Raw genomic sequence first — 55878 nt, forward strand, 5'->3', positions numbered from 1 at the left:
GCGCTCTGGCGGGACGCCGGCGAGCCCGAGCAGCACCTGCTCGGCGTGCAGTACTCGGGCCGGGTCGCCGCGCCCGTGCCGCTGGTCGCCCGGCACACCGCGCACTGGCTGTGGGACGGCACCGGGCTGCAGGAGGGCGACGAACTGCCCGGCCTGGTCGCCGGGGAGGCCGACCGGTACTACCCGAAGGTCGCGCTGCCCGAGCACACCGAGCGGGTGCTGCTGGCTCACTCGCCGTACCGGGACCTGGCCGGCCGCACCCGCTACCAGGAGACCTCGCTCTACCGGGCGCCCAGCGGCGCGTACGTCTTCGCGGCCGGCACCTTCGCCTGGTCGCCCGCCCTCGGCCGCCCCGGCCTCACCGACGAACGGGTCCAGCGGGCCACCGCCAACCTGCTGGACCGGCTCTGCAAGAACTGAGCCCCGGCTCCGCAGGAACCGGGGCCGGGCGGGCGTGAAAGACTGCGGGGGCAGTGACCTCCCCTTTCGCGGTGCCCCACGCCCGTGAACGACCCCTGAGGACTGAGACACCTTGAGCGGATTTGTCACCAAGCCCGAGCCGGTACAGGTACCCGGCCTGGTCCACCTGCACACCGGCAAGGTGCGCGACCTGTACCGCACCGGAACGGGCGAGCTGGTGATGGTCGCCAGCGACCGGATGTCCGCCCACGACTGGGTGCTTCCGAACGAGATCCCGGACAAGGGCCGGGTGCTCACCCAGCTCTCGCTGTGGTGGTTCGAGCGGATCGCCGACATCGTCCCCAACCACGTGATCTCCACCGAGGTCCCGGCCGGCGCCCCCGCCGACTGGAAGGGCCGCACGCTGATCTGCAAGAGCCTGGACATGATCCCGGTCGAGGCGGTCGCCCGCGGGTACCTGGCCGGCTCCGGCCTGACCGAGTACCGGGAGAGCCGCACGGTCTGCGGCATCGCCCTGCCGGAGGGCCTGGAGAACAGCTCCGAGCTGCCCGCCCCGATCTACACCCCGGCCCTCAAGGCCGAGGTCGGCGAGCACGACGAGAACGTCCCCTACGAGGAGACCGCCCGCCGGATCGGGGCCGAGCTGGCCGCCCAGGTGCGCCGCACCACCCTGGACGTCTACGCCCGGGCCCGGGACATCGCCCGCGACCGCGGCATCATCCTGGCCGACACCAAGTTCGAGTTCGGCCTGCTGGACGGCGAGCTGGTGATCGGCGACGAGGTGCTCACCCCGGACTCCTCCCGCTACTGGCCGGCGGACGAGTACCACCCGGGCCGCTCGCAGGCCTCCTTCGACAAGCAGCTGATCCGCGACTGGCTGGTCTCCCCTGCCTCCGGCTGGGACCGCTACAGCGAGCAGCCGCCGCCGGAGCTGCCGGCCGAGGTGGTCGAGCAGACCCGCGCCAAGTACATCGAGGTGTACGAGCGGCTGACCGGCACCAGCTGGGTCTGAGCCGCACGCGTGACGCCCGTGAGCTAGATCCACCCGTGCTCGCGGGCGATCCGCACCGCCGCGTGCCGGTTCTCCGCGCCCAGCTTGGTGGCCGCCGAGGACAGGTAGTTGCGCACGGTGCCCTGGGAGAGCGCGGCCCGTTCGGCGATCTCCGCGATCGGGGTGCCGTCCGCGGCCAGCTCCAGGACGTCCGTCTCGCGCGGGGTCAGCGGGGTCTCCCCGGCGCTGATCGCGTCCGCCGCCAGCTCCGGGTCCACGTACCGGCCGCCGGAGCGCACGGTGCGGATGATGCCGGCCAGGTCGGCCGCCGAGACGGTCTTCGGCAGGAAGCCCCGGACCCCGACCTCCAGCGCCCGCTTGAGGTAGCCGGGGCGGCCGTGGCCGGTGACGATCATGCAGCGGCAGTCCGGCAGCAGCCGGCGCAGCTCGGTGGCCACCTCGATGCCGTCCTGGCCGGGCATCTGCAGGTCCAGCACCGCGATGTCCGGCCGCTGGGCCCGGGCCATCGCCAGCGCCTCGGGGCCGGATCCGGCCTGGGCGACCACCTCGATGTCGTCCTCCAGGGAGAGCAGCGCGGCCAGCGCACCGCGGATCAGGTGCTCGTCGTCGGCGAGCAGGACGCGGACGGGCGCGGTGTTCTCGGTCATCGGAAGGCCTCTCTCAGCCCGGCAGCGGGACGGTGGCGAGCATCCGGAAGGTACCGGGTGCGGTGGTCGGGACGGTCAGCTCCCCGTCGTGGGCGGCCAGCCGCTCGCGCAGGCCGTGCAGCCCGGTGCCGCCGCCCTGGGAGGGGAGCGGTACGGCGGGCACCCCGTCGTTCTCCAGCTCCAGCACCGCCCGGCCGTCCTCCTGCCGCAGCCGGATCAGGCAGCGGGCGGCCTCGCTGTGCCGCAGCACATTGGTGGTGGACTCGCGGATCACCCAGCCGAGCACCGACTGCACCTGCGGTGGCAGCCGGTCGGGCTCCTCACCGAGGTCGATGTCGCAGTGGATGTCGGCGGCACGCAGCACCGCCCGGGCACCGATCGCCTCGGCGTGCAGGTCGGCGGTGCGGTAGCCACGGATGACGTCCCGGACCTCGCGCTGCGACTCCTGGGCGATCTTCTGCACCTCGGCCATCTGCTCGGCCGCCTCCGGGCGTCCGCGCCGGGCGAGCTGGACGGCGAGCTCGCTCTTCAGCGCGATGGTGGTGAGGTTGCGGCCCATCACGTCGTGCAGGTCGCGGGAGAAGCGCAGCCGTTCCTCGGCGACGGCCAGCCGGGACTGCGCCTCACGGGCGGCGTCCAGTTCCCAGACGATGGCGGTGAGCCAGGCGAAGCTGCGGCAGCTGGCCCCGAGGAAGGCCATGGCGACCGTCATGACCATCAGGAATCCGGTGGCCGTGGCCGCGCCGACCCCGGCCAGCACCATGGCCGGGACGACCGCCACCACCATGCCGAGTCCGGCGGGGGCGGACCAGCGCGGGGGCAGTCCCACGCACACCGGGCAGAAGCCGAAGATCAGCAGGTAGCCGGCGACGAGCGCGGTGAACGGGAACTGCACCGGCTTCGCCGTCATGTCGCCGGCCGGTCCCACCAGCATGACCGCCCAGGAACCGGCCACCACCAGACCGACGGTGAGGACGATCCAGCGTCGGTGCTCGGCGGGCCGCCGCAGGTAGTGGTCGAGGGTCACCCGGAAGGTCCGCAGCAGCACCAGGGTGGTGGCAAGGCCGATCAGGAGGGACACCTGGACCGCGGAGGAGTGTCCGGCCGCTCCGCTGCCGGTGCCGATGGCGAAGAGCACTCCGGGCATGAGGAACACGGCCATCAGGTAGAGGGACCAGCGGAGGTAGTACTCGGTGCGCTGCGGCTTGCTGAGACGCCGCCAGTTGCGCAGCGGTGACCGCATTCCCAATTCTTCCGCCCCCATTCGACCATGATCATGCTTTCCGCCTTCATATCAGAGGTCGAAGCGGGGGCGGTCCTTCGGATTCCTTTCCACTGCGGTCAGCGGCGCGGCTCCCAGCGGAAGTAGCGCACCGCGCCCCAGACCGCCAGGCCGAGCCAGACGGCGCCGGTGACCAGGTGCGGGGCGGCGGCGCCCCAGCTGCCGAGGAAGTCGGTCGCGGCGGCGGAGCCGTCGGTGCCGAACCAGCCGACCCGGATCAGCTGGAAGGCCGGGGTGGTCGGCAGCAGGCGGCAGACGTCGGCCAGCTGTGAGGGCATGACCTCCAGCGGGAAGTACAGGCCGGAGCCGAACTGCATCACCAGCATGACGGGCAGGGTGGTGATGCCCGCGCTCTCCACGGTCTTGGTGAAGGCACTGGACAGCGCGGCCAGGGCGATCATGGTGGCCAGCAGCATCAGCAGGCCGACCAGCATCAACACCGGGTTGACCGGGACGGCCAGGTGCAGGCCGAGGCTGCCGCCGATCCCGATCAGGGCGGCCATGAACAGCCCGAGGACGAGCGAGGGGACGGCGGTGCCGAGCAGGATCTCCAGGTCCCTGGCCTCGCCGGTGCGCAGCCGCTTGAGCACCAGCTCGCCGCGCCGCCCCACGTACGCGGCGGTCAGGTTGTAGTACACGACGAAGGCCAGGACCATCCCGACCGAGCCGTAGACCAGCAGCGAGTGGACGTCCAGCCCGGGGTTGTCCTCGGACTGCTTCTTGAGCAGCCCGTGGAGGGTGCTGATCAGCACCACCGGCAGCACCACGGCGGTGAACAGCGCGGCGCGGTTGCGCAGCAGCAGGGTGGCCTCGGCCCGCCCGAGGGCGAGCAGCCGGCCGGCGGTGGTGCTCTGCGGGCCGGTGACGGTGGCGGGGGCGGGAGCGGCGGTGGTCATCGGGCGGATCCGATCAGGCGGCGGCGGGCGGGACGGGCGGCGGCGGGGGTCTGCGGCGGGGCCTGGTGGGCGGCCTCGGAGGCGATGGCGAGGAAGGCCTCCTCGAGCGAGGCGCTGCGGGCGTCCAGGGCGCCGAGTGCGATCCCGTGGTGCCGGGCCCAGCCGAGCAGGTCGGTCAGGGTGTCCTGGAGGCCGGTGCTCTGCACGGTGACCTTGCGGCCGTCGACGGTGACCTCGGCGCCGGGCAGGACGGGCAGTGCGGCCCCGGTGAACTCCGGGAGCTCGAAGGTGATCCGGGAGGGCCGTCCGGCGATCACCTCGGCGACGGTGCCGGTGGTGACGACCCGGCCGCCGTGCATGATGGCCAGCCGGTCGGCGAGCTCCTCGGCCTCCTCCAGGTAGTGGGTGGTGAGCAGCACCGTGGTGCCCTGGGCGCGCAGCTCGCGGACCAGCCGCCAGACGGCGGTCCGGGCCTCCGGGTCGAGGCCGGTGCTGGGCTCGTCCAGGAAGAGCACCTCGGGGCGGCCGAGCAGGGCCATCGCGAGGTCGAGCCGGCGCCGTTCGCCGCCGGACAGCTGCTTGACCCGGACGCCGGCCCGGTGGCCGAGGCCGACCAGCTCCAGGGCCTCCGCGACCGGGCGGGCGCCGCTGGTCACCCCGGCCCAGGCGCGGCCGGTCTCGGCGGCGGTGAGCTCGCCGGGGAAGCCGCCCTCCTGGAGCATGACGCCGATCCGCGGCCGGACGGTGGCGCGCTCCTCGAAGGGGTCGTGGCCGAGCACCCGGACGGTGCCGCCGCTGGGTGCGGCCAGTCCTTCGATGACCTCCAGGGTGGAGGTCTTGCCGGCGCCGTTGGTGCCGAGCAGGGCGAACAGCTCGCCGCGGCCGACGGTGAGGTCGACGCCGCGGACGGCGTGGTACTCGGTGGCGCCGGTGCCGTAGTGGCGGTGCAGGTCGGTGACCTCGATCACGCTGTCGCCGGGGCGGCCGGGCTTGCTCGTTTCCATGCCCCCAGCCTTCCGCCGCCCCGGGCCCGGGGGCAGTGCGCGCCGTCACGGGTCGGCAGTGCGGATCCACGGGTCGGCGATGACAAATGTCATGGGGGGAAGGGGGAATGGGGGAAGCCGGAATACGTCGAAGGCCCCCTCGATCGAGGGGGCCTTCGCTCTGGAGCGGACGACGAGATTCGAACTCGCGACCCTCACCTTGGCAAGGTGATGCTCTACCAACTGAGCCACGTCCGCATGGTCAAACTATTGAGTTGTGCTGTGCTCGCGCACTGCGAGCGGACGACGAGATTCGAACTCGCGACCCTCACCTTGGCAAGGTGATGCTCTACCAACTGAGCCACGTCCGCATGGTGCCTGGTGGGGCACCCGCCGCCTCTTCGGATCTCTCCGTTGCGGCGACGAGGAATACTCTACAGCATCGTTCGGGGTGGTCGCCCCACCCTTTCGGTCCGGGCGGGCGGGGCGACCGGGGCGGGGCCCCGACGGGGTCAGTTCGCCTCGGCGAAGGCCTCGTACACGTGCTTGGGGATCCGGCCGCGGGCCGGCAGTTCCATGCCGCGCGACAGGGCCCAGGCGCGCACGGCGGCCGGGTCCGGGGTGAGCGCGGTGCGGCGGAAGGACTTTCCGGTACGGCTCTGGCGCCGGCCGGCCGCGACGAACGGGGCGAGGGCCTCCCGCAGCTTTTCCGCGTTGTCCACGGACAGGTCGATCTCGTACGACTTCCCGTCGACGCCGAAGTGGACGGTTTCTGCGGCGGCGCCGCCGTCCAGGTCGTCGGAGAGCGTGACAACTACACGCTGAGCCATGGGTGTCAATCCTCTCGGGCAATTCGGCCGCCGGTTCACGGAGTGTGCCCCGTGGCCTGATGTGCACCAACTCGCGCAAGCGCACACGGGCAGGCCTGGTGGCCCGCCGGATACGCAGCACTTGCCGCGACAGGTGGCCCTATTCTGCACCCGAAGGGGGTCGAAATCGAAGAGTCCGGCATTCTTTTCCGGATATTCACGAGTCTTCGCGGGACTGCCGGATACCGATGCGCGGGACGGGCGGTTCTGTCCCCAAGTGCCGTATTCGGGTGTTCTCCGGGGGTTCCCCTTCGGGGCCGCGAATCCCCGGAAACGGGCCGGTCCGGGCGGGGGGTGGGGGCGCTGGATCCCTTGTGGCGTAAGGGTCCTGGGTCTACGCGCGTCACTCTCCCCGGCCAGCAATCCTCCCCCGAACGGCCGGTAGTCTGGAGTTCCCCCGCCTCACCGAAGACACCACCGGGAGTGCCAGTGGCACGCGTCGTAGTCGACGTCATGCTCAAGCCGGAGATCCTCGACCCCCAGGGACAGGCGGTGCAGCGTGCACTGCCCCGTCTCGGATTCACCGGGATCGCCGACGTCCGCCAGGGCAAGCGTTTCGAGCTGGAGCTGGAGGGCCCGGTCGACGACGCCGCGCTCGCCCGTATCCGTGAAGCCGCCGAGACCTTTCTCGCCAACACCGTGATCGAGGACTTCACCGTCCGCGTCGAGGAGGCGGCGAAGTGACCACCCGCATCGGCGTCGTCACTTTCCCCGGCTCGCTCGACGACCGCGACGCCCAGCGCGCGGTCCGCCTGGCCGGCGCGGAGCCGGTCGCCCTCTGGCACCGTGACAAGGATCTCCACCAGGTCGACGCCGTCGTCCTGCCCGGCGGATTCAGTTACGGCGACTATCTGCGCTGCGGCGCGATCTCCCGCTTCTCGCCGGTGATGGAGACCGTCATCGAGCAGGCCAAGCTCGGAATGCCGGTCCTGGGTATCTGCAACGGCTTCCAGGTGCTGTGCGAATCCCACCTGCTGCCCGGCGCGCTCACCCGGAACGACTCGCTGCACTTCGTCTGCCGCGACCAGAAGCTGCGCATCGAGAACGCGGAGACGGCCTGGACCGGGGATTACTCGGCGGGCCAGGAAATCGTCGTCCCGCTGAAGAACGGCGAGGGCCGCTTCGTCGCGGACGCTCACGTCCTGGACGAACTGGAGGCGGAGGGCCGGGTCGTGGCCCGGTACCTGGCCGGCGGCAACGCCGCTGACGGGTACGGCAACCCGAACGGTTCGTACCGCGACATCGCCGGCATCACCAACGCCGCCGGCAATGTCGTCGGCCTGATGCCGCACCCGGAGCACGCCGTGGAGCCGCTCACCGGTCCGACCACCGAGGGCCTGGGCTTCTTCACTTCCGTACTGAAGCAGCTGGTGAACGCCTGATGAGCCTCGACACCGTCAAGAACGCCGAGCAGACCCCGGACGCCGCCCAGCCGTGGGCCGAGCTCGGCCTCAAGGAGGACGAGTACGCGCGCATCCGGGAGATTCTCGGCCGCCGCCCGACCGGCGCCGAACTCGCGATGTACTCGGTCATGTGGTCCGAGCACTGTTCGTACAAGAGCAGCAAGGTCCACCTGAAGCAGTTCGGCGAGAAGAAGCCCGATTCGGACGCGATGCTCGTCGGCATCGGCGAGAACGCCGGTGTGGTCGACGTCGGCCAGGGCTACGCGGTGACCTTCAAGGTCGAGTCGCACAACCACCCGTCGTACATCGAGCCCTACCAGGGCGCGGCCACCGGTATCGGCGGCATCGTGCGCGACATCCTGGCGATGGGCGCCCGTCCGGTCGCCGTGATGGACCCGCTGCGCTTCGGTGCGGCCGACCACCCGGACACCCGGCGCGTGCTGCCCGGCATCGTCGCGGGCATCGGCGGCTACGGCAACTGCCTGGGCCTGCCGAACATCGGCGGCGAGGTCGTCTTCGACTCCTGCTACCAGGGCAACCCGCTGGTCAACGCGCTGTGCGTGGGGGTCATGAAGCACGAGGACATCCACCTCGCGCAGGCCTCCGGCGCCGGCAACAAGGTCATCCTGTACGGCGCCCGCACCGGCGGCGACGGCATCGGCGGAGTCTCGGTGCTGGCCTCCGAGACCTTCGACGACACCAAGCCGACCAAGCGCCCGGCCGTCCAGGTCGGCGACCCGTTCCAGGAGAAGCTCCTGATCGAGTGCACCCTGGAGATCTTCCGGGAGAAGCTCGTCAAGGGCATCCAGGACCTCGGCGGCGCCGGTCTGTCCTGCGCCACCAGCGAGCTGGCCTCGGCCGGCTCCGGCGGCATGCGGATCGACCTCGACACGGTGCACCTGCGCGACCACACGCTCTCGCCGGAGGAGATCCTCATGAGCGAGTCGCAGGAGCGCATGTGCGCGATCGTCGAGCCCGACAAGGTCGCCCGCTTCCTGGAGATCTGCGAGAAGTGGGACGTCATCGCCAACGTCATCGGTGAGGTCACCGACGGCGAGCGCCTGGAGATCTTCTGGCACGGCGAGCTCGTGGTGGACGTGCCCCCGCGCACCGTCGCCCACGAGGGCCCGACCTACCAGCGCCCCTACGCCCGCCCGAGCTGGCAGGACGCGCTGCAGGCCGACGCCCCCACCGCCGAGCGGCTGGCCCGCCCGACCACCGGCGAGGGCCTCAAGGCCGACCTGCTGAAGGTCGCGAGCCACCCGAACCAGGCCTCCAAGTCCTGGATCACCGACCAGTACGACCGCTACGTGCTCGGCAACACCGTGCTCTCGCACGGCGAAGACTCGGGCATGATCCGGATCGACGACGAGACCAACCTCGGCGTCTCGGTCGCCACCGACGGCAACGGCCGCTACGCCAAGCTGGACCCGTACACCGGCGCCCAGCTGGCCCTGGCCGAGGCGTACCGCAACGTCGCGGCCGGCGGCGCCAAGCCGCTCGCCGTCTCCGACTGCCTCAACTTCGGCTCCCCCGAGGACCCGGACGTGATGTGGCAGTTCGCCGAGGCGACCCGCGGCCTGGCCGACGCCTGCCTGGTGCTCGGCACCCCGGTCACCGGCGGCAACGTCTCGCTCTACAACCAGACCGGCGAGGTCGCCATCCACCCGACCCCGGTGGTCGCGGTGCTCGGCGTCATCGACGACGTCACCCGGCGCACCCCGGTCGCCTTCGCCGAGGAGGGGCAGCTGCTCTACCTGCTCGGCGACACGGCGGACGAGCTCGGCGGCTCGGCCTGGTCGCAGGTCGTCCACGACCACCTCGGCGGCCTGCCGCCCAAGGTGGACCTGGAGCGCGAGCGGCTGCTCGGCGAGATCCTCATCTCGGCCTCCCGCGACGGCATGATCGACGCCGCGCACGACCTGTCCGACGGCGGCCTCGGCCAGGCGCTCGTGGAGAGCTGCCTCAAGGGCGGCCACGGCGCGCGGATCGTCGTGCCCGAGGGCACGGACCCGTTCGTGTTCCTGTTCTCGGAGTCGGCCGGCCGCGCCGTCGTGGCGGTGCCGCGCAGCGAGGAGCTCCGCTTCAACGACATGTGCACCGCGCGTGGCCTGCCGGCCACCCGGATCGGTGTCGTGGACGGCGACGCCCTGGACGTCCAGGGGCAGTTCACCGTCTCGCTGGCCGAGCTGAAGGACGCCCACACCGGCGTCATCGAGGCCCTGCTGGCCTGACCGGCCCGCTCCGGGGGGCGGACGGTTCCGTTGGAACCGTCCGCCCCCGTCGTATGTTGGGCCCCATGCCTCCCAAGTCCCGTACGTACCAGCCGCAGAAGGTCCGCGCCGCGCTGGCCGCCCAGAGCGAGTCGCTCCGTGCCGTCGTCCACGGCCTCACGGCCGACCAGTTGGAGCGGCCGACCCGGCTCGGCACCTGGCGGGTCCGGGAGTTGCTGACGCACCTGAGCCTGGCGCTGGGCCACCTGGCCGCCGCGGTGGGCACCCCGGCACCGGACGGGCCGGTGCTCTCGCTGGCCGGCTACGCGGAGTTGAGCGGGACGATGGCCGCGGCCGTCGACAGCGCGGTGACGGAGCACGCGGCGACCGGGTTCGCCGGCCCGCCCGCGGAGGTGGCCGCCGCGTTCGACCGGTCGCTCGACGCCGTACGGGCCGTGCTCGACCGGCCTGCCGGGGCGGAGCGGGAGCCGACCGCCGTCGTGGTCGGTCGGCGGATGCTCCTGACCGACTACCTGGTGACCAGGCTGGTCGAGGCCGTGGTGCACGCCGACGACCTGGCCGACGCGCTGGGCCTGGACACCTTCCCGCACGACCGCCAGGCCCTCGCCGCCGTCACCCGGATGCTGGCCGACGCCTTCGCCGACCGGGTGCCCGGCGGCGCGGTCGAGCTGCGGATCCCGCCGTACGCGGTCGTCCAGGCCGTCCCGGGGCCCAAGCACACCCGGGGCACCCCGCCGAACGTGGTCGAGACCGACCCGCTGACCTGGATCCGGCTGGCCACCGGCCGGATGCCCTGGGCGGCGGCGGTGGCGGACCACGCGGTGGCCGCCTCGGGGGAGCGCAGCGACCTGGGGGAGTACCTGCCGGTCCTGGGCTAGCGGCTGGTCCGTGAGCCGGCCGACCAGCCCTTGAGCTGCCCGGCCAGGGCTTCGGCGGCCTTGCGCAGCGGTTCGCCGGCCAGGGCCGGGTCCTGGGCCGCCTGCCCGCCGGTGGTGTTCTGGTCGAGCACCAGCACCAGGTCTCAACTCCGTTGCGCTCCGGGACGGCTGCGGCACGGCTACGGCACGGCCGGGCCGCTCAGGTAGGTGCCGTCCGCCGAGTACGGCCAGGCGTTCGGCGTGCAGCCCTTGAGGCCGTAGATCTGCTGCATCATGGCGGGCGCGGGCTTGCCGGGGCCGGGGCAGGTCTCGTGTCCGTGGCCGATCCGGTGGCCGACCTCGTGGTTGACGATCAGTGCCCGGTACTCGTCGATCGGGCCGCTGAACTGCGGCGAACCGGTGTTCCAGCGCTTGGAGTTGACGAGCACCTGGTTGCCGACGTTGCAGTTGACCTCGCCGTGGGTGTCCAGCCCGGAGGCGCCGCAGATCTTGTCCACGGTGGCCGGGGAGGCGATCTTGACGGTGAAGTCGTACGAGCCGCCGGCCACCAACTGGAAGCCGTTCTTGTGGTCGTTGGTCCAGCCGCGGCGGTCGCCGAGGATGCCGTGGATCTGCGCGGCGGCGGAGGCGGCGTCGATGCCGATGCCGTCCTCGACCTCGACCCGGTAGCGGCGCACGGTGCCGCGGCCGACGGCCTTGGCGCTGGCGGGGGCGGTGCTGAAGGTGCCGGAGCCCTTGGTGGGGCCCGGATCGGGCGCGGTGGGCGTGGGCGTGGGGGCCGTCGTCGGGGGCGCGGTCGGGGTGGGGGTGCCGGTGGGCGTCGGCGTCGCCGGTGCCGTGCCGGGTGACTGCTCGCCGGGCGGGGCGACCCGGGCCTGGGCGGTCGCGGCGGGGGCCGGGGCGTCCGAGGGGCGGTTCAGCGCGAAGGCGGCGACGCCCAGCAGCAGTACGGAGGCAACCAGTGCCGTGAGCATGCCAGGGCCGATCCGGCGACGTGACCTGCGGCGGCGACGGGCGCTGCGAGCGTTCTCCGGTGGAGCGGCTCGCCTGCGGGCGGATCTGGCTGCGGGCACGAGCGACACCCTGGCATGCGAACGGGTGAATGTCTACATACCTGGTATGCAGCTCCGGACGACTTCAGCCGATCGACGGCCCAGGTCGGCAGGATCGCGGTCACCGTCCGGCACCGAGCACCCCGCGAGGGGCGACGATCACCGCACTGCGATTGACCCCGGGCCCGGGGTGGCAGACTGCACTGCATGGCGATTCACAAGAATCTTCTCGACGGCCCCGATCCGACGTTCCTGCCGGAGGACGAGCAGCCCTACCGGATGCTGGCGGAGGAGTCGGCCTCACCGACCCAGGTGGCCGCCGACTTCCCGGCCTTCTGCCTCGCCTGGGCCATGCTCGCCGACGACGCCTACGCGGCGGGCCGCTACGTCGAGTCCTACGCCTACGCCCGTACCGGCTACCACCGCGGCCTCGACCAGCTGCGGCGCAGCGGCTGGAAGGGCCACGGGCCGGTGCCGTGGGACCACCGCGGCAACCGCGGCTTCCTGCGCTGCCTCGCGGCGCTCGCCCGGGCGGCCGGCGCGATCAAGGAGACGGAGGAGGAGGCGCGCTGCTGGCAGTTCCTGCAGGACAGCAGCGCGGAGGCGTACGCGGAGCTCAAGCAGTAGGGACCACGGAACCGTCCGGACCGCGAACCGTCCGGACCGGGAACCATCCGGACATGACCGTGCCCCCGGCGGGAGACCGCCGGGGGCACGACCGTTGTCACGCGCGATCGTCGTCACGCGCGCGTCAGCGGGCTCACTTCAGGCGCTTGCCGGCCGAACGCAGCTGCTCGGCGGCCTCGACCACGCGGGCGGCCATGCCGGCCTCGGCCAGCTTGCCCCAGGTGCGCGGGTCGTAGGTGTTCTTCTTGCCGACCTCGCCGTCGACCTTCAGCACGCCGTCGTAGTTGGCGAACATGTGGCCGGCCACCGGGCGGGTGAAGGCGTACTGGGTGTCGGTGTCCAGGTTCATCTTCACGACGCCGTTCTCCAGCGCGGTGGCGATCTCCTCGGCGGTGGAGCCCGAGCCGCCGTGGAAGACGAAGTCGAACGGGTCGGTCTTGCCGTACTGCTTGCCGATCGCGTCCTGCAGCTCGCGCAGCAGCTCCGGCTTCAGCACGACGTTGCCCGGCTTGTACACGCCGTGCACGTTGCCGAAGGAGGCGGCCAGCAGGTAGCGGCCCTTCTCGCCCAGGCCCAGGGCCTCGGCGGTGCGCACGGCGTCGTTGACGGTGGTGTACAGCTCGTCGTTGATCTCGTGCGAGACGCCGTCCTCCTCGCCACCGGTCGGGGTGATCTCGACCTCGAGGATGATCTTGGCGGCGGCGGCCTGGGCCAGCAGCTCCTGGGCGATGGACAGGTTGTCGGCGAGGGTCTCGGCCGAGCCGTCCCACATGTGCGACTGGAACAGCGGGTTCTCGCCCTTGGCCACGCGCTCGGCGGAGATCGCCAGCAGCGGGCGCACGTAGCCGTCCAGCTTGTCCTTCGGGCAGTGGTCGGTGTGCAGTGCGACGGTGATGTCGTACTTGGCGGCGACGATGTGGGCGAACTCGGCGAGCGCGACCGCGCCGGTCACCATGTCCTTGTTGTGCTGGCCGCCCAGGAACTCCGCGCCACCGGTCGAGATCTGGATGATGCCGTCGCTCTCGGCCTCGGCGAAACCGCGCAGCGCGGCGTGCAGGGTCTGCGACGAGGTGACGTTGATGGCCGGGTAGGCGAACTTGCCCGCCTTGGCCCGGTCGAGCATCTCGTTGTAGACCTCGGGAGTTGCGATGGGCATGCGATCCGCTCCTGTCGGGTTGCGGCGTACGGACGGTGCTGTCCGACGCTGTGTACGCCTTCGTGACGACTCCGTGCCGGCCCGCCGACGCGCGGCGCTGCGGTGTGGCTCTCCGGCACCAAGGTTCGAGGCGACCTCCGCGGTACGGCCATGAGGGTGGTGGGCCGCCGCGGACCGGACGCCTGGGCCATCTTCCCAGACTCGTGCCCGCAGGTCAGCAGGAGCCCGCCAGTCGGGACGTCGCCCGGGGAGGCTCGGCCGGAAGTCGACGGCGGACCGGGACCCGACCCGCTGGGCTCGGCCGGAAGTCATCGGAAAGGTACGCCCGCTATCCTGCGCCCGTGGACTACAACCAGCTGGCCGTCAACCTGCTCGACGCCAAATCCCTGATCTCGTCCCTCGGCGCCATAGGGCTGATCGCGATCATCTTCGCGGAGACCGGCCTGCTGGTCGGCTTCTTCTTCCCGGGCGACTCGCTGCTGATCATCGGAGGTGTCGCCGCCTCGAACGCCGCCTCCTCGGTGCTCGGAGACGGCGCCAAGCTGCCGATCGCCGTCCTGCTCACCGGCTGCCCCGTCGCGGCGATCGCCGGTGCCCAGCTGGGACACCTGATCGGGGCCAAGGTCGGGCCGAAGATGTTCGACAAGCCCGAGTCGAAGATCTTCCGCCGCGAATACGTGGTCAAGGCGGAGGAGTACTTCAACAAGTTCGGCTCCGGCAAGGCCGTGGTGCTGGCCCGCTTCATGCCGATCATCCGCACTTTCCTGAACCCGGTCGCCGGCACCCTGGAGATGCCCGCCAGGACCTTCTTCGTGTGGAACGTCGTCGGCGGCGTGCTCTGGACCGAGTCCATGCTGCTGATCGGCTACTTCTTCGGCGACGCGCTCGCCCCGGTGATCGACAAGTACCTGATCCCGGCGGTGCTGCTGATCGTGCTGCTGTCGATCTCGCCGATCCTGGTCGAGGTCGTGCGCGAGCGCCGCAAGAAGAAGGCCGGCCTCGTCGAGGTCCCCGCCGCGGACGCCATGCAGGGCAGCGGCAGCGGCAGCGGCAGCGGGCGGCACCGGCGCGGCTGAGGTCCCCGTTCACGGCCTCGCTGCGGATGCTTCGAGGGCCGGGTCCCGTTCCACGTGGTTTCACGTGAAACAGGACCCGGCCCTTCGTCTTGTCCGGGGAGCCGTATCGGCCGGGGCCGTACGGTCAGAGGCCCAGGTCGTCCAGGGTGTACGCGGTCACGTACGGCAGGCCCTGCTCCTCGACGGCGCCCGCGCCACCGCGCTCGACGATCACCGCGACCCCGACGACGTCGGCGCCCGCCTCACGCAGCGCCTCGACGGCCTGCAGCACCGAGCCACCGGTGGTGGAGGTGTCCTCGACCGCCAGCACCCGGCGGCCCTTCACCTCCGGGCCCTCGATCCGGCGCTGCAGACCGTGCGCCTTGCCGGTCTTGCGGACCACGAAGGCGTCCAGCTTCTGCCCGCGCGCGGCGGCGGCGTGCAGCATCGAGGTGGCCACCGGGTCGGCACCCAGGGTCAGACCGCCGACGGCGTCGTACTCCAGGTGCGAGGTCGCGTCCAGCATCACCCGGCCGACCAGCGGGGCGGCCTCGCCGTCCAGCGTGATCCGGCGAAGGTCGACGTAGTAGTCGGCCTCCTTGCCGGAGGAAAGGGTGACCTTGCCGTGCACGACGGCCTTGTCCTTGATCTGTGCCAGCAGGGCGTCGCGGTCGTTGCTCATGAGCGTTCAGTCTAGGCCCCGCCCTCGGCCTCCCGCCTGCGGGGCGCCGCCGGGGCCACGCCCCGGCAGCCCGTGAAGCGCACCCACGCGGCCGGACACGTCCTAGCGGCGGCGCAGCGCCCTGACCAGCACCACGGCCCCGCCCAGCAGGGCCACCGAGCCACCGATCACCCACGGCACCGCACTGCGACCGCCCGTGCCCGGCACCACGATGCCGCCGGCCTCGCCGCCCCAGCGGGACGCCGCCCGGGCCCGCGCGCTGCGGGCCGGCAGCGCCGGGGCGTAGCGGCCGCGCGGCGGGGCGTGGTCCACCTCCTCGGCCGAGCGGCCGACGATGCTGCGGCGCACCGGGCCGGTGAGCTCCGGCTCGTCCTCGTAGGCGAACAGCGGCTCGGCGGGGAGTTCCTCGGCGACCCCGTCCTGGGGGCCGTCACCGGCGTTCCCGGCGGCGTCGGCCGAGTCGTCGTGGTCGTCGACGTCGTCCTCCTCGTCCGCGTCGTCGTCGGACGAGCCGGTGGGGAGGCCGAAGCGCTCGGCGTCGGCGTCGGAGAAGGCGATCAGGTCGGAGAGGTCGTCGTCCAGGTCGTCGCCGGGCTGGTCCTGAAGCTCCTCGATGAAGACGATCTCGGCGTCGGTGCCGGTCTCGGCTGCGGCGTCGTCCGGGCCCTCGTCGCCGGTCCCGTCCGTGAGTTCCTCGTCGCCCTCCTCCGGGGCGTCCAGGGCGTCGGGGGCGTCCGGGGAGGTGAGCGCGGTGGCGAAGCGGTCCAGCAGACGGCGACCGGCGGCGTCGAGGGTCTCGGCGTCGAACTCGGCCAGCCGGCCGGTGGCGCTCAGATCGCCCGTGAAACGAACGGCCGCGGTGCCGTCCTCGGTGCCGTCCGTGACGCTCACCCGTACGGTGGCGGTCGCCTCACCGCTGCCCCGGGCCTCCTGACCCTCGGCGAGCACGGTGAGCACCCCGTTGCGGCCCTCGATCAGCGACAGCACGCCCTTGAAGGTGATCGTGGAGCCGCCGATCCGCAGCTTCAGTCGCCCGCCGATCTCCTCGGCCGGCCCGGCCCCGACCGCGGCCGGCTCGGTGCTCAGCCCGGGCACGCTCCGCGCCAGCAGCGCCGGATCCTGCAAGGCCTGCCGCACCAGCTCTGCGGACATCGGGACGACAACCTCATGCTCCATGCCACGGAGCCTACCGACTGGGCCCCGCCCGGTCCCTACCCACCACCGCCCGACTTTCCGTCACCACCCGCCTCACCACCCTCCGCCCGGCTCGCCACCGTGGCCCTCATCCCCCTCGGCCTGCGCCCGCCGCCCTTCTCCGTCGGCGCGGCCCGCTTCCCGGCGCTTCCGCCCGCCGAACCGCGCTGCCGGGGTGGCCTTCCTCCTGGCCTGCTGCTCGCCGGGCCGTCCCGTCCGGGTGGTCTTCTCCCCGCCTTCGCTCCCTGCTTGCCGCCTCCTCCCGTCGGGGCGGCCCCCTTCACCCCCGCCTCCTCCCGTCAGCGGGGCCCGAGGAGCGTGAGCGGGGCCGGGGGGCGGGGCGGGCGGAGGGTGGTGAGGCGGATGGTGGAGCTGCGGAGGGTGTCCGGGGTGAGGGCGCGTGGCGGTGGGGCGTCGTCGGCGAGGGCGAGCGGGGGCGGGGTGGCGGCGGCGAGCAGGAAGTCCTGCGTGGCGTCCGGCGGGCCCGGGCGGCAGGTTGCCCTCGCGCTGCCCTGGACGGCGTACGGGGTGGTCCGCAGTCCGGCGGCCCGCAGCCCCGCCTCGATCTGCCACAGGCCGCTTCCGCCCGCGTCCCCGTCCGCACCCCCGCTCCCGCCTTCTCCGCCGCGGACGGCGATCCGGCCGTCGGGGGCGAGCAGCCGGGCGGCGAGGCCGTAGAACTCCTCGGAGTGGAACTTGACCGGCCCGCCGTCGGAGGGCGCGGGCAGGTCGGCGAGCACCACGTCGTACTCCTCGGCGGGCGCGCTGCGCAGCCAGGCCATCGGGTCGGCGGCGGTGGTACGGACCCGGGGGTCGTCCAGGGAGTGGCCGTTGAGGGTGGCGAGCCCGGGGTCGGTGCCGGCGAGCCGGGGGAGGGCCGGGTCGGCGTCGACCAGCCGGACGGAGCGGACGCCGCGGTGCCGCAGTACCTCCCGCAGGGCGAGGCCGTCGCCGCCGCCGAGCAGCAGGACCCGGGAGTCGGGCCCGGCGGCCAGGGCGGGGTGGACGAGCGCCTCGCTGCCCCGGTACTCGTCGGGCCCGCAGACCGCGAGCCGTCCGTCGAGGTAGAGCCGGAGCGGGCCGTCGGCGGGGCCGGTGAGCACGATCTCCTGGTACCGGCTGCGGGTGGCGTAGCGGACCTGGTCGCCGTAGAGGGCGTGCCGGGCGGCGTGTTCGATGCGGTCGGAGCCCACGGCGGCGGCCGCGAGCACGGCGAGGACGAGGGTGCAGCCGCCCCAGAGCAGCCGTCGTATCCGGGGGGCGGGTTCCTCGCGAAAGAGCCAGAGCACCACGGCGGCCCCGGCGACGGCGTTGACCGCGCCGGTGAGCAGCGCGCCGTCGCCGGGGCCGAGCCGGGGGAGCATCAGGAAGGGGAAGGCGAGGCCGCCGATCAGCGCGCCCACGTAGTCGGCGGCGAACAGGTCGGCGACCGCGCGTCCGGCGTCCTCGCGTCGGATCCGTTGGATGAGGGTCATCAGCAGCGGGATCTCGGCGCCGATGAGGATGCCGATGAGGCAGGTGAGGCCGACCATCGCGGCCTGGTAGCGGCCGATCCAGGCCCAGCAGGAGTAGAGGGCGAGGACGGAGAGCCCGCCGGTGAGCGCGAGGGCGCATTCGACCAGGGCGAAGGCGGTCGCGGGGCGGCGGGTGAGCCGCTTGGCGAGCAGTGAGCCGAGGCCCATCGCGAACACCATGACGGACAGTACGACGGACGTTTGGGTGACGGTGTCCCCGAGGAGGTAGTCGCCGAGCGCCACGAGTTCGAGCTCGTAGACGAGTCCGCAGGCCGCGCAGACGAACGCGGCCAGCAGGACGGCGAGCCGGGCGAGCCGGGGGCGGGAGCGCAGCCGGGAGCGACGGCGGGCGGGCAGGGGGATGAGGCTTCGCCCGGGCAGGGGTGGGGTGCCGTCGTCGAGGTCCACTTGCGGGTGTGCGGGCGGACCGGCCGGATGGTTGATCACGAACAAACGCTAGGGGACGTGCGGGACGGATAGCTGCGCCCATCCGACGGACAGTGAGTGCCGTCCGATTGACGAATCGTTCCTGCGTGCGATTCATCGGCTTGTGCTGGGTAGCGTATGGCCGGGCAGACGGTCCCGCCCAGCTCGTCGGCCCTCATGGCCCCGACACCACCAGCGAGGATCGGGTGCAGACCAGCTGCCCCTCCTGCGGGTAGGCGTGCCAGGTCCGCCAGAGCAGCCGGTCAGGGCCGCCCTGGGTGACGAGTGCGGTGAAGGCGCTCGGGTCGCCCGGGAAGACCCCGGCGAGGCCGCGCGGATGGCCCTCGACCAGGGCCAGCAGCTCCTGGGCGCGGGCCGCGAAGTCGTGCGGCGGCAGCGCCTCGATCCGGGCGGCGAACTCGTACTCCCAGCCGCCGACCTGTTTGGCCACCCGGGCGGGCAGCGGGGTGCGGCGGCCGGGCAGGCAGGCGACGGTCTCCAGGCAGTCGCCGGGGCCGGCCGAGATCACCACCTGGTGCGAGGCGCCCAGCAGCCGCAGCTGGAGGGTGCCGGAGGCGCCGGGGCGGCCGCCGTCGAGTCTCAGGTCGCGGACGGCGAGAGCGGGCAGCGGGTCGCCGCCGAGGCACCAGGCCAGGTCACCGGCGCGGGTGTCCGTGTAGGAGGTCTGCAGTGTGGTGAGCATGCTCGGCTCCGCGTTTCAGCTCCGTGCGCGCCCGCCGAGCAGCAGCGAGTAGGCCTAGGCGATGGCGAGGCTGTTCGTGGCTGTGCGGCCCTGGGCGCGGCCGACCGTGGAAGGAAGGATTCCGGCTGGAGATTCAGCAGCAGAGAAGCATGAATACGCCGGGCCCGTCGGGGATTTACCCAACTTTGTGAAGCATTCACCGTTTCGAGCACCCCTGCTTCCCGGCTCTGATCGACCCGGTGTGCGACTTTGCACAGCGCGCGCCCCTGTCACCGGCCTGTGCGCCGTGCGCGCTGGTTGTGCACTCTTCGCGCGCTCCACGCGCCGCAGCCCGCCACGCGCAGGCGTGGAGGACGGCCGGACGTGCCCGACGGGTCGCCGAATTTGCCTCACTGGCAGTAAAGAAGCATGTCGCTCATGGGAGTTGAGTATTGATCAGAACTGGCGTCGGAACCATGACCCCCCCGTTCGAGGGGGCGCGCGAAACCTCCGCCAGCGCCGTAGACGCGCAACCCGCTCCAGAAGCCCCCGGCCCCTCTGCACAAACCCGCCCCGGCTGGGCTAGCGCGGCCCCGCGGAAGGCGGCCGCACCGCCAAGTGCGGTCGCTTGTAAGGCACTTGCCGCAGCGGTCGCCCCTCAGAGCCGTTGGAGGCGGGTAACCGCTTCGGTCAGCACCTCGTCCTTCTTGCAGAAGGTGAAGCGGACGAGGCTGCGGCCCGCGTCGGTGTTGTCGTAGAAGACGGCGTTGGGGATGGCGACCACGCCGCAGCGTTCCGGCAGGGAGCGGCAGAAGTCGATGCCGTCCTTCTCGCCGAGCGGGGTGATGTCGGTGGTGATGAAGTAGGTGCCCTCGGGGGTGAAGGCGCGGAACCCGGCCGCGGTGAGCCCGTCGAGCAGCAGGTCGCGCTTGCGGAGCAGGTCGGTGCGCAGGGTGCGGAAGTAGTCGTCGGGCAGTCGGAGGGCTTCGGCGACGGCGTACTGGAAGGGCCCGGCGCTGACGTAGGTCAGGTACTGCTTGGCGGTGCGGACGGCGGAGACCAGCGCGGGGCTCGCGGTGACCCAGCCGACCTTCCAGCCGGTGAAGGAGAAGGTCTTGCCGGCGGAGGAGATGGTGACGGTGCGCTCGCGCATGCCGGGGAGGGCGGCGAGCGGGTGGTGGGTGGCGCCGAAGACCAGGTGTTCGTAGACCTCGTCGGTGATCACCAGCAGGTCGTGCTCGACGGCGAGGGCGGCGATCGCGGCCAGTTCCCCGGGGGCGAGGACGGTACCGGTGGGGTTGTGCGGGGTGTTGATCAGCAGCAACCGGGTGCGCGGTGTGATCAGGGCGCGCAGCTCGTCCAGGTCGGGGCGGAAGTGCGGGGCCCGGAGGGTGAGCGGGCGGCGGGTGGCGCCGGCCATGGCGATGCAGGCGGCGTAGGAGTCGTAGAAGGGCTCCAGGGCGATCACCTCGTCGCCGGGCTCCAGCAGGGCGAGCAGGGCGGCGGCGATGGCCTCGGTGGCGCCGGCGGTGACCAGGACCTCGGTGTCCGGGTCGTAGGTCAGGCCGTGGAAGCGCTGCTGGTGCTCGGCGATGGCGTGCCGCAGTTCGGGGATGCCGGGGCCGGGCGGGTACTGGTTGCCGCGGCCCTCGCGCAGGGCGCGTACGGCGGCCTCGCGGACCTCCTCGGGGCCGTCGGTGTCCGGGAAGCCCTGGCCGAGGTTGATCGAGCCGGTGGCCGTGGCCAGGGCGGACATCTCGGCGAAGATCGTCGTGCCCATCCCGGCCAGTCGGCGGTTCAGCAGCGGCCTGGTACCCATCGGTGGCTCCTCACGGCTCGTCGTCAGGGCCATCCTGGGGCAGCCGGGGGCCGGGGACAAGGACGGCCCGGCCGCCCGGACGTACCGGGGGTCGGGCCGCGGGGTGCGTGCCGGGGGCCGGGATCAGGCCTCCTCGCCGTCCTCGCCCTCGCCGTCCTCGCCCTCGATCTCGTTCTGCAGGCCCAGGCGCTCGACGATCCACTGCTCGAAGCCGACCGCGGCCTGGGTCCAGTTCGCCGTGGTGGTGACGAAGTAGTCCAGGTTGACGCCGGTGCCGACGATCATCTGGGCCTCGCCGATCAGGCGGACCACGCCGTCCTCGTGGGTGTGGGTGTAGACCTTGGGCCAGAGGGTCTCCCGGTTCCACTCGTCGATCAGGTCGAGGATCTCGCCCTTCTTCTCCAGCGGGTACGCGCGGTCGTAGAAGGCGCGCACCGCGAAGAGCTCCTTCTGCTCGCCGCGGAACATGTAGTAGACGCGGAAGCCCTCCCAGGGGGCGGTGAGGTCGCCCTCCTCGTCCACGACGTGCTTGAGCTGCATCTGGTCGAGCAGCTGGGTGACCAGGGCCTGGTCCGGGACGATGATCGGCGGAGGGCCGGCCGGCCGGCCGCCCTGGCCGCCGGGCTGGCCGCCCTGGGGCACGCCGAACGAGGGGATGGACGACGGGTCGATGCTCATGGGGGTCCTCTTCCTCAGTGCACGTGGTGGCCGGCAATGAGAGGCCGCCCTTTCCACCTCCCATCCTGCCTCATTCGGGGCTCCGCTCACAGGGGCGCCGAGGGGCGCGTCGATCTTCGTTCCGGGGCGCCGCCGGGGCGCGCGGGGGCCTTCGTCACCCACGGTGTCCGGGCGGCCGTCGGCCCGCCGTCACCCCTCCGCCACCCCGTCGTCCCGTACGCCTGACCGGCGCTCGGCTCACCGCTCGCCCGGCCGCGCGCCCGGCGCTCGCGTGAGCCAAGTCACGTGCCCGGCGCACGGTTTCGCCTGCCGTGCGGGCCGGATGCGGTTAGCGTGCGACGGAACTCACCGGGAGGCAAAGTTCTTTTTTACCGGGCGAGTTGAGGTGGTTCGAACCGAAGGGGGGAGCAGTGATGGAGCGTACGGTGACCGCGGAGGGCGCCTCGCTCGGGACGCTGCTGCGGAACATCCGACTGGACCGGGGGATGACGCAGGAGCAGTTGGGCGAGGCGTCGGGGCTGAGCGTGCGGTCGATCCGCGACCTGGAGCGGGGAGTGTGCTGCCCGCGGGTGTCCACGCTGCGGCTGCTCACCCAGACGTGGAACCTGCCGGCGCCCCAGGGGGCCGAGCTGCACCGGCTGGCGCGCGCGTGGCGGGACCGCTCGCGGCGGCAGCGGCGGGCAGTGCCGGACTAGCGGACGCTCACACCGGAGCGGCCTCTCCCGCGAGAGCGGTCCGTCGCACGGAAGCGGTCCGCCACACGGAAGCCGTCCGTCCCGCGAAAGCGGTACGGGCCGCTCCCTTCGCCTGTGCGAGGGAGCGGCCCGTGCGACGGCGCGGCTGCTACTTCTCCAGCGGGCCCCGGCCGCGGACGATGAGGTGGTCGCCCTCGTCGTCCCGCTCGACCAGGACGGTGTCCCCGTCGTGCACCTGGCCGGACAGGATCGCCCGGGCCAGCTGGTCGCCGATCGCGGACTGCACCAGTCGGCGCAGCGGGCGGGCGCCGTACGCCGGGTCGTAGCCGGTGAGCGCCAGCCAGTCGCGGGCGGCCGGGGAGACGTCCAGGGTGAGCCGCCGCTCGCGCAGCCGCTCGCCGAGGCGGGCCACCTGCAGGTCGACGATGCGGCTGAGCTCGACGGTGCCCAGCGGGTCGAAGACCACGATGTCGTCCAGCCGGTTGAGGAACTCCGGCTTGAACGCGGCCCGGACGGAGTCCAGCACCAGGGCCTTCTTCCGCTCCTCCGGGGTGGTCGGGTCCACCAGGTACTGGCTGCCGAGGTTGGAGGTGAGGATCAGGATCGCGTTGCGGAAGTCCACCGTGCGGCCCTGGCCGTCGGTGAGCCGGCCGTCGTCGAGCACCTGGAGCAGCACGTCGAAGACCTCCGGGTGGGCCTTCTCGACCTCGTCCAGCAGCACCACGCTGTACGGGCGGCGGCGGACCGCCTCGGTGAGCTGGCCGCCCTCCTCGTAGCCGACGTACCCGGGCGGGGCGCCGACCAGGCGGGAGACCGAGTGCTTCTCGCCGTACTCGCTCATGTCGATCCGGACCATCGCCCGCTCGTCGTCGAACAGGAAGTCGGCCAGGGCCTTGGCGAGTTCGGTCTTGCCGACGCCCGTCGGGCCGAGGAAGAGGAAGGAGCCGGTCGGCCGGTCCGGGTCGGCGATGCCCGAACGGGTGCGGCGCACGGCGTCCGAGACGGCCTGCACGGCCTCCGCCTGGCCGATCAGGCGCTTGCCCAACTCCTCCTCCATGCGCAGGAGTTTGGCGCTCTCGCCCTCCAGCAGCCGGCCGGCCGGGATGCCCGTCCAGGAGGCGACCACGTCGGCCACGTCGTCCGGACCGACCTCCTCCTTGACCATCGAGGGGGAGGCGGACCCGGGCTCGTCGTTCGCAGTGGCGGCGCGCTCCTGGGCCTCGCTGAGCTCCTTCTCGGCGGCCGGGATCTCGGCGTACATCAGCTTGGACGCCCGCTCGAAGTCCCCGTCGCGCTGGGCCCGTTCGAGCGCGCCGTGCAGGTCGTCCAGCCGCTCCTTGAGCTCGCCGACCCGGTTGAGGCTCTTCTTCTCCTGTTCCCAGCGCGCCGTCAGCACGCTCAACTGCTCGTTCTTGTCGGCCAGATCGCGGCGCAGCCGGGCCAGCCGGTCGACCGAGGCCGGGTCCGACTCCTTCTCCAGGGCCAGCTCCTCCATCCGCAACCGGTCGACGGCGCGCTGGAGTTCGTCGATCTCGACCGGGGATGAGTCGATCTCCATCCGCAGCCGGGAGGCCGCCTCGTCGACCAGGTCGATGGCCTTGTCGGGCAGGAAGCGGGAGGTGATGTAGCGATTGGACAGGGTGGCCGCGGCGACCAGGGCGGCGTCCGAGATCTGCACCTTGTGGTGCGCCTCGTACCGGCCCTTGAGGCCGCGCAGGATGGCGATCGAGTCCTCCACGCTGGGCTCGCCGACCAGTACCTGCTGGAAGCGGCGCTCCAGGGCCGGGTCCTTCTCGATCCGCTCGCGGTACTCGTCCAGCGTGGTGGCACCGACCATCCGCAGCTCGCCGCGGGCCAGCATCGGCTTGAGCATGTTGCCCGCGTCCATCGCGGAGTCGCCGCCGGCGCCCGCGCCGACCATGGTGTGCAGCTCGTCGATGAAGGTGACCACCTGGCCGTCGGAGGCCTTGATGTCGTTCAGGACGGCCTTCAGCCGCTCCTCGAACTCGCCGCGGAACTTGGCGCCCGCGACCATCGCGCCGAGGTCCAGTGCGACCAGCCGCTTGCCGCGCAGCGACTCCGGCACGTCGCCGGCCACGATGCGCTGGGCCAGGCCCTCGACCACGGCCGTCTTGCCGACGCCGGGTTCGCCGATCAGCACCGGGTTGTTCTTCGTCCGGCGGGAGAGCACCTGGACCACCCGGCGGATCTCGTGGTCACGTCCGATCACCGGGTCGAGCTTGCCGTCCCGGGCGGCCTGGGTGAGGTCGGTGCCGAACTTCTCCAGGGCCTTGTAGGTGCCCTCCGGATCGGGTGAGGTGACCCGGCCGGTGCCCCGGACGTCCTTGAAGGCGGCCAGCAGTGCCTTGGGCGTCGCGCCGTGCTGCACCAGGAGCTCGGCGACGGCCCCGCCCTCGGCGGCCAGGCCGACCATCAGGTGCTCGGTGGAGACGTACTGGTCGTCCAGGTCGTCCGCGCGCTTGCCGGCCTCGGTGAGCACGGCGAGGGTGTCCCGGGCCAGCTGCGGGGCGGCGACCGTCGAGCCCATCGCGCTGGGCAGCGCCGTCAGCAGGCGGCGCGCCTCGGCGTCGATCCGGGGGACGTTCGCCCCGACCGCCTCCAGCAGGGGCCGGGCGATGCCCTCGGGCTGCTCCAGCAGAGCGATCAGGATGTGCACCGGCTTGACGTCCGGGTTGCCGGCCGCGCCCGCCTGCCGGATCGCGGCGGACAGGGCGTCCTGCGTCTTGGTGGTGAACTTGCTCGCGTCCACTGGTGGGGGATCCTCCCTCGTCGTCCTTCACTGCTGCTGCGTACAGCATGCACTAAGTTGAGTGTATTCCACTCAAGTTTTTTTCGGGAGCCTTCCGGCCGGTCCGCCGGGAGTCCCCCGTCCCGGCGGGCCTCAGCCCTTCCGCCTCGGCGGCCGGCCCGAGCTCCTGCGGGTCAGCCCCAGCAGCTCCCGGGCCGGCCCGCCCGGCCGCTGCCCGGCCGGCCACACCGCGCGCAGCGGCCGCCGCAGATCCAGCTCCTCCGCCAGCGGCACCTCGACCAGCCGCCGGGTGGCCAGTTCCTCCACCACCGCCAGCTCGCTCAGGCAGACCGGCCCCGCCCCGGTCATCGCCGCCGCCTTCAGCGCGGTGGACGAGGCCAGCTCCATCCGGGGCGGCACCGCGCCCCCGTACGGAGTCAGCGCCATCTCCAGCACCTCCCGGGTGCCCGAGCCGGGCTCGCGCAGCACCAGCGGGGTGGACGCCAGCTCCGTCCCGGTCAGCGGGGCGCGGCGGCGCGCCCACCGGTGGCCGGGCGCGACCACGACCACCAGTCGGTCCGCCGCCACCACCGCGCCGGCCAGACCGGGCGGGGTGGTCGGGCCCTCGACGAAGCCGAGGTCGGCGTCCCCGGCCAGCACGTGGCCGGCCACCTCCGCCGAGTTCGCCGTCCGCAGCGTCACCGCTGTCCCCGGACTGGCCTCGGCCAGCGCCAGCAGCCAGCCCGGCATCAGGTACTCGGCGACCGTCAGGCTGGCCACCACCCGCAGCTTGGCGTCCCGCCGCTCGCGCAGCGCGTCGATCCCGGCGTCCAGCGCCTGCGCGGCCTCCACCACCTGCCGGGCCCACTCGACCACCAGCCGGCCGGCCTCGGTCGGCCGGCTGCCCCGGGGCGAGCGCTCCAGCAGGGGGACGCCGATCTGCCGCTCCATGCCCTTGATCCGGGCGCTCGCCGTCGGCTGGCTGACGCCCACCTCGGCCGCCGCCCGGCCGACGCTGCCCAGCCGGGCCACCGCGAGCAGCAGTTCCAGGGCGCCCAGTTCGGGGACGTGCGGGGAGAGAGCCATAGGTTCAGGCTATGTCCTCATAGAACCCGCGGCGCTACCGGCCACCGGGCCGCCGGGCGACGGTGGAACCATGTCCACCTCGGCCGATGTCCCCCCGCTCACCAGCCCCGCTGCCGCCACCAGCCCCGCTGCCGCCACCGTCCCCGCCGTCGCTGCGGGTGCTGTCGGCTCCGCCGCCCTCCCTGCGGCCTCCGCCGTCGGCTCCCCGCTCTCCCGCCTCGACCTCGCCCAGCTGGGCCCCAACTGGTACGCCGCCGTGATGGGCACCGCGATCGTGGCCAACGGTGCCGCCGCGCTGCCGGTCCGGGTGCCCGGGCTGATCGGCTTCGGCGAGGCGATGTGGGGCCTCGGCGCGGCCGCCCTGCTGGTGCTGGCCGCGGCCCGGCTGGTGCACCTCACCCGGCACCGCGAGGCGGCCCGCACCCAGCTGCTGGACAACCCGGCCACCGCCGTCTTCTACGGCTGCCCGCCGATGGCGCTGCTCGCGGTCGGGCTCGGCACCCTGCTGCTCGGCTCACGGGTCATCGGCACCGGTCCGGCCGTCGCCCTGGACGCGGTGCTGTGGGGCGTCGGCACCCTCTACGGGCTGGCCGTCGCGGCCGGCATCCCGTACCTGATGATCACCCGGCACCCGGTCTCCGCCCTGGAGGCCAACCCGACCTGGCTGCTGCCGGTCGTCGCCCCGCTGGTCGCCTCCGCCTGCGGCCCGGCGCTCGTCCCGCACCTGCCCGCCGGCCTGCCGCAGCAGGCCATGCTGTACGGCTGCTGGGCGCTGTTCGGGGTCGGCCTGCTGGCCACCCTGGTGCTGCTGCCGGTGGTGTTCACCGGACTGTTCCACAGCAAGGTGCCCGCCCTGGCGCTCACCCCCGCACTGTTCCTGGTGCTCGGCCCGCTCGGCCAGTCCGTCACCGCGATCCACCAGCTCGCCGACGCGGCCCGCCCGGTGCTGCCCGCGCTGGCGCCCGTCATGCTGCCGCTGGCCGAGCTGTACGGCGTCGCGGTGATCGGGGTCGCGATGCTCTGGCTGGCCGTCGCGCTCACCGCCAACCTGCGCGCCCGGCGGGCCGGGATGCCGTTCGCGATGACCTGGTGGGCGTTCACCTTCCCGGTCGGCACCTGCGTCACCGGTGCCTCCGCACTCGCCGGGCACACCCGCTTCGGCGGCTTCACCGGGCTGGCCGCCGTCCTCTACCTGCTGCTGGGCGCCGCCTGGCTGCTGGCGGCGGGCGGCACGGTCGCGGGGCTGCTGCGCGGGCGGCTGCTGGCGCGCTGAGCTGCGGGGGAGCGGGGCCGGGCTCCTGTCGGATGCCCCCCGTCGGCACCCGCCGTCAGGAGCACGCCGCCGTTGCAGGAACGCGCAGGTGCAGGACGACGGTGTACAGCCGGCCGCCAGCCGCCGATGCCACCCCCCGCTGGCCTCGGCCTTTACCGGAATCCGACCTGCCGTCCGAGACCCGGCACCCTCGCCGGGATGCAGAAAACTGCAATTGCGCGAACCTGCACTCGGACGGCACTTGTTCACCGGCCGTCACGCTGTGAGGGTGGAGGCACGCCAGGTCGTCCGGGCACCGCAGCCCGATGGTGGCGACTTGCTCTTCAGACTGACCACGGGTGCAACATCCCGCAGCCGTGGAACGGGGGGGAAGAGCCCCGGCCGGGGTCCATGTGTGGTGATGGCCCCCGGAGCCGGAGCCGGCGAGGCGTTGCTGCTCCGCCTCGACGGAAGCGCCCAGGTCCTGGCGTACTGATGGGGACCCCCGGGATCCCGGTGTGCGACGGCACCCGGACCCGGGGGTCCACCGTCCGACCGGTACCGTGGACGCCCCCGGCCACCGGGGACCGCGCGTACGGCTCGGGGGCAACAGGGGAGAGGCGTCCGGCAGGGAGAGTGCGACGTGACGGCGGAACCGGCGGTCACGCCGCACCAGGTGCCCGAGAACGGTGAACCCGACGAGGCCGCCCGGCAGTTGTACCTGGCGATCATCGCCGAAGGCGGCCGCATCCCGTTCGCCGACATCACCGACGACGACGGCGCCGCACTCCGGCAACTCCTCGACATCGGCCTGATCATGGTCAACCGGATGGACCGCTGCTACACCGCCGTCAGCCCACGCTCCGTCAGCGACCGCCTCGGTGCGGAACTCCGCAGCGAGGCCACCCGGCTGCTGGTCCGCGCCGAGAACCTCCCCGGCGCCCTGGACGGCCTCACCCGCGCCTACGACGCGATGCCCCGCCCGTCCGGCGGATCCGGCGGCGCCGTCCACGTCGAGGGCCACGTCCACATCCGCCAACGGATCTCCCAGCTGGTCTCCGACTGCCGCTCCGAGGTCCTCACCGCGCAGCCCGGCCAACGCCCCGCCGACGCCCTGCAGGTCGCCCTCGCCCAGGACATCCGGCTCCTCCAGCGCGGCTGCTCGCTGCGCACCATCTACCAGCCCGTCGCGCTCGCCGACCCGCCCGCGATCGCCTACGCCGAGGAGGTCACCCGGCACGGCTCGCAGATCCGGATCCTCGACGAGCCCTTCCAGCGCCTGATCGTCTTCGACCGCAGCGTCGCCGTCATCTCCGCCAACGACGACAACAGCGCCGCCGCCTTCATCAGCGACCCGGCCGCCCTCACCTTCCTGATCGGCGGCTTCGAACGCGACTGGACCCGCGCCGACACCGCCGAAGCAGCCTCCGCCCTCGGCCGCGGGCCCGCCCGCACCATCCCCGACCGGATCGGCCGTCTGCTCGCCCGCGGCCTCACCCAACGCGCCGTCGCCACCCGCCTCGGCCTCAGCGAACGCACCGTCGCCGGCCACATCTCCCGCCTGCGCGACCGCTACGGCGCCCAGACCCTCTTCCACCTCGGCTGGCACCTGAACGGAGAACGCCATGGCTGACCCCTCCGCCCTCCTCGCGGCCGCCCTCCCCGACCCCGCCGCCCGCGCCCTCTACCTCGCCATCCTCCGCGAGGGCGGCCGCATCCGATCCGCCGAGGTCGGCCCGACGGATCGGGCGGCGCTCGGACGGCTGTTGGAACTCGGGCTGGTGGTGCCGCAGTTGCAGGACGCTGCGTACAGCGCTGTCGACCCGCGTGGGGCCATCGAGCGAATCGGCACCGAGATCCGTCTGCAGAGCGCCCGCCTGCTCGCGGACGCCGAGCAGCTTCCCGAAACAATGGGCGAACTGATCCGGGCGTACGACGCCAGTCCGAAACGGCAGAGCGAGTCGAGAGGGCTGCGATACGTCACCGGCAAGGAGGAGATCCGGCACACGGTCGAGCAGTTGAGCCAGGAGTTTCCGAGAGAGAGCATGGCCGCCCAGCCCGGCGGCCCCCGCCCTGCCGTCGAACTGCCGGACTCGCTGGAGCGCGCCCGACGCTTCCACGAACGCGGCGGCACCGTGCGTTCCCTCTACGAACTCTCCGCCAAGTACGATCCGGCGACCGTCCGGTTCGCCGCTCAGGTGGCCCAGCTCGGCGCCACCACCCGCGTCCTGGGCGTCCCGTTCAAGCGATTCCTGGTCTTCGAATGCTCCGTGGCCCTCATCCCCGCCGCCTCGGACTACAGCAGCGCCGCCGTGGTCGACGATCCGGCGATGGTCGCCTTCGTGGTCGACACCTTCGAGACGCTCTGGCAGCAGGCCGAGGGCGTCAACTGGGCAGCAGTGGCGGCTGGTTCCTCCGCCTATCCCGTCCACGAGCAGGTCGGCCGCCTGCTCGCCCAGGGCCTCACCCAGCGCTCCGTCGCGAGCCGCCTGGGCCTGAGCGAGCGTACGGTCGCCAGCCACATCGCCCGGCTGCGTGAGCTGTACGACGCCGAGACGCTCTTCCAGCTCGGTTGGCAGATGAGGGGAGCCCGGGCGGGCGAGTCCGGTGGGTGAGTTCTGCTCAGCCGGTGGCGGCGCCGGTCGGCCAGTAGCCGGGGACGGCGGTCTGCTGTCGGGGGACGTTGAAGCGGTCGCCGGGGGCGGTCCAGAAGCCCTCGCGGAGGGAGAGCGCCATGCCGGCCCAGTCCAGGGCGGTCTCCACGGTGTGGTGGAGGGCTTCCTGCGACCAGGTGTCGTCGAAGACCAGCGGCAGGACGGGGGCGACCTGCTCGATGGTGGCGATCAGCGGGTTGTGGGTGATGGCCTCGTCGACGAGCAGGACGATCGGCTTGCGCAGGGCCGACGCCCAACCGAGTTCGAGGCTCACTCCGGCCGAGAGCGGGGCTCCGACGTAGGCGAACACCAGGTCCGCGGACTGCAGCGCCCGGAAGTCGGACGGCACCCGGGGCTCAGGGGCCCGGCCGGAGACGGTCCAGGCGTCGCTGTGGTGCGCGCTGTACACGGCGGCACCGCTGCGGAGGAGGGTGGTGCGGAGCGTCGTCAGCCGCGTCCGGCTGGCGAGCGTCACCACACTGTCTGCGGGACCGGTCAGCCGCATCAGCGGCGCGGCCAGGAACACACGTGCACGCCGACCCTCAGGGGCCTGGCTGTCGTGCTGACGCAGGTAGGGCTCGGTCATGTCGACTCCGGGGGAAGGCCGACCAGGGGAGAGAGCGTCGGCTATGCGTTGGATGTGGGCTGCTCTTTGGAGTGGTGCGCTGGTGAACGGTGAACGACTTAGCATTTGACGGTACATTGGCAAGGTGTGGTCCTTGCCGGACCATCGGGAGCGAACTGATCGTCCATCGGGGGGCGGCATCACGTCCAGGGTTGGCCTGTGTCATCTGTATGCCTGGCAGGGAGATGACGCACACTCCACAGGCGGGGCGGGTGACAGCCCCCCTCTCGTGCGGCACTATGTGAGCCGTTATCCTGCTTGGCGGTTCTAGTGGCGATTCTCGAGAGAGAGTGGGGGCGTGACTGACATGCGCCGATTTGTCCGTAAAGTTATGCTTTGCTTTGCCATTGCCGCGGCTGTGCTTGGCGTCGGTTCTCTCGCGAATGCTGCCTGCTCTCACGATGTGACCACCGTTAAGGCTGCCGTGACTGTCGCGGACGACCTCTCCTGGCAGTGAGTCCGGTCAGGGCGAGCGCCTGGCGGTTTGTCAGGACCGCGAAGTATTCGCTGACCGGCGGTCCGGGGTCGGCGGAGGCGTCAGTCGGCAGACTCCTGAGTTTTTCGGCCGAGAACGTATCCAAGCTGGAATAGCGAGTCGACTTTGTAGTCGTCCCGCATTTCGGCGATATGCCGCGCCAGCGTTCGCTCGCTTATGCCCAGGCGTCGTGCGATGACGCGGTGATTGGTCCCCTCAAGCATCTGGTCGATGATTGTTTGACGCAGACGGGACACCACCTGCTGGGGAACCGTACGGGCTCCATCGAACTCCAGTGCACGGCTCCAGCATCGCTCGAACACTTCCTCGACGAGGTAGTCGATGACTGCAGGGTCATATATGAAGGCCGCGAGGCTCATGTCATCGACGATCGGGATGACGGCCACGCGTCGATCCATCACCAGGAGCCGCGTATAGGGCTCGTCCAGGGTCCGGTACTGGCCGCCGGCGCGGGCGAGTGTGGCCACGTAATCCCTGGTCGGCTGGTGGTAGCGGGTGCTGGCATGGTAGATCGTCCGCATCTTCGTACCGCTGCGCAGCGTTTCCAGGTCCTGCTCGATCATTCCTGAGAGGATCTCCGGAAGGCGGGGGCCGCCGGGTTGAAGCGCCAGAGCTTCCTCCATACCGGAATCTCTGAAGTGCTGCACCCGCTGGCGAATAAGGGCCTTTCCCTGCACGTGCTCGATTGAGCCTCCCGGCTGCTTCGGGGCATGGAATTCCCGTGCCAGCTCCTGCAGTTCGGAAGGGAGGGAGACGGCGCGGGACAAGAGATCCAGCGCTTGACGCTGCCATGAATTGCTGAGGCTTGTCGAAAGCTGGGTCGGGTCGGCGGCTATGAAGGTAGTCGGGTCATCACTGTCGGGCACGAGGAGGCCAATCTTCACCAGCTCTTCTCGCGCAGAATCATTCTGCGCGGCATTTGGCCCAGTCGGCAGATTTCCGTCTCCTCGGATGACGGTGAGATATAGCTCTCTTGCCTCGGCCGACAGGACCGTCGAGCCGGCGGCAACGGGCTGTTCTCGTTCACTCATCCGCGACTCCTTGCCGTTACCGTGATACCTGTGTCCCGTCAGCGCTGCTGCTGGATGGCGTTTCAGCATGCCAGATCCGCCGAGTCCTCTGGAGAGGGAATGTGACGCACTCTCTCACCACACGCCAGCCGCCGGCACCCCCCGAACAGGAGGGAGCCGGCGGCTGGCGGGGCGGGCAGTGCCTCGGGTCAGCGCTTGGGGCGCCAGACGACGAGGGCGCTGGACTGGGGGGTGGGGGGCTGGTAGGGCACCAAGTCGCGGCGGTAGGAGGCGTGGACGGCGGCCTCGCGCTGCTGGAGGGCGGCGGCGGCGCTGTCGAGGGAGTCGGCCAGTTCGGTGATGCGGGCCTGGAGGGCGGCGACCTGGTTCTCCAGCTCGATGATCCGCTTGATGCCGGCCAGGTTGATGCCCTCGTCCTGGGAGAGCCGCTGGACCTCGCGCAGTTGCTGGATGTCGCGGGCGGAGTAGCGGCGGCCGCGGCCGGCGGTGCGGTCGGGGCTGACCAGGCCGAGGCGGTCGTACTGGCGCAGGGTCTGCGGGTGGAGGCCGGAGAGTTCGGCGGCGACCGAGATGACGTACACCGGGGTTTCCTCGGTGAGTACGTACTGTGGCGGGGCGGCCGCGCGCCGGGGGCGGCGGGGGGCGTTGCCGGGCAGGCCCTCGCCGAGCCCGGGGCCGATCGGGCCGCCGGCGTCCATCGGGTTGGTCGGGTTCATCGGGTTCGGGGACATCTGGTCGTCACGCTCCCTTCGCCGCCCGGAAGAGGGCGGCTCGCGGGTCGTCGGAGGCGGTGGCCTCGCGGTACTGCTCCAGGGCGTTCAGCGCGTCGCCGGTGACGTGCTGGGGCACCACGACCTCGACGGTGACGAGGAGGTCGCCGCGGGTGCCGTCCTTGCGGGTGGCGCCCTTGCCGCGGGCGCGCATGGTGAGGCCGTTGGCGCTGCCCGGGGGCAGCTTGAGCTTGACGGCGGGGCCGTTGAGCGTGGGCACCTCGATGGTGGCGCCGAGGGTCGCCTCGGGGAAGGTGACCGGGACGGTGACGGTGAGGTTGTCGCCCTTGCGCCCGAAGACCGGGTGCGGGTCGACGTGCACGGTGACGTAGAGGTCGCCGGGCTGGCCGCCGCGTTCGCCCTGGGCGCCCTTGCCCTTGAGCCGGATCCGCTGGTCGGCCTGGACGCCGGCGGGGATGCGGACCTGCATGGTGCGGGCGGAGCTGGCCCGGCCGCTGCCGTGGCAGTCGGGGCACGGGTCGTCGACGATCATGCCCCGGCCGCGGCAGTCCTTGCAGGGCTCGGAGAGCGCGAAGGCACCCTGACCGCGGCTGACGGTGCCGGCGCCGACGCAGGTGGGGCAGACCCGCGGGGTGGTGCCGGACTTGGCGCCGGTGCCGTTGCAGAGGCGGCAGGGGGCCTGGCTGGTCATCCGCAGGGGGACGGTGGCGCCGTCCACGGCCTCCTCGAAGGAGAGCGTCACCTCGGTCTCGACGTCGGCTCCGCGCCGGGGCTGGGCCTGCCGGGGGCCGCCGCGGTTGAAGAGGCCGCCGAAGACGTCGCCGAGCCCGCCGCCGCCACCGCCGCCCTGGCCGCCGCTGAAGAGGTCGCCGAAGTCGAAGCTGTAGCTGCCGGTGCCGGGGCCGCCGGTGCGGAAGCCGCCGTTGGCGAAGAGGCTGCGCGCCTCGTCGTACTCCTTGCGGCGCTTCTCGTCGGAGAGGACGTCGTACGCCTCGGAGATGTCCTTGAAGCGTTCCTCGGCCTTGGCGTCGCCCGTGTTCGCGTCGGGGTGGAACTCGCGCGCCAGTTTCCGGTAGGTCTTCTTGATCTCGGTGGCGGTGGCGTCCTTGGGCACGCCGAGGACCTTGTAGTAGTCCTTCTCCACGTAGTCCTTGCCACTCATGCGCCCACCTCGCTGCGCTCGGCAGCCGCTGAGCGGGGCACGCACCTCTTCATGGTTCGCTCGCTGCGCTCGCTCACGGCTTCCGCCACCTCCCGATGTCCATCGTCACTGCGCTGTCAACAGCCGCCGAAAGAGGAGCCGTTGACAGCGCGCTGCGGAGTCGGCCGCCGTACTGGCCGGCACTCGACTCCGCAGCGCACTGGTTGTCAGCTGTCACAGGTTGTCAGCTGTCCGAGCCACCGTCGGGCTTGTCCTCGCCGGACTCGGCCTCGGCGTCCGGGCCGGGCGTCGTCTGGGTGCCCGGCTGGGGCTCGGCCACGGCGACCATCGCCGGGCGGATGATCCGCTCGCCGATGCGGTAGCCGGGCTGGAGGATCTGCACGCAGGTGTCCTCGGTGACGTCCGAGGAGTAGCTGTGCATCAGTGCCTCGTGCTGCGTCGGGTCGAAGGGCTCGCCCTCCTTGCCGAACTGCTGCAGGCCCAGCTTGGCGACGACCGTCTCCAGGGACTCGGCGACGGACTTGAAGCCGCCCGTCACCTCGCCGTGCTCGCGGGCGCGGCCGATGTCGTCCAGGACGGGGATCAGGGACTCCAGGATGTTGGAGACCGCGATCTCGCGGACGGTCAGCCGGTCGCGCTCGACCCGCTTGCGGTAGTTCTGGTACTCGGCCTGCAGGCGCTGCAGGTCCGCGGTGCGCTCGGCCAGCTCGCGCTTGGCCGTGGCGAGTTCCTCGGAGCCCTCGCCGGCACCGCCGGCGGCGGCGGCCTCCTCGGCAGCCTTGATCACGGCCTCCTCGGCGGCGGAGTCGTCGCCGGGCTTGCCGCCCTGCGGCTTGTCCGTCATGCCGACGCACCGCCCTTGGGCTTCTCGTCGTCGACGATCTCGGCGTCGACGACGTCGTCCTCCTTGGCCTGGGTGGACTCGCCGGCCGCGGCGGCACCGGCACCGGCGGCGTCGGCGTTGGCGTAGAGCGCCTGGCCGAGCTTCTGGGCGGTGGTGGAGACCTTCTCCGAGGCCTCGCGGATCTTCGCGATGTCCTCGCCCTTCAGGGCCTCCTTGAGCTCGCCGATGGCGGTCTCGACCTCGGTCTTGACGTCGCCCGGGAGCTTGTCGGCGTTGTCCGCGATGAACTTCTCGGTCGAGTAGACGAGCTGCTCGGCGGAGTTGCGGGTCTCCACGGCCTCGCGGCGCTTGTGGTCGTCCTCGGCGTACTGCTCGGCCTCGCGGCGCATGCGGTCGACCTCGTCCTTCGGCAGCGAGGAGCCGCCGGTGACGGTCATCTTCTGCTCCTTGCCGGTGCCGAGGTCCTTGGCGGCGACGTGCATGATGCCGTTGGCGTCGATGTCGAAGGTGACCTCGATCTGGGGCAGGCCGCGCGGCGCCGGCGGGAGGCCGGTCAGCTCGAACATCCCGAGCTTCTTGTTGTACGCGGCGATCTCGCGCTCGCCCTGGTACACCTGGATCTGTACGGACGGCTGGTTGTCCTCGGCCGTCGTGAAGATCTCGGAGCGCTTGGTCGGGATCGTGGTGTTGCGCTCGATCAGCTTGGTCATGATGCCGCCCTTGGTCTCGATGCCGAGGGACAGCGGGGTGACGTCGAGCAGCAGGACGTCCTTGACCTCGCCCTTGAGGACACCGGCCTGGAGCGAGGCGCCGATGGCGACGACCTCGTCCGGGTTGACGCCCTTGTTGGCGTCCTTGCCACCGGTGAGCTCGCGGACCAGCTCGGCGACGGCCGGCATGCGGGTGGAACCGCCGACCAGGACGACGTGGTCGATCTCGGCGAGCGAGATGCCGGCGTCCTTGATGACGTTGTTGAACGGGACCTTGCAGCGCTCCAGCAGGTCCGCGGTCAGCTGCTGGAACTGGGCGCGGGTGAGCTTCTCGTCCAGGTGCAGCGGGCCCTCGGCGGAGGCCGTGATGTACGGCAGGTTGATCGAGGTCTCGGAGGACGAGGACAGCTCGATCTTGGCCTTCTCGGCGGCCTCGCGCAGACGCTGCAGGGCCATCTTGTCCTTGGACAGGTCGACGCCGTGGCCGGCCTGGAAGACCTTGACCAGGTGGTCGACGACGCGCTGGTCCCAGTCGTCACCACCGAGGTGGTTGTCACCGTTGGTGGCCTTCACCTCGACGACCCCGTCGCCGATCTCCAGCAGGGAGACGTCGAAGGTGCCGCCGCCGAGGTCGAAGACCAGGATGGTCTGGTCGTCCTTGTCGAGGCCGTACGCGAGGGCGGCCGCGGTCGGCTCGTTGACGATGCGCAGGACGTTCAGGCCCGCGATCTCGCCGGCCTCCTTGGTGGCCTGGCGCTCCGAGTCGTTGAAGTACGCCGGGACGGTGATGACGGCGTCGGTGACCGTCTCGCCCAGGTACGCCTCGGCGTCGCGCTTCAGCTTCTGCAGCACGAAGGCCGAGATCTGCTGCGGCGTGAAGTCCTTGCCGTCGATGTTGATCTTCCACCCGGTGCCCATGTGGCGCTTGACCGAGCGGATGGTCCGGTCGACGTTGGTGACCGCCTGGCGCTTGGCCACCTCGCCGACGAGGACCTCGCCGTTCTTGGCGAAGGCGACGACGGACGGCGTGGTCCGCGCGCCCTCGGCGTTCGTGATGACGGTGGGCTCGCCACCCTCCAGAACGCTGACGACCGAGTTCGTCGTGCCGAGGTCGATGCCGACCGCGCGTGCCATCGTAGATACCTCCACGGAAGAGTTGAGCTTTACAGGCTCAAGGATGCACGACCCGGCCGGGGGCGTCAACAGGTATGAGTGCGAGCCGCTCAACTTTGCTGAGGCCGCCCCCCGTCCCGCCGGGGCGGCGACCGGCGGCTGCGGGGCGGGGCGGCGCGCGCGCCGTCACGTGACTGCCGCCATAGCTTGGGAACCTTCTGGAGAACTGTTGCCCACCGGTAATGTCCGGGCCGTCGGCCCGGCAAGTTACCGACCAGTACAATCTCTTCGGAAAACCGCAGAGACTGCTCAACCGCAAGCCGCAGGAGACGGAGAGCGATGCAACTAGCAGCGATCGTCATCTCGCTGGTCACCTTCGTGATCGGCACCGCGCTCGCCCTCCGTGCGGCGTGGCACATCTTCAGGGTGGTGCTGACCGGCGCGCCGGACTCCACCCGCTTCGGGAAGCCCGCCCGGCGCGTGGGCACCGTGGCGACCGAGTTCTTCGGACACACCCGGATGAACCGCTGGGGGATCGTGGGCATCGCCCACTGGTTCGTCGCGGTCGGCTTCTTCAGCCTGGTGCTGACCATCGTCAACGCGATGGGCCAGCTGTTCGACGCCGAGTGGGAACTGCCGATCATCGGCAACTGGATGATCTGGCAGCTCTTCGTCGAGCTGGTCGGCACCCTGACCACCCTGGGCATCGCCACCCTGATGGTGATCCGCCTGATGAGCCTGCCGTCCAGGTCGGGCCGCAAGTCCCGGTTCGCCGGCTCGATCGCCTGGCAGGCGTTCTACGTCGAGTACACGATCCTCGGCATCGGCATCTGCATCCTGATGCTGCGCGCCCTGGAGGGCGCCCTGGCCGGCGTCGACTCCTACGGCCCGGAGCACCTGGTCTCGTACCCGATCACCTCCGTGCTGAGCGGCCTGTCGCACGGCACACTGGAGAACCTGGTCTACCTGTTCGCGATGCTGAAGATCTGCATCTCGTTCGCGTGGGCGATCACCATCGGCCTCAACCCCTCGATGGGCGTGGCCTGGCACCGCTTCCTCGGCTTCTTCAACATCTACTTCAAGCGCGAGGAGGACGGCGGCACCGCGCTGGGCGGGCTCCGCCCGATGACCAGCAACGGCCAGCCGATCGACTTCGAGGACCCGGCCGACGACGCCGTCTTCGGCGTCTCCCAGGTCGAGCACTTCTCCTGGAAGGGCATCCTCGACTTCTCCACCTGCACCGAGTGCGGTCGCTGCCAGTCGCAGTGCCCCGCCTGGAACACCGGCAAGCCGCTCTCGCCCAAGCTGCTGATCATGAGCCTGCGCGAGCACGCCTACGGCAAGGCGCCGTACCTGCTGGCCGGCGGCGGCAAGGACATGGAGGGCACCGAGAAGGCCACCGCCGAGCAGCTGAAGGACGTCCCGGCGGCCGCGCTGGCCGAGGCCGAGCGCCCGCTGATCGGCACCGCCGAGGAGAACGGCGTCATCGACCCGGACGTGCTGTGGTCCTGCACCACCTGCGGCGCCTGCGTCGAGCAGTGCCCGGTGGACATCGAGCACGTCGACCACATCGTCGACATGCGCCGCTACCAGGTGATGATCGAGAGCAACTTCCCGACCGAGGCCGGGACGATGCTCAAGAACCTGGAGAACAAGGGCAACCCGTGGGGCATGGCCACCAAGGCCCGCCTGGACTGGGTCAAGGAGCTCAAGAAGGAGACCGGCATCGAGGTGCCGGTGATCGGCGAGGACATCGACCCCGCCGAGGTCGAGTACCTCTACTGGGTCGGCTGCGCCGGCGCCCTGGAGGACCGCGCCAAGAAGACCACCAAGGCCTTCGCGGAGCTGCTGCACACGGCGGGCGTCAAGTTCGCGATCCTCGGCAAGGAGGAGACCTGCACCGGTGACTCCCCGCGCCGCCTGGGCAACGAGTTCCTCTTCCAGATGCTCGGCGCGCAGAACGTCGAGACGCTGAACGCCGCGCTGGAGGACGCCCCGACCAAGCGGATCGTGGCCACCTGCCCGCACTGCTTCAACACCATCGCCAACGAGTACCCGCAGCTCGGCGGGCACTTCGAGGTGATCCACCACACCCAGCTGCTGCAGCACCTGATCGACGAGGGCAAGCTCGTCCCGGTCAACCCGGTCGAGGGCCTGATCACCTACCACGACCCCTGCTACCTGGGCCGCCACAACAAGGTCTACAGCCCGCCGCGCGAGATCATGGACAAGGTCCCCGGTCTGCGCCAGCAGGAGATGCACCGCCACAAGGAGCGCGGCTTCTGCTGCGGCGCCGGCGGTGCCCGGATGTGGATGGAGGAGCGCATCGGCAAGCGGATCAACACCGAGCGCGTGGACGAGGCGCTGTCCCTCAACCCGGACATCGTCTCCACCGCCTGCCCGTTCTGCCTGGTGATGCTCTCCGACTCGGTCAACGGCAAGAAGAACGAGGGCGCGGCCAAGGAGCACCTGAAGGTGGTCGACGTGGCCCAGCTGCTGCTCGACTCGGTGAAGGCGACCCCGCCGACCGAGGCCGAGGAGCCGGCGACGGTGGACGCGTAACGGCGCCGCTGATTCGACAGTTCTGCTACAACCGCCCGGCCCGGTGGACGCCGCCAAGGCGCCCGCCGGGCCGGGCTTTTCGGTGCCCCGGGGACCGCCGGCGGTACGGCGGGCGGACGGCGAGTGACGTCAATCGCACGACCGCCGGACGGGCATCCGGTCGGAAGGAAATACAGTAGGCGCCGGACCGGCGACGAGCCGGTCGACCCGTTCCGGACGGGAACGGACCACCGACGGAGGTATCGGCCCGCCGGGCCGGGCCGCAGAGACCACAAGGGGAACAGCGCAGACCATGACCGAGGCGATCATGCTCGTCGGTGGTAAGGGCACGCGACTGCGTCCGCTGACCACCCACACCCCCAAGCCGATGCTGCCGGTGGCAGGCGTCCCGTTCATCGCGCACCAGCTGGCCCGCGCGGCCGCCGCCGGGGTCACCCGGGTGGTACTGGCCACCTCCTACCTGGCCGAGGTGTTCGAGGACCACTTCCAGGACGGCACCCCGTACGGCATCGAGCTGGTGTACCTGACCGAGCGCGAGCCGCTGGGCACCGGCGGGGCCATCCGCAACGCCGCCTCCGGGCTGACCTGCGGACCGGACGAGCCGGTCCTGGTCTTCAACGGCGACATCCTCTCCGGCCTCGACATCGCCGCCCTGCGCGACGGCCACGTGGCCGTCGGGGCCGACGTCACGCTGCACCTCACCCGGGTCGAGGACCCGCGGGCCTTCGGCCTCGTCCCGACCGACGCGAACGGGCGGGTGCTGGAGTTCCTGGAGAAGCCGGAGACGCCGGAGCAGATCGTCACCGACCAGATCAACGCCGGCTGCTACGTCTTCACCCGGTCCGTCATCGACCGCATCCCGGCCGGCCGGGAGGTGTCCGTCGAGCGCGAGACCTTCCCCGAGCTGCTGGCCACCGGCGCCCTGCTGCGCGGCGTCGTCGACACCTCGTACTGGCTGGACCTCGGCACCCCGGCCGCGTTCGTCCGCGGCTCGGCCGACCTGGTGCTCGGCAAGGTCGACTCCCCGGCCGTCCCCGGCCCGACCGGCGACGCCCTGCTGCTGCCCGGCGCCACCGTCCACCCGGGCGCGGTGCTCAGCGGCGGCACCGTGGTCTCCGCGGACGCGGTGGTCGAGGCCGGCGCGATCGTCGAGGGCAGCGTCATCCTGCCCGGCGCGGTGATCGGCCCGGACACCCTGGTCAAGGACTCGATCGTGGGCGCCTTCGCCACCGTCGGCGACCGCTCGGCGCTGGACGGCGCGGTGATCGGCGACGGCGCGATCGTGGAGTCCGACAACGAGCTGCCGAGCGGCATCCGGATCGCCTGCGGCACCCTGCTGCCGGTCGGCGCCGTACGCACCACGGCCGGCCCGGGCGGCTGCCCGGCGGGCACCACGGCGGCCGCGGCGGTGCACGGGCCGTCGGTCACCGCCCAGCGGTAGCGGGCTCCTCCGGCCCGGTTCCTCCGGTTCGGCCCCTCCGGTCCGGTTCCTCCGGCCGGGCCTCCTCCGTGGGGCTCCGGGGGCGGCTTTCGGACCCGTTCGTCTCAGGCTCGCTGCAAACCGGCCCCGGCTCCGTCCGGGGCCGACGCGCGTTGGGCCGGACGGGTACCTTCGGAGCGTGGCTGGTAATCGATACGACAGCGGTCAGGGTGCCGGCCGTCCGCACGGCGGACGGCCGGCCCCGCCCGGGGGGTACGGGCGGACGGACGGGCCCGTGGACGGGCCGGAGTACTTCACGTCCGCGCACCCGACGGTCGGCGGGCTAGGCGGCCCCGGCGGTCACGGCAGCGGTCCGGGCGCCACGGTCGGCGACGGGTACGACCCGTACGCGGCCGACCGGCCCGGCAACACCCGGGCCTTCCCGCTCGGCGACCCGTACGAGCCGCAGCGCGACCCGTACCACCGGCAGCAGCCGTACTACGCCCCGCCGCCGGGCCCCTACGACGACGACGGTGGCTACGGACAGCAGCCGCCGTACGGTCACCAGCCCCCGCCGCCCTACGGCGGCCAGGACCAGCACCCCCCGTACGGTCAGGACAACGTCACCACCTACCGCGCCGGCGGCCAGTCCGCCCCGCACGTCAGCGGGCCCCGGCCGCAGTGGCGCGAGCTGTTCGTCGGCATCTTCCGCACCCCGACCGCGATCTTCGACCGCACCCGCGACCACCAGGTCTGGCTGCCCGCCCTCACCGTCTCGCTGCTGTACGGCGTGCTCGCGGTGCTCGGCATCGGCCTGACCCACGACGACATCGTCAACTCGACCTTCTCGGTCGCGCTGACCGGACTGTTCGCCGCGGCCGTCGGCTTCACCGTGGCCGGGGCGGTGTTCGGCGCGGTCACCTACGCGCTGGCCCGCCAGCTCGGCGGCGACGGCCCGTGGAAGTCGACGGTCGGCCTGGCCGCGCTGATCGGCTGGCTGACCGACGCCCCCCGGCTGCTGCTCGACCTGGTGCTGCCCTCCGGCAGCGCGGTGGTCCAGGCCGTCGGCTGGGCCACCTGGCTGCTCTGCGCGTACCTGCTGACCGGCATGGTCCGGCGGGTGCACGACCTGCCCTGGGGCAAGGCGGCGGGTGCCGCGGCGGTGCAGCTGGTCGCGCTGTTGGTGTTGATCAAGCTGCCGACCCTGGGCTGAGGGGCGAAGGGCACAATGGTGGGCGGGTCCGGCCGGTAGGCGCTGGGCCCGCCCACCCTCGTCCAGTCCCAGCCACGGAGTGCGCCATGACCCTCCCCACCACCCACGTCAGCTTCCCGGCCGGGGCGGTGACCGGCGAGTCCCAGGTGCTGGCTGTGCACCCGCTGGCCGACGGCCGGTACGCGGTGGTGACCGAGTCCACCCCGTTCCACCCGCTCGACCACACCTGGCCCGACCAGCCGGCCGACCACGGCACCCTCACCGTCGACGGCACCGAGCTGGCCGTGGTCGACTGCCTCACCGGCGCGGTCGGCCCGGACGGCGGCGCCCCGCTGGTCGGCGCCGAGATCCCGGTCAAGCGCGGCGACGAGGAGTGGTCCTGGCTGGTCCTGCACGTCCTGGCCGCCGACCCCGGCGACCTCACCGGCCGCACCGCCGTCCTCTCGGTCGACGCCGAGCGCCGGGCCGCCCTGAGCGCCTCGCACAGCGGCTGCCACCTGCTCGCCCTCGCCCTCAACGCCGCGCTCGCCCCGCGCTGGCGCAAGGACCCGGGCCGCTCGGACGCCTTCGGCAACCCCGACTTCGACAGCCTCGCCATGGCCGCCTCGGTGATGGACACCCAGGCCAGCACGGACACCTACCGGCTCGGCAAGTCGCTCAAGAAGAAGGGCTTCACCGTCGACGCCACCGAGGACTTCCCCGCCCTCGCCGACGCCCTGCCCGCCCTCACCGAGGCCGTCAACGCGCGGCTCGCCGCCTGGGTCGCGGCCGACGCCCCGGTCCGGATCGACGTCCCGGGCCCCGAGCTGACCGCCCGCCGCCAGTGGCACTGCGAGCTGCCCGAGGGCGGCGCGCAGATCTTCTGCGGCGGCACCCACCTGCACCACCTGGGCGAGCTCGCCGAGCTGCGCACCGAGCTGCGGCTGTCCGAGGACGGCGCCGAGCTGGTCGCGGTCACCAGCCCGAAGCGGGCCTGAGAAACGCCGCGGGCGGCCGTCCCCCTCGTTCGTGGGGACGGCCGCCCGCCGTGCGTGCACTCCGTCGTGGTGCGGCCCGAGTCGCGGTGCGGGCCGAGTCGTGGTGCGGTCAGACCTGGCTGCGGTGGAAGTTCAGGTACGAGCGGGACGGCGTCGGGCCGCGCTGGCCCTGGTAGCGCGAGCCGTAGCGCTCGGAGCCGTACGGGTGCTCCGACGGCGAGGAGAGCCGGAACAGGCACAGCTGCCCGATCTTCATCCCCGGGTAGAGCTTGATCGGCAGGGTCGCGACGTTCGACAGCTCCAGCGTCACGTGGCCGCTGAAGCCGGGGTCGATGAAGCCCGCGGTGGAGTGGGTGAGCAGGCCCAGCCGGCCCAGGCTCGACTTGCCCTCCAGCCGGGAGGCCACGTCCTCGGGCAGCGTGATGACCTCGTACGTCGAGGCCAGCACGAACTCGCCGGGGTGCAGGATGAACGCCTCGTCGCCGTCCGGCTCGACCAGCCGGGTCAGGTCCGGCTGCTCCTCGGAGGGGTCGATGTGCGGGTACTTGTGGTTCTCGAACACGCGGAAGAAGCGGTCGAGGCGCACGTCGATGCTCGACGGCTGGATCATCGCCGGGTCGAACGGGTCGATGACGACCCGGCCCAGGTCGATTTCGGTCCGGATGTCCTTGTCAGAGAGCAGCACGTCTCGAGGTTACGTGCACGACGGGGCCCCGGACGAATCCGTCCGGGGCCCCGGGTGTCCTCCCGCCGGCCGTCAGGCCAGGAACTCGGCGGCCTCCAACCGCATCGCCTGCGCCAGTTGGGCCGTGGACAGCTCCCGCACGTCGGCCAGCACCGAGCTCCGGAGCCGTCCGCACTGCGGACAGCGGATCAACCGTCCGGGCCCGAGCCGGCCCGGACCGAGGTTCTGCATCGGAAACGTGGTGGTGCTGAACAGGTGCCCCTCGGCACAACGAACGACGGTGCGCTGCTCCATCGATCCCCTTCCCATCCCTAACCCAGTACTCACCCGTACTCATCGCGCCCCGGCGGCCGGGCCTCGGGACAGCGTCACATTAGGGGATGTTCCGGACATTCCACACCATGGCTCGCCGCCCCGACCCCACACCCACCGGAGCACTCACGCGCGGCCCAAACAGTACGCCCCCCGCTTTCCCCCGTCCGGCTCCGCCACGGCTCGGACCAGCCGTGCAACCACGGCGGCGGATGGGGTACAGTGACACTGGATCGAGCGGTCTCTGACGGCTCATCAGGCGGGCGTAGTTTAATGGTAGAACATGAGCTTCCCAAGCTTAGAGCGCGAGTTCGATTCTCGTCGCCCGCTCCACTATCGAAAGCCGCAGGTCATCTGACCTGCGGCTTTTTTGTTTTGTGCGGTCGGCGGTCGGCGGTCGGCGGTCGGCTGGCGGTCGGCCGAGGCAGGTCAGGCGGCGGCGAGGAAGTCGCGGACGGTCTTGACGAAGGCGGCGGGCTCCTCGGCGGGGGCGATGTGGCCGGTGTCGAACTCGGCGTAGGTGCTGGTGGGGAGCGCGGCGTGGAGACGGCGGGTGTTCTCCACCGGGACGGTGGCGTCCTGGGTGCAGCCGATGACCAGGGTGGGGGCCTGGACGCGGGGGAGGAGCGGGGCGAGGTCCAGGGCGAGGTCGAGGGCGATGTGGCGCAGGGTGCCGGGGGTCGGCTGCATGTAGGAGGTGTTGGCCTCGACGGCCTCGCGGCCGATGCGGTTCAGGAAGCCGCGGCTGAAGGCGGTGAGGGTGGCGTAGCGGCCGAAGGCGGTGGGGTCGTCGGCGAGGGAGAGCCAGGTGGCCATGGAGAGCCGGAGGTACTCGTCCTGTTCGGCGCTGATCCAGCCGGCCGTGGCGATCAGGCGGCGGACCTGGTCGGGCCGTAGGGCGGCGGCCGCGGTGGCGACGACCGCGCCGAGTGAGAAGCCGAGGAGGTCGACGGGCCCGCGGCCCGCGTCGTCGATCACGGCGTTGACCTGCTCGGCGAGGGTTTCCAGGGTGAGCGGGGCGCCGTCGTCCTCGGCGGCCTCGCTGCCGGAGAGGTCGGGCAGCAGGACGGTGTAGCGGTCGGTGAAGGCGTCCAGCATGGCGTCCCACATGCCGGAGCCGGGGCCGGTGCCGTGGACCAGGAGGAGGGTGTCGGGGCCGTCGCCGACGATGCGGTAGGGGATGCAGGCGGTGCCGACGGTGATGGTGGGCATGGCGGGGTTCCTCCGGTTGGTTCTGGATCGGCTCTGGGCCGGGGCCTCGGGGGCTTTGGCGGCTCGGGAAGTAAACTACACGGTGCAGATCAGTGGTTCAACTGCACCGTGCAGTGCAATTCAGGGAGTCGCATCGGCGGAACTGTCCGTGCCCGACCGCCGTCCAAGGAGTGACGGAATGCCTGCCCGGGTTGAACGCCGGGAGGAGTACGGAGGGCCCTGTGCAGTCAGGTGGTGCCGAGCTGAACCTCGGATGTCCGGGCGGCTTCCGCAGCGGCGCGTCGGCCGCGCCGGACTGGTGGCCGGTGCTGGCCCCGGATGTGACGGTCGATCAACTCGACGCGGCGGAGCACTGCGAGGCGCTGCTCCGGGACACGATGGGCGCCGTCAGGCCGGCTCCGGTATGGCGGGAGACGGTGCCGCGGGCGGGGGTGCGGCTGTCCGCGCCGGGGCGGCGGGAGCCGGAGGTGCTCTGGTACGTCACCCGGGGGCGGGATGTGCTCACCGTCGTATCGCCGGGCCGGCGGCGGGAGTTGGCGGCGATGGTGGAGCGTCAGTGGCGGCGGCGCGGGTGGACGATCACCTCGCTGAATGCGGGGCGGGACCGGCCGGGCGTCGCGGCCACCACTCGGTACGGCTCCCAACTGGTGCTGTGTTTCGGTGAGTTCGGCGAGATCCGGTTGACCGCGAGCTTGCTCGGCGTCGCCTGCTCGGAGCGGGTGCCCGCACTGCCGGGTGCCGGTGAGCCGGACCCCGCGGCGCTGCCCCATGTGCACTGCTCGTACTGGAGCGCGCTGGTGTGACCGGGGGAGGCGTGGAGCGAGTCCCCCCGGACCCGCTCCACGCCGCCTCGTCGCGCGGCTTCGGCGCTGCCGCTCCCCCCGACACCCCGGCCAACCCCGCCGTCCCCCCTGGCCTTACCCTCCGGCGAGAGCGTCCGCACAGACCCCGGCGAGCCCCCACCTCCGGGGGCGTCGTTGATCTCACGCTAACAAACCGCGTGGTTGGTTTGTCAATAGTGAGATCCACGAAAAATCCACAATCGTGGCGGTCCGGTCGGGCCGGGGTGATGGGCGTCCCACCACGCATTTGGGGGTTCGTCAGGCCGTTCGCGGTAGTGCCGCACGCCTGGGGCACGGAAGATCGTGCGGCCTGGAATCCGACATTCCATGCATCATGTCACCACGGAGTGACACCGCGCGAGTGCCCAGCGCAGTGAGTGGCGGGGTGGACGACAGGTCGGACGGGCCCCGCCGGCGGCCCGCGCGCTCAGCGCAGCAGTCGGCGCTCCTTGGCCACCGCCACCGCTCCCGCCCGGGTGTCCACGCCCAACTTGTCGTAGATCCGCCCCAGATGGGTCTTCACCGTCGCCTCGCTGATGAACAGCGTCCGGGCGATCTCCCGGTTGCCCAGCCCCTGTGCCAGCTGTTCGAGGATGTCCTGCTCGCGCTCGGTGAGCTGCGGCGAGGGCGCCCGCATCTGCGCCATCACCCGGGAGGCGACCGGCGGCGAGAGCACCGTCCGGCCCTGCGCGGCCGCGTGGACGGCGGCGAACAGTTCCTCCGGCCGTTCGGCCTTCAGCAGGTAGCCGGTGGCGCCCGCGGCGATGGCCCGGGTGATGTCGGCGTCGGTGTCGTAGGTGGTGAGCACCAGGACGTGCGGTCCGCCGGGGGCGGCGGTGATCCGACGGGTGGCCTCCACGCCGTCGATGCCGTCGCCGAGTTGGAGGTCCATCAGCACGACCTGCGGCGCCAGTTCGGCGGCCAGCGCGACGGCCTCCTCGCCGGTGCTCGCCTCGCCGACCACCTCGATGTCGCCCGCGCTGGCGAGCAGCGCCAGCAGGCCCGCCCGCACCACCGCGTGGTCGTCGCAGACCAGCAGCCGGACGGCCGACGGGCCCGGCGCCGTACCGGAGGCACCGCTCGGCGCACCGCCCGGTGCGTCGTTCGGAGTGTTGCGCGCTGCGTTCATCGCTGCTCCAGGGGGATCGCGGCGGACACCACGGTGCCCTCGCCGGGGGTGCTCTCCACCGTCAGCGTGCCACCCAGCTGCCGCAGCCGGGCGCGCATGGCCGGCAGCCCGTACCCGCGGGCGCCGCCGGAGGCGCGCCGGTCCCCGGCCGAGGGGTCGAAGCCCTGTCCGTCGTCGGCGATGTCCAGCACGGCCTGGTCGCCGAGGAAGGAGAGCGTGATCGCGGCCGCCGAAGCCCCGGCGTGCTCGCGGACGTTGGCCAGCGCCCCCTGGGCGATCCGCAGCAGCGCGGACTGGACCGCCGTCGGCAGCGGGACGGGCGTGCCGTCCAGGTGGAACCGGACCGGCAGCCCGCTCTCGGCGGACTCCCGCCCGGCCAGCGCCCGCAGCGCCCCGTCGAGGGTGCCGCCGTCGGCGAGTTCGGCCGGGGCGAGGTCGCGGACGAAGCGGCGGGCCTCGGCCAGGTTGCGGGCGGCCACCTCGGCGGCGGTGCGGACGTGGGTACGGGCGGTCGCCGGGTCGGTGTCCCAGGTGCGGTCGGCGGCCTGCAGCAGCATCTGCTGGCTGGACAGGCCCTGCGCCAGGGTGTCGTGGATCTCCATCGCCAGCCGCTCGCGCTCGGCGAGCGTGCCCTCCCGCCGTTCGGTGGCGGCGAGTTTGCGCCGGGTGCGGACCAGGTCGGCGATCAGCGCGCGCTGCCGGGCGGCCTGCCGGGCCATGAACAGGAACACCCCGGTGGCCAGCGCGGCCACCGCGGGCGGCAGCAGGACGAGTGTGGCGTCCGCCGTGCCGGGCAGCCGGATCTCGGCGATCACCACCAGCAGCGTCAGGGCCGCCACCAGCGGGATCGCCGCCTTCGCGGGCAGCGCCCGCAGCCCGGTGTAGATCAGCGGGACGGCGCACCAGGCGAAGCTCGGCGCGAGCAGCACCAGCACCACCCAGAGCGCGACCACCAGCGCGACCGGCCACCGGCGCGGTCGGTCCGGCGCGGCCGGACGGCGGTGTTCCAGCCAGGAGGCGGTCGGCTGGGCGACGGCCAGGGCGGTGCTCAGCCCGATCACCCACGGGATCCAGGGGCTGTCGGCGTGGTGGGTGAGGTAGCGGCTGAGGGCGGCGGCGAGCAGCAGCAGGAAGGCGAAGTCCAGCAGCAGCGCCAGCCGGCCGGCGTCCGGGTTCCCGGCATCGCGACCGCCGAGGGGCGGGCCGCCGGACGGGCGGGTGTGCTGCACGGCTGGCTCCTGGCGCTACGGGCTCCGGACGGCGCTCGGTCGACCGTCGACTGTGGTGGCGGATCGGCGCGCACCGCGCGGCCTGCGCTTGCCGGCACCGGCCTGTGCTCGCCGGTACGGACCTGCGCCGATCCCTCGATGGTGACCCGTCCGGCCCGGTCCCGCATCAGCCGATCGGTTGACGGAGCCGTCCCCCAACGTGCCCGGACGGTCGAGCCGGACCGTCGATGCCGCGCGCCCGGATCCGGCCGGAGGATCGAGGCAGAGCCGGGCGGTCCCCCGCCGCCCGGCCCCGAACCCCTGCGGCCGCCACGGATTCCCACGGACCCCCACGAATCCCGGTGGACCTCCGCAGGCCCGTAACCGTGATCCCGTTGAGGAGCTGGACCATGAAGAAGACCTCCGTGCGCGCCCGGGTGCTGACCGGCACCGCCGCCGTCGCCGCGCTCGCCGCCGCCGGCGTGGGCGCCGTCTCGGCCAGCGCCGAGACCACCGACACCCCGGCCGCGCCGGCCGCCGTCAAGGTCGACACCCAGAACAAGAACCTCGCCCAGAGCACCGGTCTGAACATCGACGCCGCCACTCGCGCCGCCCAGGCCGCCCTGGACGCGGCGAACAAGGCCGGTCAGCACGTCTCGGTCGCCGTGGTCGACCGGGACGGCGTCACCCGGGTGCTGCTCAAGGGAGACGGCGCCGGCCCGCAGGCGACCGAGTCGGCCGAGCGCAAGGCCTTCACCGCGGTCTCCTGGAACGCCCCGACCTCGGAGCTGGCCAAGCGACTGGCCCAGGCCCCGAACCTGAAGGACATCCCGGGCACGCTGTTCCTGGCCGGCGGTGCACCGGCGCAGTCCAAGGGTGCCCCGGTGGCGGGCATCGGCGTCGCGGGCGCGCCCAGCGGCGACCTGGACGAGCAGTTCGCGCAGGCGGGCGTCGCCGCGCTGGCGAAGTGACCGCGGACCGCGTGACCGCGGACCGAGTGACCGCGACCGAGTGATCCCGACGGACTGACCACGGACCGCGTGACCGTGGCGCGGTGACCCATTCGGCCGGTCGGCCGCCTCCCCGGGGCCGACCGGCCGGGCGCGTGACTCCCCGAACCGCCGCCGTGCTCCCGCCCGCAACCCCACCGTGTCCTCGTTCGGGTGAACGCGGGAGGGGTCGTCGCAGAACAGGCGATGACCCTTTGAAAAGCCGGTGTCGTTGTCAGTGCCGCGTGGCAGGCTTCCCGGTATGACGGCGTGGACCCTCAACGACATCGAACGTGCGATCCGCTCCTCCTGGGGTGTCGACACCTGTGCGCCCGAGGACCTGGCCCACTGGCGTCCCGACAATCCCGCCCGCGGCCAGTGCGGGGTGACGGCCATGGTGGTGCACGACCTGCTCGGCGGCGAGCTGATGATGGGCGAGGTGCACGTCGACGGGGTCCGGACGGACCTCCACTGGTGGAACCGTTTCGCCACCGGTGTCGAGATCGACCTCACCCGCGAGCAGTTCGGCCCGGACGAGCTGGTCGGCCCCGGTCGCCCGGTCGCCCGCCCGGCCCGCCCCGGCCGGCTCCAGGCCCAGTACGAACTGCTGCGCCACCGCGTGGTCACCGAGCTGGAGCGCGGGGCCGCCGCGAACCGGATCCGCCGCCCGGCCCGGGTCGCCTAGGGCCTGTCCTGGCGCCTGGCGCAGGCCGGGCACCAGCCACCCGGCCCCGGGGGCTGCCCTGACGTACAGTCGGCCTCGGACGGACCACCGTACGGGTGGCGGCGACGACGGGAGTGCGCGGATGAGCGGGGCGACGGTCGGTTTCGTGGGGCTGGGCGCGATGGGGCGGGGTATGGCAGGCAGCCTGCTGCGGGCCGGCCACGCCGTACGGGTCTGGAACCGTTCGCCCGAGCCGGTGGCCGCCCTGGTGTCCCAGGGGGCGGAGGCGGCCGGTTCGCTCGCCGAGGTGTTCGCCGCCGACACGGTGGTCTCCATGCTGGCCAACGACCAGGCGGTCGAAGGGTTGTTGCTGGACCCGGAGCTGCTGGCGGGCGCGAAGGCGACCCTGCACGTCAACATGGCCACGGTCTCGCTGGCGCTGGCCGAGCGCGCCGAGGCACTGCACGCTGAGCACGGCATCGGCTACGTCGCCGCGCCCGTCCTCGGCCGGCCCCCGGTCGCGGAGGCGGGGAAGCTCAACATCCTGGCCGCGGGCGCGCCCGAACTGCTGGACCGGGCCGAGCCGCTGTTCGCCGCGATGGGCGACCGTACCTGGCGGTTCGGTGACGCGCCCCGGCAGGCCAACACCGCCAAGATCAGCACCAACTTCCTGCTGGCCTGCGCGATCGAGTCGATGGCCGAGGCGTGCAGCCTGGCCGAGGCCCACGGCGTGCGGCCCACCGACCTGGTGGAGATGCTCACCGGCACGCTCTTCCCGGGGCCGATCTACTCCGGCTACGGCTCGATGGTGGCCGAACGCCGTTACGAGCCCGCCGGGTTCCGGCTGCCGCTGGGGCTCAAGGACGTCGGCCTGGCGCTGGAGGCGGGGGCCGCGCGCCACGTCCCGCTGCCGTTCGGCGGGATCCTGCGGGACGCCTTCCTGGACGCGCTGGCGCACGGCGACGGGGAGAAGGACTGGGCCGCCGTCGCCGAGGTCGCCCGCCGCCGGGCCGGACTGCCGGACTGAGCGCCGCCCCGCGATCCCCACCCCGCCCGCGCCCCGAACCGACCCGGTTCGGGGCGCGGGCGCGGAATACCCGGCGCGCGGCGGGTGCTCGCACCTCTGTCCGCAGCACCCGACCGGGGGGAGTACCGATGACCGTCCAGCCGTCCGGCGCCGAGGCGCCACGTCGTTTCCTGTTCCTCGACGCCAGCTCGCGCGCAGGCGGCAACTCCGAACAACTCGCCCGACTGGCCGCCGAGTCGAGCCTGCCCGAGGGTGCTGAGCAGCGCTGGCTGCGGCTCGCCGACCACCCGCTGCCGCCCTTCCAGGATCTGCGGCACACCGGTGACGGCAACTACCCGGAGCCGGTCGGCCACGAGCGGACCCTGCTGGAGGCCACCCTGGAGGCCACCGACCTGGTCTTCGTCGCGCCGGTGTACTGGTACACGCTGCCGACCACCGCCAAGCTCTACCTCGACTACTGGTCGGCCTGGTTCCGGGTGCCCGGGGTGAACTTCCGCGCCGGGATGAACGGCGGCACGCTGTGGGACGTCACCGTCCTGGCCGGAACCGAGGACAAGGCCGAGCCCATGATCGGCACGCTCAAGCTGACCGCCGAGTACATGGGGATGCGTTGGGGTGGCGCGCTGATCGGCAACGGCACTCGTCCAGGGGACGTCCTGCGCGACGAGCGGGCGCTGATCGCGGCCAAGTCCTTCTTCTCCGGTTGAGCCGGCGCCACGGCCCCGAACCGACGCCACGGCCCCGGGTGGCATTTCGCCGATCCGGGGCCGACTGACGTATTCAGGCCATCGGGGGCCGTGCGGTACCGTCCCCCTGGGCGTGTACCCGTCACTCTGTGGTCATCTTTCGGCGAAGAGCAAAAGCCCTGTCGAAGGACGGAGTTGGACGATTCGGGCGCCCTGGCCCCGATAGTGCGTCACAGCGGGGCACCTGCCTTCCGGAGTGGCTGGATCGTTCGGTACTCTCCGTCGGACTTTCAGCTTCGCGGGGGGTTCGCGGCGTCTGCGGCCGCCCCCTCGCGCCCGGGCCTCGCCCGGACACTTCCGTGAGGTCTCTTTGTCCATACGTCGCAGTCTTGCCCTGGCCGGCGTCGCCGCGCTCACGTCCTCGCTGGTGCTCACCGGCGCCCAGGGCGCCATGGCCGTCGGTTCCCCCGGCACCCCGTCCGCCGCCGCCCCGTCCGCCGCCGCCCCGTCCGCCGCCGCTCAGGCCGAGCAGGCGAAGCACCAGGGCCTCGACCTCTCGGTGCGCGGTGTCCCGGACACCTTCGTCGCCGGCGGCCCCGCCCGGGTCTTCTCCTACCGGATCCAGAATTCGGCCAAGAACGACTTCGTGGCCTTCCCGCTGCTGAAGTTCAAGAACAAGGCCGGCACGCTCAAGGCCAAGGACCTCAAGGTCGAGTACCAGCTGCCGGCCGGTCTGCCCGGCGGCGGCACCTGGAAGGCCGGCTCGATCGCGCCCGGTGGCGGTGACGGCGACGACAGCGCGGTGCTGATCCTCCTCGGTGGCGTGTCCGACGGCGGCCCCGCCGACGACGCGTTGCTCTTCGTCGCCCCCGGCAAGCGGATCGACATCGACGTCCGGGTCTCCTTCACCAAGGACACCCCGCTGGGCAAGGCCGGCGTCGTACCGGTGGCCTTCGAGGCCAACGCCGACGACGAGTCCGACAACGGCCACTTCAGCTGCGACGGGATCAAGGGCGCCGGCTTCACCATCAAGGCCGGTGGCGGCAGTGGCAAGCCCACCCCGAGCCCCACCCCGACCAAGACCGGCAAGCCGAGCCCGACCGCCACCGCGTCGCCCACGACCACCGCGACGGCGACCGCCACCAGCACGCCGACCACGCCGGCCCCGACCACGCCGGCCCCGACCACCCCCGCGCCGACCACCCCGGCCACCGGCACCGCCTCGCCGTCCGCCTCCCCGACCGGCTCGGGTTCCGGCTCCGGCGAGACCACCACCCCGGCCCCGTCCGGCGGCAGCACCGACGCCCAGCAGCCGATCGACTTCCCGGTGGACGTCCCGAAGGTCGCCCCGCCGAAGATCACCCCGGCCGTCGTGACCAAGGCCAAGACGGCCGCCTCCGACGCGGACAAGAGCCTGGCCACCACCGGTGGCGGCGATGACACCACCGCGATCGCGGCCGCCGGCGGCGCCGTCCTGGTCGCCGGTGTCGGCACCCTCGTGGTGCTGCGTCGCCGCAAGGCGGGCCAGCAGGGCTGAGCCCCGACCGACGGTCCCGGGCCCGGCAGGGCCGGCCCGGGGCCGTCGAAGCGGGGGCTTTCCCGAGTACCCCCGTGCCGCCCGACCGTCCACGCGGACGACCACCGGGCGGCACCGGCGGTACTCCTCCGTCACATAGGATGTCCGGCCGGAGGGGGGCGGAACGGCGGGGAGAGGGACAGGTGCGGGGAGAACGCACGACACGGGCCACCACCGACTACGAATCCGCGGCCGGCCGGATCGCGGGCCTGCCGCTCCGCAGACACCACGTGCTGCTGACGGCGTGGACGGTGCTCTGGTTCTTCCTGGTCGAGCCCAGCGGCGGCTTCTCCTGGCACTACCTGCGCCAGGGCGAGCAGCTGCTCTTCAGCGGGCAGCCCGACGGCGGCCTCGCGCTCTACGCCCACCACCCCGAGCTGCAGATCGGCCCGGTCAGCCTGGCCGCCGCCCGGCTCACCGCCCCGTTCTCCCCGCACGTCGGCCAGCTGGTCGCCGAGGCGGTGAGTGCCGGGCTCGGCCTGGTGATGCTGGTCCTGGTCGGCCGCACCGCCGCCCTGTACTACCTCGGCACCGGCACCAACCACCGCCGGCTCCAGCAGCGCCTGCTGATCGCCGGGCTGGCGTTCATCCCGATGTGGGTCGAGGTCTCGGTCCGCTTCGCGCACCTGGACGACGTCCTCGCGCTGTTCTTCACCGCCCTCGCCGCGCACGCCCTGGCCCGCGGCAAGCCCGTCCAGGTCGCCGTCTTCCTGGCCCTGGCGGTCGACTCCAAGCCCTGGGCGATCGCCTTCGCCCCGCTGATCCTGGCCCTGCCCCGGCCCGCCTGGCTGCGCACCGCACTCTGGTTCTGGCTCCTGGTCGCGATCGCCTGGCTGCCGTTCTACCTGGGCAACCTGGACACCCTGGCGGCCGCCAAGTTCACCATCCCCAACCAGCCCGCCTCCGCGCTGCGCTGGTTCGGGGTCACCGACCCGTCCACGCCCTGGTGGGACCGCCCGACCCAGTTCGCGCTCGGCATCGGCCTCGGCTGCGTCGCGGTTTGGCGCGGCCGCTGGCCGGCCGTGGTGCTGCTCGGCGCGGACGCCCGGATCCTGCTCGACCCGAGCGTCTACACGTACTACACGGCCTCGATCCTGCTCGGCACCCTGCTCTGGGACGCGGTCGGGCAGAAGCGGCTGGTCCCCTGGTGGAGCTGGATCGCGCTGGTCGCGCTGTACGGCGGCACGCTGTTCCTGCCGTCCGACCCGGCCCGCGGCTTCGTCCGGCTCGCCTTCGTGGTGGTCTCCGCCGCGTACGTGCTGCTCTGGCCCACCCAGCAGACCCGCCGACCGCGGCCACCGGTCCGGGGTGGCGGGGACGGGCGCCGCCGGACGTCCCGGCGGCGCGAGCGGGAGCTGGTCGGCGCGTAGGGCGTGTCTCCGGCCCGCCCGCAGGCCCCACGGCTTGACCCTCACGCGACGTGAGAGCGCAGGGTGGTGGTCAGCACCAGGGAGGAGTTTCCGGATGAGCGAGGACCAGGGCCACTCGGTCGGCGCCGTGGCGAAGATCGCCAAGGTGACCGTCCGCACCCTGCACCACTACGACGAGATCGGCCTGCTGTCCCCTGCGGGCCGCACCCGGGCCGGCTACCGCCGCTACGTGGACGCCGACCTCGACCGGCTGCAGCAGATCCTGTTCTACCGCGAGCTCGGATTCCCCCTGGAGGAGATCGCGGCGATCCTGGACGACGACTCGGTCAGCCCGAGCGAGCACCTCCGGCGGCAGCACCGGCTGCTGACCGACCGGATCCGGCACCTCCAGGACCTCGCCGCCGCCGTCGAACACGCCATGGAGGCACGCAGGATGGGCATTCAGCTGACCCCGGAGGAGAAGTTCGAGATCTTCGGCGAGGGCTACCAGGAGGAGTGGGAGCAGGAGGCCGAACAGCGCTGGGGCGACACCGCGGCCTGGGCCGAGTCCCAGCGCCGCACCGGCGGCTACACCAAGGCCGACTGGCAGCGCATCCAGACCGAGATGACCGAGCTCAACACCCGCCTGGCCGAGGCGGTCACGGCCGGCGAGCCCGCCGACGGCACCGTGGCCATGGACCTCGCCGAGGCGCACCGGCAGCACATCTGCCGGAACTTCTACGACTGCACCTTCGCCATCCACCGCGGCCTGGCCTGCCTGTACGTCTCGGACCCGCGCTGGACCACCACCTACGAGGACCTCGCACCCGGCCTGGCGCAGTGGCTGCACGACGCCATCGTGGCCAACGCCGACCGGCGCGAGCAGGCGTAGCCGCTCGGACGAGTCGCGTTGCGGCTCATGCCACCCCGCGCCCGAAGGAGCGCCGGTAGGCGGTCGGCGAGGTGCGCATCACCCGGCCGAAGTGGTGGCGGAAGGTCGCGGCGCTCTCGAAGCCGACCGCCGCGGCGATCTCCTCCACCGACCCCTCCGGCGCCTCCAGCAGCGCCAGACTGGCCGCGATGCGCTGGGTGACCACCCAGCGCATCGGGCTGGTGCCGTTGCGGGCGGTGAAGTGCCGCAGGTACGAGCGGTCCGACATCCGGGCGGCCCGGGCCAGCACCGAGACGGTCAGCGGGTCGGACAGGTGGTCCAGGGCCCACTGCATGCTGCGGGCGATCCCGTCCTCGTCCTCCTCGACCGGGCGGACCGCCGCCTCGATGAACTGGGCCTGCCCGCCGTCCCGGTGCGGCGCCACCACGAAACGGCGGGCCACGCTGTTGGCCACCTTCGCGCCGTGGTCCCGGCGGAC

The 55878-nt window shown here is 72.3% G+C and carries 51 protein-coding genes, 3 tRNA genes and 1 pseudogene (2 of these 55 only partly in view); 25 read left to right on the forward strand and 30 right to left on the reverse strand.

Annotation, left to right across the window (positions count from 1 at the left end; genetic code table 11):
• Positions 1-420: the end of a N,N-dimethylformamidase beta subunit family domain-containing protein gene (locus HS99_RS10305; RefSeq protein ID WP_030278324.1), read on the forward strand. 1119 nt of this gene lie to the left of the window's left edge; the window shows 420 of its 1539 coding nt (coding positions 1120-1539); the start codon falls outside the window, past its left edge; the stop codon is at positions 418-420.
• A gap of 112 nt (positions 421-532) precedes the next feature.
• A complete protein-coding gene (locus HS99_RS10310; protein ID WP_030278326.1) occupies positions 533-1432 on the forward strand; it encodes a phosphoribosylaminoimidazolesuccinocarboxamide synthase in 900 nt (299 codons plus the stop codon).
• Positions 1433-1455: 23 nt separating this feature from the next.
• Here HS99_RS10310 and HS99_RS10315 read toward each other — a convergent pair whose 3' ends face one another.
• From HS99_RS10315 to HS99_RS10345, 7 genes are all read right to left on the reverse strand, one after another.
• The gene (locus tag HS99_RS10315; protein ID WP_030552063.1) at positions 1456-2079 is read right to left on the reverse strand and encodes a response regulator transcription factor; all 624 of its coding nucleotides are present in this window, start codon (positions 2077-2079) and stop codon (positions 1456-1458) included.
• A 13-nt stretch (positions 2080-2092) separates the two neighbouring features.
• Entirely contained in the window at positions 2093-3322 is a 1230-nt protein-coding gene (locus HS99_RS10320) for a sensor histidine kinase (RefSeq protein WP_030552062.1), read from the reverse strand.
• A gap of 98 nt (positions 3323-3420) precedes the next feature.
• The gene (locus HS99_RS10325) at positions 3421-4257 is read right to left on the reverse strand and encodes an ABC transporter permease (RefSeq protein ID WP_030278333.1); all 837 of its coding nucleotides are present in this window, start codon (positions 4255-4257) and stop codon (positions 3421-3423) included.
• Positions 4254-5261 (reverse strand): ABC transporter ATP-binding protein, encoded by a 1008-nt coding sequence (locus tag HS99_RS10330; RefSeq protein WP_030552061.1) that lies wholly within the window; start codon positions 5259-5261, stop codon positions 4254-4256. Before HS99_RS10330 ends, HS99_RS10325 begins: the two co-directional genes overlap by 4 nt.
• 161 nt (positions 5262-5422) lie before the next feature.
• Positions 5423-5498, reverse strand: a tRNA-Gly gene (locus HS99_RS10335).
• Between the two features lie 40 nt (positions 5499-5538).
• Positions 5539-5611, reverse strand: a tRNA-Gly gene (locus HS99_RS10340).
• Between the two features lie 141 nt (positions 5612-5752).
• On the reverse strand, positions 5753-6070 hold the full coding sequence (locus HS99_RS10345; RefSeq protein WP_030056585.1) for a histone-like nucleoid-structuring protein Lsr2: 318 nt from the start codon (positions 6068-6070) through the stop codon (positions 5753-5755).
• Positions 6071-6538: 468 nt separating this feature from the next.
• Between HS99_RS10345 and purS the strand changes: the two genes are divergently transcribed.
• The 4 genes from purS (at position 6539) to HS99_RS10365 (ending at position 10624) form a co-directional block, all read left to right on the forward strand.
• Complete coding sequence (gene purS, locus HS99_RS10350) at positions 6539-6793, forward strand: phosphoribosylformylglycinamidine synthase subunit PurS (RefSeq protein ID WP_030278336.1); 255 nt, start codon at positions 6539-6541, stop codon at positions 6791-6793.
• Positions 6790-7491, forward strand: coding sequence for a phosphoribosylformylglycinamidine synthase subunit PurQ (gene purQ / locus HS99_RS10355; RefSeq protein WP_030278338.1), 702 nt, complete (start codon positions 6790-6792; stop codon positions 7489-7491). Before purS ends, purQ begins: the two co-directional genes overlap by 4 nt.
• On the forward strand, positions 7491-9746 hold the full coding sequence (gene purL, locus HS99_RS10360) for a phosphoribosylformylglycinamidine synthase subunit PurL (protein WP_030278340.1): 2256 nt from the start codon (positions 7491-7493) through the stop codon (positions 9744-9746). Before purQ ends, purL begins: the two co-directional genes overlap by 1 nt.
• A 65-nt stretch (positions 9747-9811) precedes the next feature.
• Positions 9812-10624, forward strand: a complete 813-nt coding sequence (locus tag HS99_RS10365) for a maleylpyruvate isomerase family mycothiol-dependent enzyme (protein WP_030552060.1) — start codon at positions 9812-9814, stop codon at positions 10622-10624.
• Here the strand turns inward: HS99_RS10365 and HS99_RS44745 are convergent.
• Both HS99_RS44745 and HS99_RS10370 read right to left on the reverse strand, forming a co-directional pair.
• The gene (locus HS99_RS44745; protein ID WP_157846548.1) at positions 10621-10761 is read right to left on the reverse strand and encodes a hypothetical protein; all 141 of its coding nucleotides are present in this window, start codon (positions 10759-10761) and stop codon (positions 10621-10623) included. The genes HS99_RS10365 and HS99_RS44745 overlap by 4 nt on opposite strands.
• Positions 10762-10803: 42 nt before the next feature.
• Entirely contained in the window at positions 10804-11598 is a 795-nt protein-coding gene (locus HS99_RS10370; protein ID WP_078866957.1) for a DUF3152 domain-containing protein, read from the reverse strand.
• Between the two features lie 285 nt (positions 11599-11883).
• On the opposite strand from HS99_RS10370, the gene HS99_RS10375 reads away from it, so the two are divergent.
• Complete coding sequence (locus HS99_RS10375; protein ID WP_030278347.1) at positions 11884-12303, forward strand: DUF3151 domain-containing protein; 420 nt, start codon at positions 11884-11886, stop codon at positions 12301-12303.
• Positions 12304-12436: 133 nt separating this feature from the next.
• Here HS99_RS10375 and fbaA read toward each other — a convergent pair whose 3' ends face one another.
• Complete coding sequence (gene fbaA, locus HS99_RS10380; protein WP_030278348.1) at positions 12437-13459, reverse strand: class II fructose-bisphosphate aldolase; 1023 nt, start codon at positions 13457-13459, stop codon at positions 12437-12439.
• A gap of 341 nt (positions 13460-13800) precedes the next feature.
• Here fbaA and HS99_RS10385 point away from each other — a divergent pair, with 341 nt between their 5' ends.
• Positions 13801-14535 carry a DedA family protein gene (locus tag HS99_RS10385; RefSeq protein WP_030552059.1) on the forward strand — a complete coding sequence of 245 codons (735 nt, stop codon included), beginning with the start codon at positions 13801-13803 and terminating at the stop codon, positions 14533-14535.
• A 124-nt stretch (positions 14536-14659) separates the two neighbouring features.
• On the opposite strand, the gene pyrE is transcribed toward HS99_RS10385, so the two are convergent.
• The 6 genes from pyrE to HS99_RS10415 all read right to left on the reverse strand — a co-directional run bounded on the left by pyrE (position 14660) and on the right by HS99_RS10415 (position 21509).
• Entirely contained in the window at positions 14660-15196 is a 537-nt protein-coding gene (gene pyrE / locus HS99_RS10390) for an orotate phosphoribosyltransferase (RefSeq protein WP_030278352.1), read from the reverse strand.
• 102 nt (positions 15197-15298) lie between these two features.
• Complete coding sequence (locus HS99_RS10395; protein ID WP_107050770.1) at positions 15299-16372, reverse strand: SRPBCC family protein; 1074 nt, start codon at positions 16370-16372, stop codon at positions 15299-15301.
• Between the two features lie 317 nt (positions 16373-16689).
• Positions 16690-18351, reverse strand: coding sequence for a polyamine aminopropyltransferase (locus HS99_RS10400; RefSeq protein ID WP_370863235.1), 1662 nt, complete (start codon positions 18349-18351; stop codon positions 16690-16692).
• Positions 18352-18505: 154 nt separating this feature from the next.
• Complete coding sequence (locus HS99_RS10405) at positions 18506-19033, reverse strand: DUF2617 family protein (RefSeq protein ID WP_030278359.1); 528 nt, start codon at positions 19031-19033, stop codon at positions 18506-18508.
• A gap of 637 nt (positions 19034-19670) precedes the next feature.
• A complete protein-coding gene (locus HS99_RS10410) occupies positions 19671-20831 on the reverse strand; it encodes a pyridoxal phosphate-dependent aminotransferase (RefSeq protein WP_030552056.1) in 1161 nt (386 codons plus the stop codon).
• Positions 20832-20954: 123 nt separating this feature from the next.
• Positions 20955-21509 carry a type III secretion system chaperone family protein gene (locus tag HS99_RS10415; RefSeq protein WP_030278363.1) on the reverse strand — a complete coding sequence of 185 codons (555 nt, stop codon included), beginning with the start codon at positions 21507-21509 and terminating at the stop codon, positions 20955-20957.
• 413 nt (positions 21510-21922) lie between these two features.
• Here HS99_RS10415 and HS99_RS10420 point away from each other — a divergent pair, with 413 nt between their 5' ends.
• A complete protein-coding gene (locus tag HS99_RS10420) occupies positions 21923-22204 on the forward strand; it encodes a helix-turn-helix domain-containing protein (RefSeq protein ID WP_030278365.1) in 282 nt (93 codons plus the stop codon).
• Positions 22205-22352: 148 nt separating this feature from the next.
• Here the strand turns inward: HS99_RS10420 and clpB are convergent, their stop codons facing one another.
• Positions 22353-24974, reverse strand: coding sequence for an ATP-dependent chaperone ClpB (clpB, locus tag HS99_RS10425; protein WP_030278366.1), 2622 nt, complete (start codon positions 24972-24974; stop codon positions 22353-22355).
• Positions 24975-25106: 132 nt separating this feature from the next.
• A complete protein-coding gene (locus HS99_RS10430; RefSeq protein ID WP_030552055.1) occupies positions 25107-26039 on the reverse strand; it encodes a LysR family transcriptional regulator in 933 nt (310 codons plus the stop codon).
• A gap of 70 nt (positions 26040-26109) precedes the next feature.
• On the opposite strand from HS99_RS10430, the gene HS99_RS10435 reads away from it, so the two are divergent.
• The 3 genes from HS99_RS10435 (at position 26110) to HS99_RS10445 (ending at position 29906) form a co-directional block, all read left to right on the forward strand.
• A complete protein-coding gene (locus HS99_RS10435; protein ID WP_046386398.1) occupies positions 26110-27312 on the forward strand; it encodes a TDT family transporter in 1203 nt (400 codons plus the stop codon).
• Between the two features lie 622 nt (positions 27313-27934).
• Positions 27935-28924, forward strand: a complete 990-nt coding sequence (locus tag HS99_RS10440; RefSeq protein WP_050366684.1) for a hypothetical protein — start codon at positions 27935-27937, stop codon at positions 28922-28924.
• Complete coding sequence (locus tag HS99_RS10445; protein WP_030552049.1) at positions 28917-29906, forward strand: LuxR C-terminal-related transcriptional regulator; 990 nt, start codon at positions 28917-28919, stop codon at positions 29904-29906. The genes HS99_RS10440 and HS99_RS10445 overlap by 8 nt, the downstream gene beginning before the upstream one ends.
• Before the next feature lie 7 nt (positions 29907-29913).
• On the opposite strand, the gene HS99_RS10450 is transcribed toward HS99_RS10445, so the two are convergent.
• From HS99_RS10450 to dnaK, 6 genes are all read right to left on the reverse strand, one after another.
• Positions 29914-30531 (reverse strand): TIR domain-containing protein, encoded by a 618-nt coding sequence (locus HS99_RS10450; RefSeq protein ID WP_050366685.1) that lies wholly within the window; start codon positions 30529-30531, stop codon positions 29914-29916.
• 576 nt (positions 30532-31107) lie between these two features.
• On the reverse strand, positions 31108-32097 hold the full coding sequence (locus HS99_RS10455) for a helix-turn-helix domain-containing protein (RefSeq protein WP_141763686.1): 990 nt from the start codon (positions 32095-32097) through the stop codon (positions 31108-31110).
• 188 nt (positions 32098-32285) lie between these two features.
• Entirely contained in the window at positions 32286-32828 is a 543-nt protein-coding gene (locus HS99_RS10460) for a heat shock protein transcriptional repressor HspR (protein WP_030278375.1), read from the reverse strand.
• A 7-nt stretch (positions 32829-32835) separates the two neighbouring features.
• On the reverse strand, positions 32836-33990 hold the full coding sequence (gene dnaJ, locus HS99_RS10465) for a molecular chaperone DnaJ (protein ID WP_030278377.1): 1155 nt from the start codon (positions 33988-33990) through the stop codon (positions 32836-32838).
• 223 nt (positions 33991-34213) lie between these two features.
• Positions 34214-34834, reverse strand: coding sequence for a nucleotide exchange factor GrpE (gene grpE, locus HS99_RS10470; protein ID WP_030552046.1), 621 nt, complete (start codon positions 34832-34834; stop codon positions 34214-34216).
• Positions 34831-36678 (reverse strand): molecular chaperone DnaK, encoded by a 1848-nt coding sequence (gene dnaK / locus HS99_RS10475; protein WP_030278381.1) that lies wholly within the window; start codon positions 36676-36678, stop codon positions 34831-34833. Before dnaK ends, grpE begins: the two co-directional genes overlap by 4 nt.
• A gap of 318 nt (positions 36679-36996) precedes the next feature.
• Here dnaK and HS99_RS10480 point away from each other — a divergent pair, with 318 nt between their 5' ends.
• The 4 genes and pseudogenes from HS99_RS10480 to HS99_RS10495 all read left to right on the forward strand — a co-directional run bounded on the left by HS99_RS10480 (position 36997) and on the right by HS99_RS10495 (position 42829).
• Complete coding sequence (locus HS99_RS10480; protein ID WP_030552044.1) at positions 36997-39219, forward strand: (Fe-S)-binding protein; 2223 nt, start codon at positions 36997-36999, stop codon at positions 39217-39219.
• A gap of 292 nt (positions 39220-39511) precedes the next feature.
• Positions 39512-40576: pseudogene (gene manB, locus HS99_RS10485) on the forward strand (mannose-1-phosphate guanylyltransferase); the annotation flags it as partial.
• 358 nt (positions 40577-40934) lie between these two features.
• Complete coding sequence (locus HS99_RS10490; RefSeq protein ID WP_050366687.1) at positions 40935-41852, forward strand: Yip1 family protein; 918 nt, start codon at positions 40935-40937, stop codon at positions 41850-41852.
• Between the two features lie 86 nt (positions 41853-41938).
• Positions 41939-42829 (forward strand): alanyl-tRNA editing protein, encoded by an 891-nt coding sequence (locus HS99_RS10495; protein ID WP_030278385.1) that lies wholly within the window; start codon positions 41939-41941, stop codon positions 42827-42829.
• 109 nt (positions 42830-42938) lie between these two features.
• Here the strand turns inward: HS99_RS10495 and dcd are convergent, their stop codons facing one another.
• Both dcd and HS99_RS10505 read right to left on the reverse strand, forming a co-directional pair.
• Positions 42939-43514 (reverse strand): dCTP deaminase, encoded by a 576-nt coding sequence (dcd, locus tag HS99_RS10500; protein WP_030278387.1) that lies wholly within the window; start codon positions 43512-43514, stop codon positions 42939-42941.
• Positions 43515-43586: 72 nt separating this feature from the next.
• Positions 43587-43823 (reverse strand): hypothetical protein, encoded by a 237-nt coding sequence (locus tag HS99_RS10505; RefSeq protein ID WP_033346883.1) that lies wholly within the window; start codon positions 43821-43823, stop codon positions 43587-43589.
• Positions 43824-44085: 262 nt separating this feature from the next.
• On the opposite strand from HS99_RS10505, the gene HS99_RS10510 reads away from it, so the two are divergent.
• A tRNA-Gly gene (locus tag HS99_RS10510) sits at positions 44086-44159 on the forward strand.
• A 96-nt stretch (positions 44160-44255) separates the two neighbouring features.
• Here HS99_RS10510 and HS99_RS10515 read toward each other — a convergent pair.
• Complete coding sequence (locus HS99_RS10515) at positions 44256-45038, reverse strand: alpha/beta fold hydrolase (RefSeq protein WP_030552037.1); 783 nt, start codon at positions 45036-45038, stop codon at positions 44256-44258.
• Between the two features lie 221 nt (positions 45039-45259).
• Between HS99_RS10515 and HS99_RS45795 the strand changes: the two genes are divergently transcribed.
• Positions 45260-45841 carry a hypothetical protein gene (locus tag HS99_RS45795; protein WP_030552035.1) on the forward strand — a complete coding sequence of 194 codons (582 nt, stop codon included), beginning with the start codon at positions 45260-45262 and terminating at the stop codon, positions 45839-45841.
• A gap of 466 nt (positions 45842-46307) precedes the next feature.
• Here HS99_RS45795 and HS99_RS10525 read toward each other — a convergent pair whose 3' ends face one another.
• Positions 46308-47009, reverse strand: coding sequence for a response regulator (locus HS99_RS10525; RefSeq protein WP_078938770.1), 702 nt, complete (start codon positions 47007-47009; stop codon positions 46308-46310).
• On the reverse strand, positions 47006-48238 hold the full coding sequence (locus HS99_RS10530) for a sensor histidine kinase (protein ID WP_030552033.1): 1233 nt from the start codon (positions 48236-48238) through the stop codon (positions 47006-47008). Before HS99_RS10530 ends, HS99_RS10525 begins: the two co-directional genes overlap by 4 nt.
• A gap of 389 nt (positions 48239-48627) precedes the next feature.
• On the opposite strand from HS99_RS10530, the gene HS99_RS10535 reads away from it, so the two are divergent.
• The 7 genes from HS99_RS10535 to HS99_RS10565 all read left to right on the forward strand — a co-directional run bounded on the left by HS99_RS10535 (position 48628) and on the right by HS99_RS10565 (position 55400).
• Entirely contained in the window at positions 48628-49188 is a 561-nt protein-coding gene (locus HS99_RS10535) for a GlcG/HbpS family heme-binding protein (protein WP_030278413.1), read from the forward strand.
• A gap of 280 nt (positions 49189-49468) precedes the next feature.
• Positions 49469-49891: a YunG family protein gene (locus tag HS99_RS10540; RefSeq protein ID WP_050366688.1), complete on the forward strand. Its 423-nt coding sequence runs from the start codon at positions 49469-49471 to the stop codon at positions 49889-49891.
• Positions 49892-50012: 121 nt separating this feature from the next.
• Positions 50013-50897: an NAD(P)-dependent oxidoreductase gene (locus HS99_RS10545; RefSeq protein ID WP_030552030.1), complete on the forward strand. Its 885-nt coding sequence runs from the start codon at positions 50013-50015 to the stop codon at positions 50895-50897.
• A 128-nt stretch (positions 50898-51025) separates the two neighbouring features.
• Complete coding sequence (locus HS99_RS10550; RefSeq protein ID WP_030278419.1) at positions 51026-51604, forward strand: flavodoxin family protein; 579 nt, start codon at positions 51026-51028, stop codon at positions 51602-51604.
• Between the two features lie 349 nt (positions 51605-51953).
• Positions 51954-53120, forward strand: a complete 1167-nt coding sequence (locus HS99_RS10555) for an LPXTG cell wall anchor domain-containing protein (RefSeq protein ID WP_157846549.1) — start codon at positions 51954-51956, stop codon at positions 53118-53120.
• A 182-nt stretch (positions 53121-53302) separates the two neighbouring features.
• Positions 53303-54529, forward strand: a complete 1227-nt coding sequence (locus HS99_RS10560) for a hypothetical protein (protein ID WP_370863238.1) — start codon at positions 53303-53305, stop codon at positions 54527-54529.
• A 94-nt stretch (positions 54530-54623) separates the two neighbouring features.
• A complete protein-coding gene (locus HS99_RS10565; protein ID WP_030278425.1) occupies positions 54624-55400 on the forward strand; it encodes a MerR family transcriptional regulator in 777 nt (258 codons plus the stop codon).
• A 25-nt stretch (positions 55401-55425) separates the two neighbouring features.
• Here the strand turns inward: HS99_RS10565 and HS99_RS10570 are convergent, their stop codons facing one another.
• On the reverse strand, positions 55426-55878 hold the final stretch of the coding sequence (locus HS99_RS10570) for a helix-turn-helix domain-containing protein (protein ID WP_078866963.1). It continues 663 nt past the right edge of the window; the window shows 453 of its 1116 coding nt (coding positions 664-1116); the start codon falls outside the window, past its right edge; the stop codon is at positions 55426-55428.

It is taken from the genome of Kitasatospora aureofaciens (genome assembly GCF_001188955.3).
GTDB lineage: Bacteria > Actinomycetota > Actinomycetes > Streptomycetales > Streptomycetaceae > Kitasatospora > Kitasatospora aureofaciens.

What these genes read in the sequence shown, in the direction of transcription:
- HS99_RS10315 (WP_030552063.1), bottom strand. Translation starts at nt 2,079, where the DNA reads ATGACCGAGAACACCGCGCCCGTCCGCGTCCTGCTCGCCGACGACGAG.
- HS99_RS10320 (WP_030552062.1), bottom strand. Translation starts at nt 3,322, where the DNA reads ATGCGGTCACCGCTGCGCAACTGGCGGCGTCTCAGCAAGCCGCAGCGC.
- HS99_RS10325 (WP_030278333.1), bottom strand. Translation starts at nt 4,257, where the DNA reads ATGACCACCGCCGCTCCCGCCCCCGCCACCGTCACCGGCCCGCAGAGC.
- HS99_RS10330 (WP_030552061.1), bottom strand. Translation starts at nt 5,261, where the DNA reads ATGGAAACGAGCAAGCCCGGCCGCCCCGGCGACAGCGTGATCGAGGTC.
- HS99_RS10345 (WP_030056585.1), bottom strand. Translation starts at nt 6,070, where the DNA reads ATGGCTCAGCGTGTAGTTGTCACGCTCTCCGACGACCTGGACGGCGGC.
- purL (WP_030278340.1), top strand. Translation starts at nt 7,491, where the DNA reads ATGAGCCTCGACACCGTCAAGAACGCCGAGCAGACCCCGGACGCCGCC.
- HS99_RS10365 (WP_030552060.1), top strand. Translation starts at nt 9,812, where the DNA reads ATGCCTCCCAAGTCCCGTACGTACCAGCCGCAGAAGGTCCGCGCCGCG.
- HS99_RS10370 (WP_078866957.1), bottom strand. Translation starts at nt 11,598, where the DNA reads ATGCTCACGGCACTGGTTGCCTCCGTACTGCTGCTGGGCGTCGCCGCC.
- HS99_RS10375 (WP_030278347.1), top strand. Translation starts at nt 11,884, where the DNA reads ATGGCGATTCACAAGAATCTTCTCGACGGCCCCGATCCGACGTTCCTG.
- fbaA (WP_030278348.1), bottom strand. Translation starts at nt 13,459, where the DNA reads ATGCCCATCGCAACTCCCGAGGTCTACAACGAGATGCTCGACCGGGCC.
- pyrE (WP_030278352.1), bottom strand. Translation starts at nt 15,196, where the DNA reads ATGAGCAACGACCGCGACGCCCTGCTGGCACAGATCAAGGACAAGGCC.
- HS99_RS10395 (WP_107050770.1), bottom strand. Translation starts at nt 16,372, where the DNA reads ATGGAGCATGAGGTTGTCGTCCCGATGTCCGCAGAGCTGGTGCGGCAG.
- HS99_RS10405 (WP_030278359.1), bottom strand. Translation starts at nt 19,033, where the DNA reads ATGCTCACCACACTGCAGACCTCCTACACGGACACCCGCGCCGGTGAC.
- HS99_RS10410 (WP_030552056.1), bottom strand. Translation starts at nt 20,831, where the DNA reads ATGGGTACCAGGCCGCTGCTGAACCGCCGACTGGCCGGGATGGGCACG.
- HS99_RS10415 (WP_030278363.1), bottom strand. Translation starts at nt 21,509, where the DNA reads ATGAGCATCGACCCGTCGTCCATCCCCTCGTTCGGCGTGCCCCAGGGC.
- HS99_RS10420 (WP_030278365.1), top strand. Translation starts at nt 21,923, where the DNA reads ATGGAGCGTACGGTGACCGCGGAGGGCGCCTCGCTCGGGACGCTGCTG.
- HS99_RS10430 (WP_030552055.1), bottom strand. Translation starts at nt 26,039, where the DNA reads ATGGCTCTCTCCCCGCACGTCCCCGAACTGGGCGCCCTGGAACTGCTG.
- HS99_RS10435 (WP_046386398.1), top strand. Translation starts at nt 26,110, where the DNA reads ATGTCCACCTCGGCCGATGTCCCCCCGCTCACCAGCCCCGCTGCCGCC.
- HS99_RS10445 (WP_030552049.1), top strand. Translation starts at nt 28,917, where the DNA reads ATGGCTGACCCCTCCGCCCTCCTCGCGGCCGCCCTCCCCGACCCCGCC.
- HS99_RS10450 (WP_050366685.1), bottom strand. Translation starts at nt 30,531, where the DNA reads ATGACCGAGCCCTACCTGCGTCAGCACGACAGCCAGGCCCCTGAGGGT.
- HS99_RS10455 (WP_141763686.1), bottom strand. Translation starts at nt 32,097, where the DNA reads ATGAGTGAACGAGAACAGCCCGTTGCCGCCGGCTCGACGGTCCTGTCG.
- HS99_RS10460 (WP_030278375.1), bottom strand. Translation starts at nt 32,828, where the DNA reads ATGTCCCCGAACCCGATGAACCCGACCAACCCGATGGACGCCGGCGGC.
- dnaJ (WP_030278377.1), bottom strand. Translation starts at nt 33,990, where the DNA reads ATGAGTGGCAAGGACTACGTGGAGAAGGACTACTACAAGGTCCTCGGC.
- grpE (WP_030552046.1), bottom strand. Translation starts at nt 34,834, where the DNA reads ATGACGGACAAGCCGCAGGGCGGCAAGCCCGGCGACGACTCCGCCGCC.
- dnaK (WP_030278381.1), bottom strand. Translation starts at nt 36,678, where the DNA reads ATGGCACGCGCGGTCGGCATCGACCTCGGCACGACGAACTCGGTCGTC.
- HS99_RS10480 (WP_030552044.1), top strand. Translation starts at nt 36,997, where the DNA reads ATGCAACTAGCAGCGATCGTCATCTCGCTGGTCACCTTCGTGATCGGC.
- HS99_RS10495 (WP_030278385.1), top strand. Translation starts at nt 41,939, where the DNA reads ATGACCCTCCCCACCACCCACGTCAGCTTCCCGGCCGGGGCGGTGACC.
- HS99_RS10505 (WP_033346883.1), bottom strand. Translation starts at nt 43,823, where the DNA reads ATGGGAAGGGGATCGATGGAGCAGCGCACCGTCGTTCGTTGTGCCGAG.
- HS99_RS10515 (WP_030552037.1), bottom strand. Translation starts at nt 45,038, where the DNA reads ATGCCCACCATCACCGTCGGCACCGCCTGCATCCCCTACCGCATCGTC.
- HS99_RS10525 (WP_078938770.1), bottom strand. Translation starts at nt 47,009, where the DNA reads ATGAACGCAGCGCGCAACACTCCGAACGACGCACCGGGCGGTGCGCCG.
- HS99_RS10535 (WP_030278413.1), top strand. Translation starts at nt 48,628, where the DNA reads ATGAAGAAGACCTCCGTGCGCGCCCGGGTGCTGACCGGCACCGCCGCC.
- HS99_RS10540 (WP_050366688.1), top strand. Translation starts at nt 49,469, where the DNA reads ATGACGGCGTGGACCCTCAACGACATCGAACGTGCGATCCGCTCCTCC.
- HS99_RS10545 (WP_030552030.1), top strand. Translation starts at nt 50,013, where the DNA reads ATGAGCGGGGCGACGGTCGGTTTCGTGGGGCTGGGCGCGATGGGGCGG.
- HS99_RS10550 (WP_030278419.1), top strand. Translation starts at nt 51,026, where the DNA reads ATGACCGTCCAGCCGTCCGGCGCCGAGGCGCCACGTCGTTTCCTGTTC.
- HS99_RS10565 (WP_030278425.1), top strand. Translation starts at nt 54,624, where the DNA reads ATGAGCGAGGACCAGGGCCACTCGGTCGGCGCCGTGGCGAAGATCGCC.